Origin of the sequence: Sphingobacterium thalpophilum (assembly GCF_901482695.1) — a bacterium.
Taxonomy (GTDB): Bacteria; Bacteroidota; Bacteroidia; order Sphingobacteriales; family Sphingobacteriaceae; genus Sphingobacterium; species Sphingobacterium thalpophilum.
This window is the reverse complement of record NZ_LR590484.1, coordinates 4,034,917-4,092,587: the sequence shown is the minus strand read 5'-3', so window position 1 is coordinate 4,092,587 and position 57,671 is coordinate 4,034,917. Positions and strand designations below refer to the sequence as shown.

45 protein-coding genes (2 of these 45 only partly in view) are annotated in these 57,671 nt (G+C 43.9%); 11 read left to right on the top strand and 34 right to left on the bottom strand.

Going from position 1 to position 57,671, the window contains the following annotated elements; genetic code table 11:
• On the bottom strand, positions 1-594 hold the 5' portion of the coding sequence (locus tag FGL37_RS16875) for a hydrogen peroxide-inducible genes activator (protein ID WP_028068859.1). The gene continues 345 nt to the left of window position 1, outside the view; 594 of the gene's 939 nt are visible here — the first part of the coding sequence; its start codon is at positions 592-594; its stop codon lies beyond the left edge, outside the window.
• Between the two features lie 221 nt (positions 595-815).
• On the opposite strand from FGL37_RS16875, the gene FGL37_RS16870 reads away from it, so the two are divergent.
• Positions 816-2,978, top strand: a complete 2,163-nt coding sequence (locus FGL37_RS16870) for a S46 family peptidase (protein WP_028068860.1) — start codon at positions 816-818, stop codon at positions 2,976-2,978.
• 73 nt (positions 2,979-3,051) lie between these two features.
• Here FGL37_RS16870 and FGL37_RS16865 read toward each other — a convergent pair whose 3' ends face one another.
• The gene (locus FGL37_RS16865) at positions 3,052-4,236 is read right to left on the bottom strand and encodes a MalY/PatB family protein (protein ID WP_028068861.1); all 1,185 of its coding nucleotides are present in this window, start codon (positions 4,234-4,236) and stop codon (positions 3,052-3,054) included.
• A 141-nt stretch (positions 4,237-4,377) separates the two neighbouring features.
• Between FGL37_RS16865 and FGL37_RS16860 the strand changes: the two genes are divergently transcribed.
• Positions 4,378-4,773, top strand: a complete 396-nt coding sequence (locus tag FGL37_RS16860) for a diacylglycerol kinase family protein (protein ID WP_028068862.1) — start codon at positions 4,378-4,380, stop codon at positions 4,771-4,773.
• Here the strand turns inward: FGL37_RS16860 and FGL37_RS16855 are convergent.
• Positions 4,753-5,223 (bottom strand): hypothetical protein, encoded by a 471-nt coding sequence (locus tag FGL37_RS16855; RefSeq protein WP_051606580.1) that lies wholly within the window; start codon positions 5,221-5,223, stop codon positions 4,753-4,755. The two genes, FGL37_RS16860 and FGL37_RS16855, sit on opposite strands and share 21 nt — an antisense overlap.
• A 255-nt stretch (positions 5,224-5,478) precedes the next feature.
• Between FGL37_RS16855 and FGL37_RS16850 the strand changes: the two genes are divergently transcribed.
• Positions 5,479-5,667 (top strand): hypothetical protein, encoded by a 189-nt coding sequence (locus FGL37_RS16850; protein ID WP_028068863.1) that lies wholly within the window; start codon positions 5,479-5,481, stop codon positions 5,665-5,667.
• Between the two features lie 135 nt (positions 5,668-5,802).
• Here FGL37_RS16850 and FGL37_RS16845 read toward each other — a convergent pair whose 3' ends face one another.
• From FGL37_RS16845 to FGL37_RS16805, 9 genes are all read right to left on the bottom strand, one after another.
• Positions 5,803-7,536 (bottom strand): thiamine pyrophosphate-dependent enzyme, encoded by a 1,734-nt coding sequence (locus FGL37_RS16845; protein ID WP_037532447.1) that lies wholly within the window; start codon positions 7,534-7,536, stop codon positions 5,803-5,805.
• A 258-nt stretch (positions 7,537-7,794) separates the two neighbouring features.
• Complete coding sequence (locus FGL37_RS16840; RefSeq protein WP_051606582.1) at positions 7,795-9,576, bottom strand: DUF4091 domain-containing protein; 1,782 nt, start codon at positions 9,574-9,576, stop codon at positions 7,795-7,797.
• 72 nt (positions 9,577-9,648) lie between these two features.
• On the bottom strand, positions 9,649-10,431 hold the full coding sequence (locus FGL37_RS16835; protein WP_037532585.1) for a M90 family metallopeptidase: 783 nt from the start codon (positions 10,429-10,431) through the stop codon (positions 9,649-9,651).
• 2 nt (positions 10,432-10,433) lie between these two features.
• Positions 10,434-11,195 (bottom strand): hypothetical protein, encoded by a 762-nt coding sequence (locus FGL37_RS16830; protein WP_028068867.1) that lies wholly within the window; start codon positions 11,193-11,195, stop codon positions 10,434-10,436.
• Positions 11,196-11,252: 57 nt separating this feature from the next.
• Positions 11,253-12,536 carry a glucose-1-phosphate adenylyltransferase gene (locus tag FGL37_RS16825; RefSeq protein ID WP_028068868.1) on the bottom strand — a complete coding sequence of 428 codons (1,284 nt, stop codon included), beginning with the start codon at positions 12,534-12,536 and terminating at the stop codon, positions 11,253-11,255.
• A 6-nt stretch (positions 12,537-12,542) separates the two neighbouring features.
• Complete coding sequence (locus FGL37_RS16820; protein ID WP_028068869.1) at positions 12,543-13,955, bottom strand: glycogen synthase; 1,413 nt, start codon at positions 13,953-13,955, stop codon at positions 12,543-12,545.
• Positions 13,956-14,008: 53 nt separating this feature from the next.
• Positions 14,009-15,967: a 1,4-alpha-glucan branching protein GlgB gene (gene glgB, locus FGL37_RS16815; protein WP_051606584.1), complete on the bottom strand. Its 1,959-nt coding sequence runs from the start codon at positions 15,965-15,967 to the stop codon at positions 14,009-14,011.
• Between the two features lie 2 nt (positions 15,968-15,969).
• Positions 15,970-18,429 carry a glycoside hydrolase family 31 protein gene (locus tag FGL37_RS16810; protein ID WP_028068870.1) on the bottom strand — a complete coding sequence of 820 codons (2,460 nt, stop codon included), beginning with the start codon at positions 18,427-18,429 and terminating at the stop codon, positions 15,970-15,972.
• 137 nt (positions 18,430-18,566) lie between these two features.
• Entirely contained in the window at positions 18,567-19,040 is a 474-nt protein-coding gene (locus tag FGL37_RS16805; protein ID WP_028068871.1) for a Dps family protein, read from the bottom strand.
• A gap of 144 nt (positions 19,041-19,184) precedes the next feature.
• Between FGL37_RS16805 and FGL37_RS16800 the strand changes: the two genes are divergently transcribed.
• Together FGL37_RS16800 and FGL37_RS16795 are read left to right on the top strand one after the other, a co-directional pair.
• Complete coding sequence (locus tag FGL37_RS16800) at positions 19,185-20,870, top strand: RluA family pseudouridine synthase (protein WP_028068872.1); 1,686 nt, start codon at positions 19,185-19,187, stop codon at positions 20,868-20,870.
• Between the two features lie 299 nt (positions 20,871-21,169).
• A complete protein-coding gene (locus tag FGL37_RS16795) occupies positions 21,170-23,767 on the top strand; it encodes a DUF5686 family protein (protein WP_138096902.1) in 2,598 nt (865 codons plus the stop codon).
• A gap of 454 nt (positions 23,768-24,221) precedes the next feature.
• On the opposite strand, the gene FGL37_RS16790 is transcribed toward FGL37_RS16795, so the two are convergent.
• Positions 24,222-25,904: a protein-disulfide reductase DsbD family protein gene (locus FGL37_RS16790; protein ID WP_028068874.1), complete on the bottom strand. Its 1,683-nt coding sequence runs from the start codon at positions 25,902-25,904 to the stop codon at positions 24,222-24,224.
• A 157-nt stretch (positions 25,905-26,061) separates the two neighbouring features.
• Positions 26,062-27,129, bottom strand: coding sequence for a PLP-dependent cysteine synthase family protein (locus tag FGL37_RS16785; protein ID WP_028068875.1), 1,068 nt, complete (start codon positions 27,127-27,129; stop codon positions 26,062-26,064).
• A gap of 160 nt (positions 27,130-27,289) precedes the next feature.
• On the opposite strand from FGL37_RS16785, the gene FGL37_RS16780 reads away from it, so the two are divergent.
• A complete protein-coding gene (locus FGL37_RS16780) occupies positions 27,290-27,748 on the top strand; it encodes an Lrp/AsnC family transcriptional regulator (RefSeq protein ID WP_028068876.1) in 459 nt (152 codons plus the stop codon).
• Between the two features lie 54 nt (positions 27,749-27,802).
• Here the strand turns inward: FGL37_RS16780 and FGL37_RS16775 are convergent, their stop codons facing one another.
• From FGL37_RS16775 to yihA, 3 genes are all read right to left on the bottom strand, one after another.
• Positions 27,803-29,485 (bottom strand): PNGase F N-terminal domain-containing protein, encoded by a 1,683-nt coding sequence (locus FGL37_RS16775; protein ID WP_232048721.1) that lies wholly within the window; start codon positions 29,483-29,485, stop codon positions 27,803-27,805.
• Between the two features lie 28 nt (positions 29,486-29,513).
• A complete protein-coding gene (locus FGL37_RS16770) occupies positions 29,514-30,368 on the bottom strand; it encodes a UbiA-like polyprenyltransferase (RefSeq protein ID WP_028068878.1) in 855 nt (284 codons plus the stop codon).
• 94 nt (positions 30,369-30,462) lie between these two features.
• Positions 30,463-31,086 carry a ribosome biogenesis GTP-binding protein YihA/YsxC gene (yihA, locus tag FGL37_RS16765; protein ID WP_028068879.1) on the bottom strand — a complete coding sequence of 208 codons (624 nt, stop codon included), beginning with the start codon at positions 31,084-31,086 and terminating at the stop codon, positions 30,463-30,465.
• A gap of 190 nt (positions 31,087-31,276) precedes the next feature.
• Between yihA and FGL37_RS16760 the strand changes: the two genes are divergently transcribed.
• Both FGL37_RS16760 and FGL37_RS16755 read left to right on the top strand, forming a co-directional pair.
• Positions 31,277-32,212, top strand: coding sequence for an ABC transporter ATP-binding protein (locus tag FGL37_RS16760; protein WP_028068880.1), 936 nt, complete (start codon positions 31,277-31,279; stop codon positions 32,210-32,212).
• On the top strand, positions 32,205-33,530 hold the full coding sequence (locus tag FGL37_RS16755; protein WP_028068881.1) for an ABC transporter permease: 1,326 nt from the start codon (positions 32,205-32,207) through the stop codon (positions 33,528-33,530). Before FGL37_RS16760 ends, FGL37_RS16755 begins: the two co-directional genes overlap by 8 nt.
• Positions 33,531-33,612: 82 nt before the next feature.
• On the opposite strand, the gene FGL37_RS16750 is transcribed toward FGL37_RS16755, so the two are convergent.
• Positions 33,613-34,140, bottom strand: a complete 528-nt coding sequence (locus FGL37_RS16750) for a DUF962 domain-containing protein (protein WP_028068882.1) — start codon at positions 34,138-34,140, stop codon at positions 33,613-33,615.
• A gap of 140 nt (positions 34,141-34,280) precedes the next feature.
• On the opposite strand from FGL37_RS16750, the gene FGL37_RS16745 reads away from it, so the two are divergent.
• Entirely contained in the window at positions 34,281-34,931 is a 651-nt protein-coding gene (locus FGL37_RS16745; protein WP_028068883.1) for an HAD-IA family hydrolase, read from the top strand.
• A gap of 123 nt (positions 34,932-35,054) precedes the next feature.
• Here FGL37_RS16745 and rny read toward each other — a convergent pair whose 3' ends face one another.
• From rny to pheT, 4 genes are all read right to left on the bottom strand, one after another.
• Positions 35,055-36,608 carry a ribonuclease Y gene (gene rny, locus FGL37_RS16740; protein WP_028068884.1) on the bottom strand — a complete coding sequence of 518 codons (1,554 nt, stop codon included), beginning with the start codon at positions 36,606-36,608 and terminating at the stop codon, positions 35,055-35,057.
• 279 nt (positions 36,609-36,887) lie between these two features.
• The gene (locus FGL37_RS16735; RefSeq protein ID WP_028068885.1) at positions 36,888-37,178 is read right to left on the bottom strand and encodes a cell division protein ZapA; all 291 of its coding nucleotides are present in this window, start codon (positions 37,176-37,178) and stop codon (positions 36,888-36,890) included.
• 53 nt (positions 37,179-37,231) lie between these two features.
• Positions 37,232-37,537 carry a hypothetical protein gene (locus tag FGL37_RS16730; RefSeq protein WP_028068886.1) on the bottom strand — a complete coding sequence of 102 codons (306 nt, stop codon included), beginning with the start codon at positions 37,535-37,537 and terminating at the stop codon, positions 37,232-37,234.
• 39 nt (positions 37,538-37,576) lie between these two features.
• Positions 37,577-39,973: a phenylalanine--tRNA ligase subunit beta gene (gene pheT / locus FGL37_RS16725; protein WP_028068887.1), complete on the bottom strand. Its 2,397-nt coding sequence runs from the start codon at positions 39,971-39,973 to the stop codon at positions 37,577-37,579.
• Positions 39,974-40,284: 311 nt separating this feature from the next.
• Here pheT and purL point away from each other — a divergent pair, with 311 nt between their 5' ends.
• Positions 40,285-43,959: a phosphoribosylformylglycinamidine synthase gene (gene purL / locus FGL37_RS16720; RefSeq protein ID WP_028068888.1), complete on the top strand. Its 3,675-nt coding sequence runs from the start codon at positions 40,285-40,287 to the stop codon at positions 43,957-43,959.
• Positions 43,960-44,088: 129 nt separating this feature from the next.
• On the opposite strand, the gene FGL37_RS16715 is transcribed toward purL, so the two are convergent.
• Together FGL37_RS16715 and FGL37_RS16710 are read right to left on the bottom strand one after the other, a co-directional pair.
• Positions 44,089-44,535, bottom strand: a complete 447-nt coding sequence (locus FGL37_RS16715; protein WP_028068889.1) for a DoxX family protein — start codon at positions 44,533-44,535, stop codon at positions 44,089-44,091.
• A 127-nt stretch (positions 44,536-44,662) separates the two neighbouring features.
• On the bottom strand, positions 44,663-45,580 hold the full coding sequence (locus FGL37_RS16710; protein WP_028068890.1) for an AEC family transporter: 918 nt from the start codon (positions 45,578-45,580) through the stop codon (positions 44,663-44,665).
• A 104-nt stretch (positions 45,581-45,684) separates the two neighbouring features.
• Between FGL37_RS16710 and FGL37_RS16705 the strand changes: the two genes are divergently transcribed.
• Positions 45,685-46,503, top strand: coding sequence for an AraC family transcriptional regulator (locus tag FGL37_RS16705; protein WP_028068891.1), 819 nt, complete (start codon positions 45,685-45,687; stop codon positions 46,501-46,503).
• A 62-nt stretch (positions 46,504-46,565) separates the two neighbouring features.
• Here the strand turns inward: FGL37_RS16705 and FGL37_RS16700 are convergent, their stop codons facing one another.
• The 10 genes from FGL37_RS16700 to icd form a co-directional block, all read right to left on the bottom strand.
• Positions 46,566-48,899 (bottom strand): mechanosensitive ion channel family protein, encoded by a 2,334-nt coding sequence (locus tag FGL37_RS16700; RefSeq protein WP_028068892.1) that lies wholly within the window; start codon positions 48,897-48,899, stop codon positions 46,566-46,568.
• Positions 48,900-48,997: 98 nt separating this feature from the next.
• Complete coding sequence (locus FGL37_RS16695) at positions 48,998-50,401, bottom strand: radical SAM protein (protein WP_028068893.1); 1,404 nt, start codon at positions 50,399-50,401, stop codon at positions 48,998-49,000.
• A 13-nt stretch (positions 50,402-50,414) separates the two neighbouring features.
• On the bottom strand, positions 50,415-50,651 hold the full coding sequence (locus FGL37_RS16690; protein WP_028068894.1) for a hypothetical protein: 237 nt from the start codon (positions 50,649-50,651) through the stop codon (positions 50,415-50,417).
• A 2-nt stretch (positions 50,652-50,653) separates the two neighbouring features.
• A complete protein-coding gene (locus FGL37_RS16685) occupies positions 50,654-51,415 on the bottom strand; it encodes a prolipoprotein diacylglyceryl transferase (RefSeq protein ID WP_037532452.1) in 762 nt (253 codons plus the stop codon).
• 103 nt (positions 51,416-51,518) lie between these two features.
• The gene (lysA, locus tag FGL37_RS16680; protein ID WP_028068896.1) at positions 51,519-52,679 is read right to left on the bottom strand and encodes a diaminopimelate decarboxylase; all 1,161 of its coding nucleotides are present in this window, start codon (positions 52,677-52,679) and stop codon (positions 51,519-51,521) included.
• A 14-nt stretch (positions 52,680-52,693) separates the two neighbouring features.
• A complete protein-coding gene (locus FGL37_RS16675) occupies positions 52,694-54,007 on the bottom strand; it encodes an aspartate kinase (protein ID WP_028068897.1) in 1,314 nt (437 codons plus the stop codon).
• A gap of 124 nt (positions 54,008-54,131) precedes the next feature.
• Complete coding sequence (locus FGL37_RS16670) at positions 54,132-55,079, bottom strand: D-2-hydroxyacid dehydrogenase (protein ID WP_028068898.1); 948 nt, start codon at positions 55,077-55,079, stop codon at positions 54,132-54,134.
• A gap of 17 nt (positions 55,080-55,096) precedes the next feature.
• Positions 55,097-56,164 carry a 3-phosphoserine/phosphohydroxythreonine transaminase gene (gene serC / locus FGL37_RS16665; protein WP_028068899.1) on the bottom strand — a complete coding sequence of 356 codons (1,068 nt, stop codon included), beginning with the start codon at positions 56,162-56,164 and terminating at the stop codon, positions 55,097-55,099.
• Positions 56,165-56,351: 187 nt separating this feature from the next.
• Positions 56,352-56,609, bottom strand: coding sequence for a hypothetical protein (locus FGL37_RS16660; protein WP_028068900.1), 258 nt, complete (start codon positions 56,607-56,609; stop codon positions 56,352-56,354).
• A 54-nt stretch (positions 56,610-56,663) separates the two neighbouring features.
• Positions 56,664-57,671, bottom strand: partial view of an NADP-dependent isocitrate dehydrogenase gene (icd, locus tag FGL37_RS16655; protein ID WP_028068901.1) — the 3' portion only. Its footprint extends 255 nt past the window's final position; only the last 1,008 of its 1,263 coding nucleotides appear in the window; its start codon lies off the right edge, out of view; the stop codon is at positions 56,664-56,666.

Below are 57,671 nucleotides of genomic sequence, written 5' to 3'. Positions count from 1 at the left end.
GTGCCCTTCATTGAGCAGCCATAACTTGTCTTCGGCAATATCATCCCCACTCAGCACCTTTTTGGCAAAAAGCGGGCTGCGCTCAGAAATATAAGCGACAAAATTCTCATAAAATAAAGGCGATTCAAGTATGCCCGGATCATTTAAAGGAGTAGAAAGAACCCCGCAGTCCAACAGCCCCACTTTCAGTTCGTGAACAATGCGTTCTGTCGTATACTCCCAAATCTGCAACTGTAGTTTAGGGTATTTTTCCATAAACGTGGTCAGCACTTTTGGCAATAAATACGGCGCGATGGTCGGGATCACGCCCACCCTGAGTGTACCCTCAATCTCCCCTTTTTTGTCCTGAACAATCTCGCTAATCCGGCGGCTCTCTGTCAGCACCACCCGTGCCTGAAGGATAATCTTCTCACCTATTTCAGTCGGCACAACAGGCTGCCGGCTGCGATCAAAGATTTTTGCGCCCAACGATTCCTCTAGCTTCTGGATCTGCATGCTTAAGGTCGGCTGCGTCACAAAACATTTTTCAGCGGCAGCGACAAAACTACGGTATGTGTCTACAGCGATGATGTACTCCAATTGGATTAAGGTCATGTTAAAATCTTTAAAGCGCAAAATTACAAATACTCCCGCAAAACGATGGCAAATACACAATATTTTACTCCCCCACGACGGCTTCTGTATTTTTATATAACAATAAATACCCTGCCAAAATGCAGCATTTTGCGCATTATTGTTACAATACTTCATAATAAAAGTGGATTCATCAAAAAGCTTTTCTTAAATTTGACGATTTAACATGCGATATTTCAAACATGAAGTTTATCAATAGTACAACCATTGCACTAGCACTACTGCTGAGTGCAGCCAATATGCCTTATAGCAAAGCTAATCCCGATGAAGGAATGTTTCCTTTAAGCGAATTACACCGCGCAGGATTAAAAAAAGCAGGCTTGAAAATCAGTGAAAAGGATATCTATAACCCCGGCAACGTGGGCCTCGTGGACGCGTTGGTCCAGGTCAGCGGCTGCACCGGCTCCTTTGTCTCTAATAAGGGCTTGATCATCACAAATCACCACTGCGCCTTTTCCGCCGTACAGCTGGCCAGCACAGCAATAAACAATTACCTTAAAAATGGATTTGTCGCACAGAGCCAGGAACAGGAGATTGAAGCAAAAGGATTAAAAATCAGGATTACGGACTCTTATGAAGATGTATCTAACAAAATTTTAAATGCTGTAGCCAACATCAGTGACCCAGTGGAACGTATCAATACGATCAAACGCAAACAGGAAGAACTGGTCAGACAAGCCGAAAAAGAAGATCCGACGATTAAAGCCGAAGTATCCGAGATGTTTATCGGCAAAAGTTATGTACTGTTCCGTTATAAAACCATCGAAGATGTACGTCTTGTCTATATCCCACGCCAAAATATAGGTGAATTTGGCGGCGAGACCGACAACTGGGTATGGCCACGCCATACGGGCGACTATTCCTTTCTAAGGGCCTATGTCGGCAAAGACGGGAAATCGGCGCCCTATTCCAAGGATAATGTGCCTTATCAGCCAAAAAAACATCTGAAAGTAAACCCAAATGGGGTCAAAGAAAATGATTTCACGTTCATCTTGGGCTACCCGGGCCGCACATTCAGACACCGCCCTGCACAATACATCCGATATCAGCAGGAGTATCTCCTGCCTTACGTTTCCAATCTGTACGATTTTCAGAATAGACAGATGGAGGAAGCGGGCAAAGATAATACAGATGTTGCGCTATCCCTTGCTACACGCATAAAACGAAATGCGAACGTGCTCAAAAATTACCGCGGCAAATTGAAAGGGCTGCGTGGCATTGATCTGCTATCCACAAAAAAACAAGAAGATGAAGCGCTGGCCGCATTTATTTCAAGTAAACCAGAACTTAAGGACAAATATGGCAATTTATTGAGCGACATTGATGCATACTACCAAGTTAGCGATCAGGATGCTCTCAAAGAACTCTGGATCAACAATATTTACAGCAGCACTAGCTTGCTAAGAGTCGCACGCGACCTCAACGCTTTCAAAGCTGCCCTAGCTAATGAACGCTCACCGCAAAGCACAAAACAGCTTTTTGAGTATAATATTGAATCGTTCAAAAAGAACATAAAGGACATCTACGCAAGCTACAACAAACAGGCTGATCAACGTATCTTTGGAAAAATGCTGGAAGATGCAGCCGCATTCCAGGGCAAAAACCAGATAGCTAGCATTCAAAAACTGCAATTAAATCCTCAGATGGCCAACAATTATGCCACCCAAGCCATTGATGAAAGCAAATTGGCAGACCAGAACTATATCTTAAATTCCGTATTGGCCGATGCAAATACGCTGTTGCAGTTTAACGATAAACTGCTGGATGTTCAAAACGAACTCGATAAGGATATCACCACGTTCGCCGCTGAACAAAAAAGACGGGAAGGAGTCCTTAATAAATTGATGGGCGACTATGTTGCTGTCAAAGAAATATTCCAGGCCAAAAACTTTATCCCTGACGCCAACTCAACTTTAAGACTGACTTACGGACACATCAAAGGGTATTCCCCTGCCGATGCAACCTACATGAAGCCATTCACAACCATTGAAGGAATTATTCAGAAAGGCAATCTTGGACTCCCTGAATTCGATTATCCGCAAGAAATCAAAACAGCATACCTCAACAAAAATTTTGGCCCTTACTTGATGAAAGACCTGGGGTCGGTGCCCGTCAATATGCTATACGACATGGATACAACCAGCGGGAACTCAGGTTCTCCGATCATGAATGCAAACGGCGAACTGATCGGTGTCAATTTCGACCGTGCATATGACGCGACCATCAACGATTTTGCGTGGAACGAGAGTTATAGCCGCTCCATTGGAGTGGACATTCGCTACGTGCTTTGGGTGGCTGATAAAATTGACAACGCACACTTTATTTTGAAGGAAATGGGTGTATAAGCTATCCCACCCTTTGCATATAAAAAAAACACCTGTCCCTAGAGAGACAGGTGTTTTTTTTATGTAGCAATGACTAGAAAATAGGCTGCTTTTCCAATAGTTTCAGAACCACATTTCGCAGCCTTGCCAGCCCCTCCTCCAATGTTGCCCGTGAGCAGGCAAGATTGAGACGTATAAAATTATCGGTACCTTTTCCGTACATGGCACCCACATTGACCTGCAAGTGTTCGCTTTCAAGCAACATCTGTCCTAGCTTACGGCTAGATACCGGTAGTATGGAACAATCCACCCACGAAAGGTAAGTCCCTTCAAGCGGCACAACGCTTAATTCAGGCAAATACGTTGCTAAATAACTTTTTAAATAGCTATAGTTATCCCATATATATGAAAGCACCTGCTCAAGCCACTCCTCGCCGTCCTGATATGCCGCGATCAGCCCCGTGATAGCGAAGGGACTAATCATGCCTATCTCATTGACAAGGAAGGCCTCTCTAACCTTCTGATTCCATACAGGATCAGCAACAATGACTGCCGCTGCTTGTAGTCCGGCGAGATTGAACGTTTTGCTCGGGGCAATACAGGTAATCGAATTGTTCAGAAATGACGGTTTAATGGTAGCAAAAGGAAAATGCCGATTGTCTTCAAACACCAAGTCACAATGGATCTCATCGGAGACAACCAGCACATTATGTCTTAGACAGATATCCCCAAGACGTTCGAGTTCGCTCTCCGTCCAAACTCTTCCGGCTGGATTATGTGGACTGCATAGAATAAAAAGCTTTACATTCGGATCGCTGGCTTTAGCTTCAAAATCGTCAAAATCAATACGGTATACTCCGTCATCATACATCAGGTCATTCGAAACGACTTCACACCCGTTGCGTGTGATAGACGAAAAAAAACAATGGTACACCGGCTCCTGTACCAATACCTTGTCGCCCGGAACCGTCAACGCATGAATAATAGCAGAAAGCGCAGGGACAACACCATCGACCGGTAGAATCCATTCTCGTTCCAGCACAAATCCATGTCGACGACGTAACCAGCCCGCTATCGCATCATAATACTCCTCCGGAATCTTGGCGTACCCGTAGATCCCATGCTGTACCCGTTTCATCAAAGCTTCAACAACAGGCTCCGGGGCCGGAAAATCCATATCCGCTACCCACAGCGGGATCAGATCTTCATAAGCCTGCTGGTTCCATTTTACCGAATCTGTCCCTTTGCGGCTACTTAGTTTATCAAAATTGTAGATCATATAGCAATTCAATTATTAACCACTTCCAATAACCTGAGCTTGACAGCTCGAATATACCCGAACAAAACCGCCGCTCGGTAGGCTAAATTAGAAAAGATTATAATAAGAAGAAAGCTTATATTTACTCAAAATTATGTACGCATGACCAAAACTAAGTTCTCCTTCAAGAAACGACTCCATAGTTTCCGTTATGCCTTCAATGGACTCAGAATAATCTGGCGGGAGGAGCACAATTTTAAGGTACACTTGCTGGCGATGGTCTTGACCACCGCATTGTCACTGCTACTGCAGATCAACGCCTATGAATGGTTAGCTGTCATACTTGCCATTGGCTTTGTCCTGGTAGGCGAACTGCTCAATACGGCCATGGAAAACCTGGCCGATTTTGTATGTGCAGAAACGGATCCCCGCATCAAAAGGATCAAAGACCTCGCAGCTGCTGCAGTTTTGTTGAGTAGTATCACAGCATTAATCGTCGGTGCGATCATATTCGTACCTAAATTATACACGCTATTCTTAAGGATTGACCTTTTGTAACACTACCCTTTGATCATACGACAGCTTACCCGGATCTACGAAGGACGTTTTTCCGCCTCTCTCTTCCATCTCACCAAAGCCCTCCACTGCACGATCCCCGACGAGCTTGAATGCGACCTGTCGCACAGACTGCTGTCCTTCCGAAGAAAATGTGTAGTCGGCAAGCAAAAGACTGTCTTTGAGCGTACCGGCAATATGCCCCGCATTTTTGTCCTTTTCTTTCCATAGATAATTAAGGTCACCGTTCACTTGATCTCCCTGTATCGTTATCGCCAGCGATATCGTATCTCCATTTTTAACATATTGATAGCTCTGGCGAATGGTCGTCACACTGTCTGCTACTATATTGCGGATAGTATCCGGTTGCGAACTTTGTGCTCCTCTGTCAGTACGCTGCTGACAAGCCGTGACACTAAACAATAGACATAACACGATGCTAACTAACTTCATATTTTATTTTGTTGGTTGACTACAAAGAAGCAATCGGAATGCCATATTGTTTTAAATGCCAGGTATTTATTCTTTTTTAATATTTAGAATAAAAAAACAAAATACAATCAATTGCTGTTTATAAATTACAAGCTAGGATAAAAGATTAAAAATAAACAATTTAGTAACAATAAAATTATGGGAACCTTATTGTAAAGCTAGTTTTTATTAGTAAATTGTACTTGATAAAATTCAGAATTCTTAACCAATATTAGTATGAAAGATGTAAGCTTTAAGAAATTTGACAGTGGGTGCACCTCCCTCGCAAAGTTATCCATTGAAACAGATCTGGCTATTATTGTAAAAGAAAATGTTTCTGTTTCGCCTGAATCAAAGCTGGAGAAACTTCGCCGCTGTAAGGAAGAGCTGCTTAAGAGCCTTTGGTTTGTACAGCGCCAATATTAATACCCGATGATGTTTCATTAACTTTCAGGAAGTATCCTGATTCTTTACTTTCGGAAAAAAGCCTCCCCAAAACTATAAAGGAGAGGCTTTTTGCATAGACCAGGCTCTTATCAAAATATGTAGCCTGATATAACTTTAAAGGGACCTCAAATGTTTGTAATTCGATTTGATCGTATCCCAGACTTCCTCAAAATTGCCGGACAACATTAATTTTGCCATACTTTCGGTCATTCCTTTCATTTGACTGAAAGAAATCTTTGGCGGCATGGCCAGCGCGTTTGGATTCGTATAAATATCAATCAAAACTGGCTCGTCAGCGATTGCCAGAGCCTCTGCCATCACCGTATCGGCTTCCTCCGGACGTGTCACGGTATACGCTTTGATTCCCATCGCCTGAGCGACCATGGCAAAATCGGGATTAATCATGTTGGTTTCCTGATCCTTCAAGCCAGCCACCTGCATTTCGAGCTTCACCATGCCGAGCGACCGATTGTTAAACACAATCAGCTTGATGGGTAGATTATATTGCTTGATTGTAGCGAGATCTCCCATTAGCATCGAAAGCCCTCCATCACCACAAAAAGCAATTACCTGTCTTTGGGGGTAGGTTAATGCCGCGCCGATCGCCATTGGCATCGCATTCGCCATAGAGCCATGATTAAATGATCCCAGCATCTTACGGTCCCTGCGCTGGTTGATATACCGTGCCCCCCAGACACAGCACATCCCTGTATCGACCAAAAAGATTGCATCATCGCTGGCTTTCTGGTCAATCAAATTTGCAACAAATTCGGGCTGTATAGCACACTCACTTCCCGAATCTTTGACATAAATCATCAGATCCTCTTTTACCTTTTCATAACTAGCCAGCTGTTTGTCGAGAAAACTGGAGTCGCTCCTCGCTTCTATAAATGGAAGTACGGCTTTGAGTGTCACGGCAACGTCCCCCACCAGTCCATAATCGACCATCGATCTCCGCCCCAATTTTTCTCCTTCGATATCGATCTGTACAATGGTTTTGTTGGTCGGTATAAAATCCTTATACGGAAAGTCTGTACCTAGTAAAAGAATAAGGTCTGACTGATGCATGCTCTGAAATGCCGAAGCTGTGCCTAGTAGGCCCGTCATACCGATCTCATTGGGATTGTCCCCCTGTATATCCAATTTAGCCTTAAACGAATAACCTACCGGCGCAAGGATCTTCTGAGATAGTTCTACCACTTCTCTCCGGGCATGCTTGGCACCTACTCCACAGAATAATGTGATTTTGTCAGCTTGGTTGATATACTGTGCCAACCGGCCAATCTCCATTTCAGAAGGCCTGATCTGGGGCTCGGTAAAAAATACTTTGGCGGCAGTGTTCATATCCACGGCCTCCATTTCAGAAACGTCGCCCGGCAGGCCAATTACTGCTACATCTCGTTTCGATATTGCCTGCTGCAAAGCATTCTGAACCATACGTTGCACCTGCTCAGGTCTTGTGATCATCTGGTTATAACAAGAACAGTCGTCAAACAACTTGACCGGATTGGTTTCCTGAAAATAGTCGGTACCAAACTCGTACGTCGCACAGGTTGAAGCGATTACCAGCAGGGGCACCCTGGTTTTGTGAGCTTCATATACACCGTTGATCAAATGTACATGTCCGGGACCACTGCTTCCTGCACAGCAGGCTATTCCGTGCAGATCTGCTTCAGCAGTAGCAGCAAATGCGCCCACTTCCTCGTGTCGGACATGTATCCATTGCATAGTTCCGTCTTGGTGGACGGCTTCATTAAAAAAATTTAAACTGTCTCCCGTTACTGCATAAATACGTTTGATCCCCGCATTCTTTAAAATATCGACAATCTGGTGCGCTACATTTTTCATATTAAATAGTATGATTAAAAGTTTGATACTGCAATAGTGTTGCTAAGTCTTCACAATCGCTGTCTTAATAAAAACAATATTGCTGGCCAATGGTTTTCATATACATAGTAAGGGAATGAAAAGCCGTATAAGCTGGATGTAAAGGGCGGATTGTAGCTGAGCTAATAGAGCAGTTCCGGAGCAGGAGTTCGTAAACAAAAACAGGCTACTCCTTTATATAAACGAAGCAACCTGTTGATTTAAAAAATTCTATTTTTTTCAATTGAGCTGACTTGAGAGCTCGTTCACAAACGCTTTGGCATCATTGAGATCTTGGTTCCATTCTGCATAACGCTTGGCCATATTCAGTTTCGCAATTTTTGCATTTAACTTGGTTAGATTAGCCCAGTCTTGCGATTTCTCCAACTTCGCTCTGAGGACACCCACCTTCGTGTAATCCTGAATACCTTCCAGCATGCGTTCGTAACGGATCGAACTGCGCCCTTGTGGATATACAATGTAGGTATCTCCGGCAGGCCATGTCCGGAATCTGGAATCACGTAGAGGGTCTTCTACCCAAGAATTAAAGGCCCAGCGTAGGGCGCCATCAAATCCCGCGGCCAGCGCATACCAAGCCATATAGGTGGATTCAGCAGGATCTGAAAAGGTGAACTGATTAGGGAATTCATCGGAACAACAGACGTAAAACGTGGTAATATAACCCTTCTTACGCCGTTGGACGAGGTCATTATGATCAAAAGGATCTCCGACCGCGACACTGATATCTGTACTCTTCTGATAGCGTTGATAGCTCTTATGGTTGTCGGCAAATGCAACGCCAAATTCAGGGGCTACGCGCTCAAGAAGCGCAATAGCAGGGTCCATTTCTTCCCGTCCTCGTTCGTCCATCGCAATATTCGTAATCTTGAGCCAGCCCTTTGCGCTGACATGCTTGCTAAAGTCCTTTAAAAAAGGTGTCCATAGCTCCTCAAAAACCGCAGTCCCCGGTTTGGCAATAACGTTGACAAACTCATTTTTGGCTTCATCAAAATAATGGACCTCATTGTTCCAGGGCAACAGCGAATAACAGTTGATTTGCTTATTGATACCCAGATCCATCATAAATTGCACCCATCGGTCAAATATGGCGTAATCATAAACCCATGTGCCAGCTTTGGTCTTCTTCCAGATAATCATATCGGCATAGGGGTCGTAAGTCTGTACATTCCATGCGTCTTTATTGAGCGTCGCCGTAATGACCTTCTGTCCGGCAGCAGCGAGTTGCTTCATCGTCGGCTTAAGGGCTTCGAAATGTTCATCGCTCCACACCTTGACATTGTTGACACGTGCCACAGCCGAAGGGTGCTGCCATTGGTCCAAATGGAATGTCCAATCAGAAGCTGGTGGCATAATATGGTTTTGAACATTGATAATCAAATCCAAATTGTGCACCACCTTACCTTTTTCTTTAACTGAAATCGTTGTTTTATATTCTCCAGCTGACGCCGATGCAGGTACCTTCACAGTGATCCAAACCGGACGAACTTTCTTCGCTTCGAGATCAAAACTTTTTAAGTCATCCAACATATCGGCCGAGAGCGAGGCTTTAAAATCCTCCGGCTTACGATGGCCACAGCCACTGGCAAATTCATCCGTCATCACATAACGTACAAAACGTGCCTGTACAGCGTCGGCGCTAATAGACTGCCCCTTTCCTGTCTTCAGTTCCCCATTGGAAACCGTTACACTGGGCGCAGCAGCAGCTGTCCATAAAAGTAACTGGGCTGAAACCTGCTCTCCTTTCCAGGCAAACAACGTCGCACTGCGCTGAATAGTGAGATCGGGGTTGACGGATTTTGGATAGCGCTTGTCGATAGATACAAACGAGGCGTGCAGCCCCGCCTTAACTGCTGACCAGTCAGAAAGGGTATCCTTCGTTGGATCAGCCAGCTCGGTAAAAGTAGTTCCCACAGCATAGCCTTGCTGGGCAATACCTCGATTATTGCCGCACAACATCAGGCATGCTACGGCAATAGCAGAATAAGTAGTAATTTTAGGCATAACAGTTTAATTAACAAAAAGTGGAAATAACTTCTGTCTGCCTAAAAATACTAATTTTTTGTTTATCCTAGACTAACTTTGTTCAAAAATTTCAGAAAGTGCGTGATAGAGTTCTGGATGATTTTTTTGGAACTTTGCTGGATTTTCAAAAAAATACTCCGATGCCACAGCAAAAAATTCGGCGGGACTGGTCATACCATACACGTCGATATCCGATTTATGTTGCCTAATTTTATCGATTTCCTGCCGTATCAGGTTCATAAACGGAACGACAGAAGTTTTATCCAGGAGCTGTTCAGGGATACCATCCACCGACCCGTCAGTTTTATCGATCAAGTGGACAAATTCATGTATCGCCGTGTTCTGGCCGTCAAGGGCATGTTTAAAGCCATATTCCAACGCGGATTTCGATAAGATCATCTGCCCGTTCATAGCTCCCTCACCTATCATGCCCATAATATTCCGATCTGTATGCCCTTCAAACTGATATTCGGCGTTGAAATGTGCTGGATAAACCATAATATTGGTTAAATTTGGATAGTGCCAGTTCTTAAACGCAAATATTGGAATAATAGCACTCGCAGCAATCATCATATAATCTTTTAGCTCCACTTCAAGACCCACACCTTCAATATGGACGCTATCCAAAAACTTAAGGCAACGCGATTCAAACTCCAGTTTATCCGCTTCGGAAAGATTTCGATAATAAGCGACTTCCTGTTGTAAAATCTCTTTTCCTTCATCGCTCAGTACACGCTTAATAGCTTTGCTATTTTTTGCAGTACGGTTTAACAAATAATATACAATATAAATTGCTGCCGGTATCAGCAGTACAATAAAAAGCTTGCCTAACATACTTATTTGATCTTCACCCAACGTGGGTCTCTGGCCTGCAAATTACGCAAAAAGCCTTTAAAATGAGCAGTACCAAATAAGATTAAAATCTTCTGCTGAGGTGCATCAGCAACAAGGGAAGCTAAATTTTCTTCTCTTTTCTGCATAATAAACTCTTTGTCGAACTTATTTTTCAGGGCTGCTTTTATGGGTTTGCACCCGTAAGGCGCATCCAATGGGGTTTCATAATCACACGGTTCCAGCTTAATCGTGCCATAGATGTATTCAAAATCGTCCAGCAGTTTGTTTTTAGGAATATCTGCATTGACAGCGGTCTCATAGTCCACAAGAAAAAACGAGTAATCAGGCTGGCTGATAATACGCTGGCCCAATTTTCGGTAAAGGGGCGCACGTAGCACACGTACGGTGTCTCCTGGCGTTTCGATACACTGCTGCAGGCCCAGGCGGTTTCCTGTCAGCTTGCGGAATTTACGATCATACACATCGCGCTGCACAGCACTATCCACTTGATAGGCTATACTTTCGTAAAAAACAACATATCCAGATTTCTGAAGTGAATCTACTGCCCGCTGTATCTGGTCGTAATAAACGCGCGTACCTAAATGTCGCATGGGAATATAGATCACGCTACGGTTTCCATTACGAAGTTCAAACTTCCGGGAGGCGTCCCGGAGCACCCCAGTGCTCTGTACCATTAACGAGGTATCACAGGCCGCACAGAAAATAAGGACAACAAAAAGGGAGATAATCTGTCTCAACTGCATTTTTTATTATAATAACATGCTATTTTAACAATATATTATCTCCCTTGTTTAATAAAATTATATCGTAGGCAGCCCGATTGTCGTTCCATTCGGAATCACCGCATTTTTCTTAATAACCACGATGCCGTCGTAAATCGTATAGGTCTGATGGTTGGCATTCATCAGATGTGGACCGCCATTAATACGTACATCGTTCCCAATACGGCAATTCTTGTCCAGGATTGCATTTTCGATGTAACAACGTTCACCGACACCGACGACCGGAATATTTTTCTTTTTCGCTTCTTCCATATCCGACAGGTCTTCATAATAATCAGATCCCATCATGTAAGTGCCCCGTACTACTGATCCAACCCCGATCCGCGAGCGTACGCCGATGACCGAACGGTCGACTTTGTCCGCCTGTATAATACAACCATCCGAAATAACAGAATTGATCAGCGTTGTCCCCGAAATTTTGGAGGGGGGCAGCATACGCGGGCGTGTAAAAATCGTGTTCTTGTCAAACAGGTTAAAAGCGGGAATATTGTCCGTCAGTCCAATATTTGCTTCGTAGAATGAACCTATAGTTCCGATATCTGTCCAATAACCTTCGTATTGATAGCTGAGCACCTTGACCTGCTCGATGGCATCCGGGATAATCTCCTTCCCGAAATCCATCCCGCTGTTTTCCTCAAGCAGCCGCTTCAGTACACCTTTGCTAAAAACATAAATCCCCATGGACGCTAGATATTCCCGTCCCTGACTCTTCAGATGCTCACTCACTTCCGAATTCCAGTCGACGAGCTGCTCGGTATTGGGTTTTTCGATAAACGAGGTAATATGATTACGCTCATCGGACTTCAAAATCCCGAACCCTGTTGCATCCCGGCCGTTTACGGGGATTGTGGCTATTGTGAGATCGCCCTTATTTTCCACATGAAAATCCACCAGTGCATCGAAATCCATCTGATATAACTGATCCCCAGACAGAATCAGCACATAATCATAGTCTATGCTCGCGAGTTTGCGAAACGACCGACGGACAGCATCCGCGGTTCCCTCAAACCATTTGTCACCATCATTCGTCTGTTCTGCTGCAAGAATATCCACAAACCCTTTGCTAAAAATACTGAAGTTGTAAGTATTCTTAATATGGGAATTCAGAGACGAAGAATTGAACTGTGTCAACACAAAGATCTTATTGAAACCTGAGTTGAGACAATTCGAAATCGGAATATCGACCAAACGATATTTTCCTGCAATAGGAACTGCGGGTTTGGACCGCTGGTCCGTCAAAGGGTACAGACGCGAACCCCTCCCGCCCCCCAGGACGATAGCTACTACATTGTGATGTGACATATCAAATTAAATTAATCGGTTATATAGCTCTATATACTTCGCTGCGGATTTATCCCAAGAAAAATCCAAGCTCATCATACGTTGCTGGTTACGCTTAAATTCATCTCTATTTTCGTAAAATTTAATACCCCTGGAGATAGCGCCAGTGATTTCATCGATGTCCAACGTTTCAAAGCCGACTCCATAGCCCCCATTTTCCAAATCAATGACTGTATCTTTGAGCCCTCCAACACGGTGGACAATCGGCAAAGTACCATACTTCATCGCGTATAGCTGATTGAGCCCGCAGGGCTCCACCCGCGACGGCATCAAAAGAAAATCCGCGCTGGCATAAAGCCAATGGGCAAGATTTTCATCATAACCGAAAAACACATCGACATTTTCCCGTTTTTCCTCGATGAGCGCTTTCACCCTTGATTGAATCGCAGGATCTCCGGCTCCCAATATAAATATACTTAATTTGCCGCAATATTTTTTAGTCAGGTCGAAAATTATTTCTGGTAATAAATCAGCCCCTTTTTCCGTTGCAAAACGGCCGATAAAAACCAGCAGCGGTAGTGCCGGATCAATTTTATAGTGCTTCGCCAGAGCCTCTTTATTCCGTAATTTGCCATCAAACGCCCGTTTTGCCTCATAGTTTTCCAACAGCGTATAGTCTTTAGCTGGATCCCAGATCTCCCAGTCAATCCCGTTGACAATACCCACAGATTTCTGACGTTCGTCATAAAACAGTTGTTGTAGGCCATTGGCTTCAACATACAGTTCTTGAAGATAGCCTTCTGACACCGTCGTGTAGGCATCACAGCACTTGATCAATGCCGCTAGCGGATTGATTACTCCGTCCCAGTCAAGCAGGCCCCATTTCCAGCTATCAAATGTGGGCAATAAAATCGCCTTGCTCCAATGCGTCCAGCCCTGATACTGACCGTTATGCACGGTAGCGACGGTCTGTACACTTCCCAGAAAACTATAATCGTTGCTGTACTTCATCAAAAACGGAATCAGCCCCACATGGTGATCGTGGCAATGCACAATATCCGGTATGATGTTTTTCTCTTTAAACCACTGTAATACGGCGTGCTGAAATGCAATAAACTGTTCCCCCTCGTCCGGATAACAATATACCTCGGATCGATCCAGTTTGCCCGGAATTTTGATCAAATACAGGTCAAAGCCCAGTATAGAGCTCTCCTCCTTATACACGGTATAGAACAAACATTCAGAGCCTTGATAAAAGGATCCCTCGTGCACAATGACAAAAGTATGGTCCCTGACAAATGGTCGATCATACCAGGGCATAACGACAGCTGCCTGCACCCCCAGTTTACATTGATATTTCGGCAACGCGCCCACCACATCAGCAAGCCCCCCAACCTTAGCTACAGGATAACATTCAACACTTAAATGAAATACGTTCATGCGATCAGATTTTTATACAATATTCATTAGCTATTTTAGATACGTGCGGTTTCCTACACCGGCATACGGCCTACAGCTTTGACAACAGTGGTCTCCTGTTTTTCTTTTTTGCGCCCGAGAATATACCCGCCTAGTGGGGGAAGCACCAATTGAACCGACTGTGCCTGATTCATCCAGTACAGATGCTCGCTTTGCAAATGCTGACCGATTACACCCGAGCCATAGTATCGTAGATCGTCCGAACTTAGTACGACCTCCCAGTCGCCGCCATAGGGCAGTCCGATACGAAAATTCTCCCGCAGCACCGGTGTCAGATTGATCACCACTACCGTATCATCCCATGCCTCGTAGCCCTTGCGCCAGTACACGAGCACCGAATTGTCCCGGTCACCGGAATCAATCCACTCAAAGCCCGAAGCATTAAAGGCGCGCTGGTATAGACTGGGCTGCTGTTGATACGTTTTATTTAAGTCTGCAACAAACCGCTTCATACCACGGTGTGGCAAATATTCCAATAGGTGCCAATCGAGCGATTGGTTAACATTCCATTCGGACGTCTGCCCAAATTCTCCGCCCATAAACAGCAGTTTCGCTCCAGAAAACGTATACATAAACAAATACAGCGCCCGCAGATTGGCAAACTTTTGCCACTCGTCTCCCGGCATTTTATAGAGCAGCGACTGTTTTCCGTAAACGACTTCATCGTGTGATAATGGCAGCATGAAGTTTTCATGGAAAGCATATACCGTAGCGAACGTAATGCGGTCATGGTGGTACTTCCTGTTAATCGGATCTTCTTTGAAATAATTCAGCGTGTCATGCATCCAGCCCATCATCCATTTCATCCCGAACCCAAGCCCACCGGCATAAGTCGGCCGGCTTACACCGGGCCATGAGGTAGACTCTTCGGCTATTGTCTGCACATCCGGAAAATAACCGTATACCGCCTCGTTCAGTTCTTTTAGAAAGTGTACCGCCTCCAGGTTTTCATTTCCGCCGAGTGCATTGGGAATCCACTCGCCTGCGTTCCGGCTATAATCTAGGTATAGCATCGACGCTACAGCATCGACTCTTATTCCATCGATATGAAAGCGATCCAGCCAATAAAAGGCGTTGCTGATCAAAAAGGAGCGCACTTCATTACGCCCATAATTAAAAATATACGATTGCCAATCCGGATGAAAGCCCTTCCGCGGGTCTTCGTGCTCATATAAGCTCGTACCGTCAAAACGGTGAAGTCCATGGGCATCGCCCGGAAAATGGGAAGGCACCCAGTCCAGTAAAACCCCTATCCCCGCCGCATGGAGTTCCTCAATAAGATACATCAAATCCTGCGCTGATCCATAACGCGAACTTGCCGCGAAATAACCTGTTATTTGATAACCCCAAGATGGATAGTAAGGATGCTCCATCAAAGGCATGAATTCGACATGGGTAAAGTTCATCTCCTTAACGTACCGTACAAGCCGTTCTGCAATATCGCGATATCCAAGCAATGCCTCAGGCCGCTCCGGGTCCCGGGCCCAGGACCCTAGATGAATCTCATATACCGACCAAGGTTGGTCCAGCCTGTTTCGGTTCCCTCGCTCTTTCATCCATTGATGGTCCGTCCACTCATACCAGGTTGAATGAACAATCGATGCTGTACGCGGTGCTACCTCCCATCGAAACCCAAAAGGATCTCCCTTCTCCAGTAGCTCTCCAGAACTGGCCTGAATACAATATTTATACGTTTCGCCGTTGGCTAAACCGGGAATAAATCCTTCCCAGATACCGCTGGTATCCCAGCGGACGTAGAGCGCGTGACTTTCCTTATCCCAAAAATTAAAATTTCCCGTTACCGATACGGATTTTGCATTTGGCGCCCAAACCGCAAAATATACACCTGTTTCGCCGTCAACTACCAGTTCATGCGAACCAAATTTCTCATACAATCTGAAATGCTTGCCCGCCTGAAATAGCGCGACATCAAATTCAGAAAAAAGACTATGCGGTATTACTTGTCTCGCCATAATCAGCCCTCAATCAATATGTTATCAAATTCCCGTGCGACATTAATCCAATATCGCCCCTGTTCGTCCTGTTGTATCTTTGTATCCATACCGTCTGTTTTGACTTTCTGGATAGCAAAAGGAAGGCCAATTAACTGTATTTTATATTCTTCATAGCGCTCTGTATACAGTCCGTCTGTCGTCTGTTTGATCGAGAGAGAATTCTGGGTACCGGATACGGTAAAACATTTCTCCAGGTAAATATCCTGTTCATAAGCGAACGTATCCCCATGATCCGAATACAGATACGAACGCTGTACAGCTTCAGAAAAATAAACATTCAGCTGTAGTTCTTCAACCTTCTTTTCGCCTGTATATTGCATCACTGGATATTCCGGAATTACCGATCCTGCCCGGACAAAAACAGGCATTTCATCCAGCGGAGTGGGCACAGAATGCTCTTTTCCACCGCTATAGCGTTGATTATTGAAATAATAATACCAGTCGCCACCAGGTAAGTATACTATTTTGCTTTTCTGCCCTGGCTGCAAAACAGGTGAAACCAGTATTTTGTCCCCGAAACAAAACTCCTCTTCACGTTGCCAATTGGTAGGAATATGCTGCTCTACCATTGAAACTGGCCGTAAAATCGGGTATCCATACCGGGTCTGTTCCCAAAAACAAGTATAGATATAAGGCAAAAGCTTGTAACGCAGTTCGATGAATTTTTTATTTATTTTTTCCCAATCTTCTCCAAAACTCCAAGGTTCACGATCACGGGTGTCACCGGCTGAATGCACGCGCATAAATGGGGAAAAAACACCAAATTGCATCCAGCGGGTAAACAGCTCCCCATCAGGCTCACCCGTAAAACCGCCGATATCCGTACCACAAAAGGATAGACCCGACGTTGATAGACGCTGCAGTTGAAGCGTGCCTAATTTAAGGTGTTCCCAGCTGGCCAGATTATCTCCGGTCCAGACCGACGAATAGCGTTGCGTACCCGCATAAGCCGCTCTGGTAATGGTAAATGGACGTTTGTTTTTATACAATTTCTTTAACCCGTCATAGGTCGCCCGAACCATCTGCATTCCATAGATGTTATGGGCCTTGCGATGCGAACCACGATGTCCGTCATATTGATGCCGCACATCGTCCGGAAATGTACCCCGTCCGAACACTGCCGGTTCGTTCATGTCGTTCCAGAAACCGGCTACACCGTCTTCCACCAGCCCTTGATAAAGGGTACCCCACCATTGTCGGACCTCAGGATTTGTAAAATCCGGAAACTGACAGCGTCCGGGCCAAACGTATCCTTCCATAAAGTAATCGTCGCCCCGGCGGCAAAAATACCGGTTTTCCTTTCCTTCCCTAAAAACCCAGTAATTTTCGTCAACCTTAATCCCCGGATCAATCATTACTACGGTTTTAAAACCTTCATTTGTCAGGTCTGCGATCATATTTTTAGGATTTGGGAAATACTGTTTATTCCAGGTAAAACAACGATATCCATCCATGTAATCGATATCCAGATAAATGGCGTCACAGGGAATCTGGCGCTTTCTGAATTCTTCTGCCACCTTCCGTACATTTGCTTCAGGATAATAGCTCCAGCGACATTGATGATAACCTATTGCCCATAAAGGCGGTAGATAATGCGTTCCTGTTAGTGTGTGATAACGACGTACAACATCAATGATATGCGGGCCATGGATATAGTAATACTGCAGTTCGCCCCCTTCCGACCAGAAACTGGTCTTTCCGGAATCCTCAGCTGCGAAATCAAAATATGTTTTAAAAGTATTATCAAAGAAAATACCGTAGGCCTGACCATCTTTCAGCCCAATATAAAACGGTATTGTTTTGTATAATGGATCCTGATCGTACGCATACGCATAAGTATCAGAATTCCAATTTTTTAACCTTTTACATCTCAAGTTTAGATTCGTCGCTTTATCGCCAAGCCCATAGAAAACTTCGTTTTCAAAAGCCACTTTTGTACAATACACGTAATAGCCGCCAAAATCCGGATTTTCTTCCCAGTGCATCGGGGCAAGATCAGCATTAAATAGATTTCCAGATCGGTCAGAAAACGAAACTAAAAAATCGTTCTTGTTGATGCGGCAGCTGATGGTATTGGTATGGACCGCATAATGATCCAATTCTTCCTTACATTGGTGAATGCTCACGCGGTGATCTTTTTTTGCCAGTGCATAAGAAAAATCTTCCAGAAATGTGCCCTGAGGAGCCAGTCGGACACGGACGATTTCGTCTGTGACAACTTTAATTTCGACTTTGGCTTTACCGTCCGAAAAGTAATATGACTTGTCGCTCTGGCTATGGGAAATAACGGTCTCGAGATACTTTTTCTCGATTTTGGGCAGATCCAAAACTGGATTATTAACGTGATGCATACTTTCCAGGGTATCATCACTGGCTCCCTCGTTTAGTGTGGTCTGATTTAGGTTGTCGTCTTCAAGCATAGTAATAGTGTTAAAGTTTCTGAAGGCTTAATTCCTCTTTAAGATATAAAAATTATCCTGCGCCAGCAACAAAAGCAAAAAAAAATCCCACCTGCTCTTCGCAGTGGGATTGATATCATTTGTGGGAATTGGCGCGTCTATTTAATAAAATGCGCGCGGAGCATCCAGGCCATCTTTTCGTGCTTTTCCAGCAAACCTACCAAAAAGTCCTCTGTGCCGTTATCTGCGGTTTCTTCCACTACCGAAATATCGGCACGCAGAGCCATGGCGATAGCTTCATGATCGGCCAGCAGCTCCTTATAATAAGACTGGCTGTCTGTTTTTTCTGAAGTGGATTCTGTCAGACGGGTTAGCTTCAAATATTTATCAAACGTGCCTACTGCGTAATGACCCAGCGTGCGCACACGCTCTGCAATTTCATCAATCACTTCAGCAAGCTCATCGTACTGCGATTCCAAAAATAAATGAGCGGCATGAAAATCAGCGCCTTCAACATTCCAATGTGCATTACGTGTTTTCATATAAAGAATATGTTCGTCTGCCAATAGCACATTGAGCAATTTCGCAACTTTTTTTAAGTCTGCATCTTTAATTCCGATTGAAGTTTTCATATGTGTTTGATTTGTTAACTGTATATATTAATTGCTTAATTAAATTTATCAAAAAAAACAGTAAAATCAAAAAAAAGGCCACCCAATATATCATTTCAATGGCATAATAAACGTATTTTTGCGCTGCAACAGCAACGGACATCATTGGAAACTTCACACAACAGCTATTTTCATCAGTTCAGGACAGACATTTCAGAAATCAGTCTTCCTGACCGCTTTACCTTCCCATTCTGCTATGAAGCCCATCCCATCGCTGCAGCTGCAGCAGTCGAGCTGCAGTATTATCTCGCCACACAAAAGGAATGGTCGCACAACTTTGGCTTAGACAAAAATAGTCAAGGTGGTGGCATCGGAAAGATGTTTGGTGTACTGGTCGTCCAAAATGAACAGCAACAGCTTGGTTTTCTGGCAGCAGTCTCAGGAAAACTAGCGGGAACGAATAAACACAGCTATTTTGTACCGCCAATATTCGACATGCTCGAGAAGGATAGCTTCTTTTTGAATGAAGAGGTACATCTCAACGCACTCAACAGAACAATAGAGTCGCTCGAAGGCAGCGAAGAACTGGAGCTCACCAAAAAAAATCTAGAAAAGTTAAGCGCACAGTGGAATCAGGAGCTTGAAATTCTAAAAAGTAAATTAAGAAACCAGAAAAAAGCACGTAAGGAAAAGCGGACGGCACTCCGCCCCCAGATGACCGATGAAGCATATGAACTACTAATGGAAGATATGCGGAGCCAGAGTCTGGCTGACAAGCAAGCATTACAACGCTTCCAGTATGATATGCATCAGGCCTTAGCGCCCGAATCCGTAAAACTCGAGCAGTTGCTCACTACAATTTCAGACCTTAAAGAACAACGCAGAACCAGATCCGGAAATCTGCAGAAACGGCTTTTTGAACAATACAATTTCCTCAATGCAAAGGGAGAGCAACAGAATGTCGTGACCATATTCCAAGACTTTGATCAGAGTACACCGCCTGCAGGATCAGGGGAATGCGCTGCTCCTAAATTACTCCAATATGCCTATAGTCATCGCCTTACTCCTATTGCAATGGCTGAGTTCTGGTGGGGTTGTTCGCCGTCTTCCGAAATAAGGCGGCACAAGAACTTTTATCCAGCCTGCCGCAAAAAGTGTGAACCTATTTTAGGTTTTATGCTTCAGGGCCTAAAAGTGGACGAAAACCCCATGTTACAGGAAAATACGCTGCAGGTACAATTACCGCAAATCTATGAGGACGAAGACATCATCGTATTTAATAAACCTGCGGAATTCCTTTCAGTACCCGGTATCCATATCAAGGACTCGGTGTATAGCCGTGTTCTTAAACGTTTTCCGGATGCCGGACCGGTCATCATCCACCGTCTCGACATGGCGACTTCAGGACTGCTGGTTGTTGCCAAAAACAAGGATGCTCACCAATTTATTCAAGAGCAATTTATACAACACACGATCCGCAAAGAATATATTGCTTTGTTGGATGGTATCGTGACACAAGAGTCTGGATGGATAGACCTGCCATTACGGGTAGATCTTGACGACAGGCCAAGGCAGATGGTTTGTTATTCCTATGGCAAGCCGGCGCAGACCAAATGGCAAAAAATCGCTGTTGAAGGCAACAAAACACGGGTCCGCTTTTATCCCTTGACCGGCAGGACCCACCAGCTCCGCATGCATGCAGCACATCCAAAAGGACTCAACACGCCTATTGTAGGTGACGATCTGTATGGAACAAAAGCCAGTAGATTACATCTTCATGCGGCTGTCATTACCTTCGTGCACCCCCGTTCCAAACAGAAAATGACCTTTGAAATCCCGCCGGATTTTTAAGCCTATTGACCATAACGTTACAAAAGTCAGCAAATCAGGGAAAGGAAAATCATCGCCAAGTCAAAATCTGCTTCTGAAATTATTGACCTAAATCAATATTTCTCTCCAACAGACTGCATTGCAACAGTTTATACGTAATATTCAGCATTTTACCCCGCTTATTACATTACAATAAAATTTTAAATATTCTTAATTTTTTATTTCCTTTGTTCACTGATTTTTTGATTTTAAGACTTTAAAAGTCAGAAATAAAGTCAAGCAGCAAAACAATTTTGAATATTCAAGATTATAGCAATATAATGGAAGCTACAATAAAAGCAAATACCTTTATCACTAAACTCTTTCTTTCGATCACATTCCTGCTGTCCGTAACAATAGCCTTTGCACAGACAAAGACGGTCACAGGTACTGTACGGGACGCAAAGACGAAAGCACCTATCGCCTATGCGACTGTCGCCGTGGTCGGTGCACCAGCTGCCGCAGGAACATCGACATCGACCAATGCCAATGGAGAGTTTAAATTGGTATTTCCGACCTCCTATGTCAAAATTCGAGCAAGTTACGTTGGTTACGATAATAAAGACGCATTTGTCACGAATGATGCTGTACAGACGAAAGATATCTTGATGGACGCGCAGGACAACATGCTGGAAGAGGTCGTCGTCAAGGCCAAAAAGAAAAAATACAGCAACAAGGACAATCCTGCAGTGGCTCTGATCCGCAAGGTCATCGAACATAAAGACAAAAACCGACTTTCGGGACAAGAATATGCAGAATTTGACCAGTACGAAAAAATGTCTCTGGGATTGAGCAATCTGTCCGAAAAATTTGTCAACAAAAAGATCTTTAAAAACTACCAGTTTCTGTTTGAAACGGATGATTCAGCCAAAACGGCGAACAAATATGTATTGCCAGCTTTTATTGAGGAGAAATTATCCAAAGTCTATTACCGTAAAGACCCGAGCAAAACCAAGCAATATATATTGGGCAGTCAGCGTGCACAGTTTGATCCCAAGTTTATTGATAACGACGGACTATCAGCTTATTTCAACAAGCTCTATGAGCAAGTGGATATCTACGACAACAACATTTCCTTGGTTACCAACCAGTTTTTGAGTCCGATTGCCAATTCGTCGCCCACGTTCTATAAGTTTTTCATTACAGATACCATCAAAACCTCGCAGCCCTGGCTTGTCGAGCTGAGTTTTGTGCCCCGCAACAAAGCGGATATGCTATTTAAGGGCCAACTTTATATCACGCTGGACGGAAATTACGCCGTGCAGGGTGCCAACATGACCGTTGCCGATGACATCAATCTGAACTTTGTACGCGACCTGCAGGTACAACTCAAATTCGAAAAAGACAGCAAGAGCAGATTTTATCTAAAAACGAGTACCTTGGGTATAGACTTCTCTCTGACTGAAAAAGGAATGGGTATCAGGGGGAGCCGAACAGTAGATTATAATAATTATAAGGTCGGAGTCCAACGTCCCGATAGCATTTATGATGGACCTTCCACTGTAATTGCTTATAATGTAGAAAATAAGAAAGCGACTAAATCCTTATTCGAAACACAGCGTCCGTTGGCTCTGGCGCAAAACGAACTAAATATTTACCACAATATCGATACACTCCAAAAAATACCTTCCTTCCGGACTTTTATGGATATAGCAGCCCTGGTTCTTTCGGGGTACAAACAAGCCGGACCAGTGGAAATCGGGCCCGTAAACACCTTCTATAGCTTTAACCCCGTCGAAGGGTTCCGACTACGTTTTGGTGGCCGCTCGACAGAATCTTTAAGTAAACGCTTTTATGCCGAAACCTATGCAGCTTACGGTTTCAAAGACCAAAAATGGAAGTATTTCTTCAGCGGTACCTATGCGTTCAACAACAAATCTGTGTACTCCTTCCCAATGCACTATATCCGCGCATCTTATAAAAAGGATACCAAGATCCCCGGACAAAAGCTTGAATTTATTCAGGAAGACAACTTTCTTTTATCATTCAAACGCGGCGATAATGACCGCTACATTTACGAGACGAATTACGGTCTGGAGTATAAAAAGGAATTTTTGAATCACCTGACTATCGGTGCAGGCTTTAATATCAATAAACAGACGCCGGCCGGAAGCCTAACATATCAGATGCTTGATGAAAATGGTCAGAATAAAATATTCAACGAATTAAACACCACTGAATTATCGGTAAACTTTAGATATGCGCCACATGAAGAATTCTATCAGGGCAAAATCTATCGGACGCCGATTTTCAACCAATATCCGATATTTACGTTTAATTATACCGCTGGAATAAAAGGTCTGGCAAACGGTGAGTATAACTACCACAGTTTTAACGTTGGTGCCTTCAAGCGCTTTTATCTAAGTCAATTTGGGTTCGCCGATGTGACAGCAGAGGGTAATTACATTGCGGGGAAAGAAATTCCATTTCCTTTCTTGACGATACACCGCGCCAACCAGACTTATGCCTACCAGCTAAACTCGTATAACTTGATGAACTTCCTTGAGTTTGTGAGCGACCACAATGCCTCATTGAATGTGCAGTACTATATGAATGGCTTTTTGCTAAACAAAATCCCGTTGATCAAAAAACTCAAATTACGTGAGGTATTTAGTTTCAAGGGCGTTTACGGTGGCCTGCGTAGGGAAAATGATCCGGACGATCCTAACTACGGCTCCAAAGTATTTACTTGGCAGCGTAATGCCGAAGGCATTCAAAGTTCGTATACTTTCGGTTCCGAGCCTTACATGGAAGCCAGTGTAGGTTTAGCCAACATCTTTAAAATCCTACGCGTAGATTATGTAAAACGGCTTAATTACCTTAACCATGTAGATGCTCCAGCTTGGGGGATCCGTGCACGCGTGAGGTTTGACTTCTAGTAGTTTCCACTATTTATATTATAATTATCGAGGCCGTGTCATGAATATTGACACGGCCTTCTTCTATTCGTATACAGCGTCTTGTGAAAACCGGATCAGAAAGTCCCTTCAAGTCCCCCCAAGTCCCTTCAAGTCCGTTCAACTCCCTACGTGAGCCGAGAACGATGCGGGAACGGTCCGAGAACGGTTCGGGTTTTATTCGTGTATGCTTCGCTCCAACCTCGGAATAGCTTCGGCTCTAATTCTGCCGGGCTCCGGCTCCAGTTTGTCGACCACTCGAATAGCAGTCAAACAACAACCGAGCATGGGGCGAAGCTGTCCCGACGCAATCTCGAAGCAATTTCGAAGGGCTCCTGAACAACCCTCGAAGAATCTCCGAAGCACCTATTGGGCCATAAATAGCAAAAGTCCTCCTAGCAGACGCAAGGAGGACAAAATTAGAATATGACGATGGTTAGTTTCTCTTTTTAAAGGCGTCTAGTCCGCTCTGCAGAAAGGCTTTGTATTGTTCCGCATCATAGTTGGCTCCGCTCTGTGGAACGAGCACCTCGCCATTGGGATCCACAATCACATAAAGGGGCTGCGAGTTGCTATTAAATACGGACGCCTGAAAGTCGCTGTTCTTGTTACCTATCGTTTTTATTTTCTTCTTACTGTAGGTCGAAACAAATTGCTCATCCGCAGGCAGTTCGGTCTTATCATCAACAAATAATTCAGCCATCACAAACTCTTCTTTCAGCAATTTAGCTACGGCTGGGTCGGTCCAGACATTTGCCTCCATTTTACGACAGTTCACACAATTCCAGCCGGTAAAGTCAATGAGGACAGGCTTATGGAGTTCTTTGGCTGTCTGTAATGCCTGATCATAATCATAATAGGGATCAAAGCCTTTTGGCGTACCGCGTCCATGGAAAATCTCCGCGTATTTTTTGATTTTTCCATCCGTATGAGTAGTACTGCTGCCGGCAATGCCCAAAGATAAATCAAAGTCCTGCGTTGCAGAAGGAGGTAAGAAAGCGGAAATAGATTTTAATGGTGCTCCCCATAGCCCCGGTATCATGTAGATAACAAAAGAGAAAACGACGGTCGCTAATATCGTCCGCGGGACAGATAAAAAATTCAGATCACTGTCGTGGGAGAATTTGATTTTTCCGATAAGATATAGCCCCATTAAGCCAAAAATAGCGATCCACAGCGATAGAAATACCTCTCTGTCCAGCCAGTTCCAGTGGTAGGCGAGATCTACATTTGAAAGAAACTTGAGGGCCAGGGCTAGTTCCAAAAAGCCCAATACCACCTTTACACTATTGAGCCAGCCACCGGATTTTGGCAGTGATTTCAACATAGACGGAAACATCGCAAATAGACCAAAGGGAATTGCTAAAGCAATGGAGAATCCCAACATACCGACAGCCGGCCCCAGACGCTCGCCTTTTGAAGCAGCTTCCACCAGCAAGGTACCGATAATAGGTCCTGTACAGGAGAAAGAAACCAATGACAGGCTGAAAGCCATAAAAAACAGTCCTACCAGTCCTCCTTTATCCGATTTGGCGTCCATTTTATTGACAAATGAACTTGGTAACGTAATTTCAAATGCGCCGAAGAAGGACGCCGCAAAACCGATCAGCAACAGAAAGAATATAAAATTGAATATTCCGTTGGTCGAAAGTGCGTTGAGTGCATCCGAACCGAATGCGATGGTAATGATCATGCCCAGAGCAACATAGATCACAATAATGAAGAGCCCATAGAGCAGGGCTTTACTGATACCACTCGCACGGCTACCTGACTGCTTGGTAAAGTAACTGACCGTCAAAGGTAACATGGGAAATATACAAGGCATCAACAGAGCTGCAAAGCCACCCACCAAGCCAGCGATAAAAATATTCCAAAGGGACTTCGTGCCTGCTTTTGTCTCTGCAGAAGCAGGCAGATGGGCTGCCACGGCCGTTTTACCGGAATCAATAGTGGCCGTCGCTGTATCCGGGGACTCTTCAAAAGCAAGGGAATCGGCATTGATTGCACCATCAGTAAATTCTAGACCTTCAACGTTCACTACGGTGTCCGTCTGGGCAAATAATATTACCGGAAAGACAAGCAGCAACAAAATGACAAGTAGTTTAAAATTAATTTTCATTGGTATATAATTGTTCGTTCATTATTCGTCTGATCCCGCCAAACATACTGGACTGTCTCGCGTACAGACCAGTAGGGCAATAGCCGGCATCTGTACATAAAACCCGGGAAGCAATACACTCCCCGAGTAAACTATAAACATATGAAACTAGTTCTTTTTATGCGCCAAAAACCGGATCAGCCAATCTGCAAATTGGCTGAAAGCCCACAAAATCAAGATCCGTGGAAAGGTATCCGGCTCGTACCGGCTCCTCCCTGACCAAGTCTGTACTTAAATACTTTTTATTATCGTCACAGAGTAGGGTGACGACTACTGCTTCAGGTCCTAGCTCTTGCTGCAGTTTAACTGCTCCTATGACGTTTGCGCCCGAGGAAATGCCCACGGCAAGCCCTAGCTGCCGCGATAATTTCTGAGCCATCAGAATGGCATCACCATCATTGGCACATACCACCGCATCAAGTTCATCTAAATTTACAATAGCTGGGATAAATTCGTCCGATATACCTTGTATCCGATGCGACCCCACTTTATGTCCTGTAGACAAGGTAGGGCTTTCGGCTGGTTCTAACGGGTGGATACGCACCTTTGGATTGACCTTACGTAAGCTGCGTCCGACGCCCATCACTGTACCGCCTGTTCCAACACCTGCGACAAAAGCATCGGCTACCAAGCCCTGATCGGCTAACTGTCTGGTGATCTCATATCCTGTAGTTTTCTCGTGTGCCTCAGCATTATATTGGTTTTCAAACTGTCTCGGAAGAAAAACTCCACCTTGGGTCGCAAGCTCCTCACTGAGACGGATGCTCCCCAAAAATCCCCCCTCTTCCTTGCTGATCAGCTGTATGTCAGCGCCCATACTACGGATAATATCGGTACGTTCTTTGCTCAACCAATTCGGCATGATTATCTTGACCTGGTGCCCAAGAGCTTTGCCGATGGCTGAAAAAGCGATCCCTGTATTGCCGCTAGTCGCCTCAATGACGAGGTCTGTCGGCTTAATCTGACAATTCATGTATGCTTTGTACAAGATGTACAAGGCCATTCTATCCTTGATGCTACCTGTTAAGTTATAGTTCTCACATTTCACGAAAATCCGGCCCAGATGACCTTTGTAGGTGTATTGTAACTCCAGCATGGGTGTATTTCCAACCAATCGCCATAAATGCTTAAACCTCTTGTCCAAGGCAGGCGATAAACATGCACTCAATAATTCTTGTTCAGCCATTTCTAAATAAATGATTATTCTGTTGCAAAATTGCCCAATAACAAGATATTATTCAATACAAGTCATAATATTCAAGAAAAATTATATGATATTTGCTCGCGATCGATAAATTATTCAAGTAAACATCGTAAATTTGGCAAAGCACCGAAAATATTAAATTATGGAACTCGATGGTATTGATTTGAAGCTATTACGTCTGCTTCAGCAGGATGCCTCCCTGAGCAATAAAGAACTTTCTTTCGAACTCAACAAGTCAATCGCGGCGGTACACGAACGCGTCAAAAAACTAAAAAGATTGGGATATATCAAAAAGACCGTTGCGATACTCGACCGGCACAAGATTGGCATTGGGCTGATTTCCTTCTCACAGGTATTCTTAAAGGCCCATACTTTTGAAGTACTGAATGAATTTGAAAAGGAAGTCGCCAAGTTCCCAGAAGTAATGGAGTGTTATCAAATGGCAGGTTCCTATGACTTTATGCTGCGTATTGCGACAAAAGATATGGATGCCTACCATATTTTTCTTCGGCACAAATTGGCCGTACTACCACAGGTAAATACGGTACAGACATACTTTGTCTTGTCGGAGACCAAAAGCGAGACTGCATATCCCTTATAGCGTCAACATCAATGAGGTATCAACAACAACCTTATCGATACCTCAAACATATCATTAATTATCGTACAATAATGTACCGGTAACATTCCAGCTGCTAAAGCTTGTTCCTTCCGGTGCACCTTGAGGTATTTGCACCTGTATGCTGTGGTCACCCGCCTTTAATTCACCCAAATCAATATAAATGGGTGGCGTGACTGTTCCGGGACACCAATTGGAACGGCTTAAATCTGAAGAGGATAAACCCGTGACAAAATTTCCCGAAGCTGGATTAAAGAGACGGTATGAACCGCAGTCATTGCGCCATGGAGTATATTTAAACTGCAAGGTGCCATCCAAAAAAATCCGGTTTTCTTTGGGCACGAATTCGTCGCCATTTCCCCAGCCGCCATGGCCCGTGGTGATATAACGCAACTGAACATTTTTTGCGTCCTGATCCAGATGAAAGGACATTGTCAGACCTTTATCACGGTCAAACATAGATCCGTACTCCTGCCCCCCCATTTCCATAACATTGGTTGTTGTGAATAGCGACATGGCTTTTCGGAGCGGGCTTTCCGCACCGCCATCAAAGCCCGGATGTATGGTCAGTTCCAGACTCACTTCATGTCCATTTTTGTCGTAGTTTCCGATAAAGGTGCCGATATATATATCCCGATCACTTAACATCCCTGCAAGCTCAGTGATATCTTGACGGTAAAGTACAGAGTCCTGCCACATCTTATCCTTTAATTGCAAGTGGTTAAATTGTTTTATGCCGAAGGGTGTAAAGAAACGCATCAATTCCACTATGGGCTCAAAAGAATGTGAACGCACTACCCCTCGGTAGGCCTTACCGTTTCCATTTTCATATTTTGGCAAGGTAGCCATACCATTTTTCATACCATCTAAAAAGCTCTGAGTCTGATTGTCCGGAATGATAAAAACAGAGCCTGTGCGGTCATAGGCATCACCCTTAGACTGCTCAACTAACTGCACAAAGACATTATCACTAGACTTAATTTGGGGAACTCTGACTTTTTTGACGATTACGGTACCATTGGCAAAACGCAAGATGGAATCCGATTTGACCTCATCCGAAAAACGGATGCGTTCCTTATGAAAAACCGGTATCCGCGTGAAACGACTTTTCCAGATAAGGTCTTTGTAAGACAGTTCATCATAATTTTTCTCACTGCCTCTTAATTTTAGTTGTTCAGGAATACTCTTCACACGTTCTACTCGAGTAGCGTAGGTCCTTGTGTTGCCATTGCGGACAACTTCGAGTACCAGTCCCAAATTCTGGCCAAGTTCGCCCGGAGCTCCCTTGACACCAAGTTTATCTGTATACCACAGCTCTATTTTGTTGGAGTTAATACTTGTCTCCACTTTTTTACACGGATATCCAAGGATCACCTTTGTTTCAAGGGTCGGGATAAACTGCTGTCGGACAAGTGCCGTCGAATCCCGTGTCAAAATAAGGCTCCCATTTTTCAGCTTCGCGATTTTAAGCAAAACATTCCTCCCAGCCCTCTCCACAAGCAGCCGTTCATAAGGGGGTAATAATTCACCTTTTATATCTTTCTCCGAACTCACGTAAGTATTTTCAGCGTTGGTGTAAACAAGCACGGCATTGGCATTAGCTGACGTTTTCCCGTTGAAGCTCTGATTGTAATGTACAAGGTAATTTGTTAGCGACTGTGCATACGACGATATAGATAGACAGACAACAGAAAATAAAAGTACATTTTTTTTCATCATCGGTAATATTGATCAAAGATAAAATTGTTTATTTGATGAGCCATATGTCCAATAGGTAAAAGACGGCGAAAATCACTGAAGCATACCCATTCGTGGTCATAAAGTCGCGATTTACGCGGCTCAGATCTGTTGAAGAAAACAGCGTGTGCTGATAGACTAGCAATGTAGCATAGAAAACGACACCGAGGTAATAGACCCAGCCCACCGGCATCAAAAATACCGGTGCCAGCACAAACAAGAAGGACAGCACGTGCAGCAATTCGGAAACACGCATAGCACCTTTCGTACCCAGCCAAACTGGTATTGAATTGAGATTATTAGCCCGATCGAAGGCTTCGTCCTGCAACGCGTAGATAATATCAAAGCCACTCACCCAGGTCAAAACTGCAAATCCGTACAGCAGGGGTACCGTTGCAAACTGTCCGGTGATCACCATATACGCTCCAATGGGAGCCAAGCCCAGGCCCGCACCAAGTACCAAGTGGCAAAGCGGAGTAATCCGCTTGGTATAAGAATAAAAAAGCACGACAAAGAGCGCTATCGGTGACAACATAAAACACAATGAGTTGATGAAATAGGTGGCCCCAACAAAAATCAGACAATTGACTATAGTAAACAACAATGCATTTTCCGCAGAAATCCTGCCGGCAGGAATATCACGCATGGCCGTCCTGGGATTAATGGCATCAATGTCCCTATCGAGATAACGGTTAAATGCCATAGCAGCATTCCGGGCGGTTACCATACATAGGATCATCATTAGCAGAAGCTTCCAGGAGAAGGTATGGTCGGTCGTATGTAAAGCCAAAAAGAATCCAATAAACGCAAAAGGCAATGCAAACACACTGTGTGCAAATAAAACTAACGATAGGTATTTCTTCATTAATATTAATGTTATTTATGCGATCTCTCAAACTGATTACTTCGCGGCCATCCAGCTCATGCGGAATGAAATGCTGCCTTGGAAAATAGGAGCACTACCCGAGGGAACTACTCTCCGGATGCACAAACTGTTTATTAACCTCGTCAATCGTTTCCAGAATGGGTTCATGTCCTGTCTTTTTCTCTGCTGAAGTGAGGAAAACGGGTGGTACCTCTTCAAACCATTGTAACAGGGATTTTTTAAATTTCGCTATGTTGGCATCGGATTTAACCGCTGATTGTTTGTCAGCCTTGGTGAAGACCAGCATAAACGGCAGACCACATTCGCCCAACCAGTAGCAGAAATCAAGATCTATCTTTTGCGGCTCATGGCGGCTATCAACCAACACAAATACACATTGCAGATTTTCGCGGAGTGTAAGATAACGGCGGATGAATTTTTCCCATTCATTGCGGCTTGTTTTGGATGCTTTCGCAAACCCATAGCCCGGCAAATCGACCAGATACCAAGTATCATCGATCAAAAAATGGTTGATCAGTTGAGTTTTACCCGGTTTCTGGGATGTTTTGGCAAGTCCCTTTTTGTTTGTCATCGCATTGATCAGAGAAGATTTCCCCACATTTGAGCGCCCTATGAAGGCGTACTCCGGTAAGTTTGGCGCAGGCAATTTATCAACTCTCGTGTTGCTACACACAAATTCGGCTTTTTTTACTTCCATGAAACAAAGGTACATTAAATGAAACCCTCTGGCAAGGTTTAGCCACCATCTATTCTATAAAACTTTACTACTTTTACTGTAACGTTTACAACGATATCACTACTAATCGATAAAATAAACATAGTATCTCGGGGAACAGAAGCTGCAACCCGGCTTTTTCTCGAACACATATAATTAAACCTGATATAAAATGTTACTTGAAATCAATCATGTTACGAAGGACTACGCCAGTCACCGCGCACTGGATGATGTATCCATGGAAATCCCTCAGGGTAAAATCTTTGGACTACTGGGACCAAATGGCGCGGGAAAGACTTCGCTGATACGTATCATCAACCAGATTACTGGGCCAGACTCCGGAGAAATCCGGTTTAATGGACAGCCCCTGGGACCACAGCACATTGGCCAAATTGGTTATCTACCTGAAGAACGCGGGCTGTACAAAAAAATGAAAATTGGCGAGCAGATGTGCTACCTCGCTCAGTTAAAAGGGCTTTCACGAAAAGAGGCGTTACGCAGGATCCACGACTGGTGCGAACGTCTGGAAATCACTTCGTGGTGGAACAAGAAAATCGAAGACCTCAGTAAGGGGATGCAACAGAAAGTGCAGTTTGTAGCCACAGTTATCCATCAACCTCAACTGATTATTTTGGACGAACCGTTTTCGGGGTTTGACCCGGTCAATGCCAATACCATCAAAGAGCAGATCCTCAGATTGAATGCCGAAGGTGCAACGATCATCTTCTCGACCCACCGGATGGAAACTGTTGAGGAGCTCTGCGACAATATTGCATTGATCCACCGTTCGAAAAAGATTTTAGACGGTCCAGTTCGTGCCATCAAAAAAAATTACAGCAACCGAACGTATCAGCTGGACTTCATGCCGAATAGCCTGAATTTTGATCTGGTCAACGAGCAGCTATACGAGGTAATCCATTCTACGCAAACAGAGAGCATGCATACAGCCAGTATTCAACTGAAGCCCGACGTTAGCATAAATCACGTACTCGCTGATTTGTTGCCAAAAGTGCAACTCAATCAGTTAATAGAACTGGTTCCCTCCATGGCGGACATTTTTATTCAGAAGGTTACCCAAGTTTCACCTCTATCCCAACAACATGCATAAAATATTACTTATCATCCAGCGCGAATATTTGTCACGTGTCAAAAAGAAGTCGTTCATCGTAATGACTTTCGCTGTCCCGCTTTTCTTTTTCGCATTATATGCAGGCATGTTTTATCTGACCCAAAAGAGCTTCAAGGACACACATACCAACGTTTTTGTTATCGATGAGCAGGGGAACTTCGCGGCTAAATTACGAAGCAACAAAAATGTCAGTTATAAAAAAAGTACACTGGATCTTCAGAAACAGAAACTACAGCTTGCACTTGGCCAAGGCAAACAGGCCATCCTCTATATTCCGAAAGACATTTTAGCCGCACAGCAGGCTGAATTGATCAGCAATGGCAAAACGAGTTTTGTGACCCAAGAAGTCATTAGTGGACAGCTGGAGGAAATCATCCGGGACAGTATATATAGAGCTAAAGGTATTGATATTAATACCATTCAGTCCATTAAACCCAAAGTTACGATCGATGCCAGGGAAATAACTGCAGATGGAGAGGAAAAGAACAGCAATACCGCCATTGCTATGGGAATTGGGGTGGCGTTGGCCATACTTGTCTACCTTTCTCTCTTCCTTTACGGCGCACAGGTAATGCGGGGTATCATTGAAGAAAAAAGTAACCGGATTATTGAAGTCATCATTTCCTCGGTAAAACCTTTTCAGCTCATGATGGGCAAAATTGTGGGTATAGGCATGGTCGGACTAACACAGTTCACCATGTGGCTCGTATTAACGCTAGGTCTGTTTATTACCGCGACAGCGTTGTTTGTCAATCCTCAGGATGTGCAGGCCGTCGCTTCCGGCCAGCCCGGTACGGGCAATCTCGGCACCGTTTCCAAAGCGGTCGGTCAGAATGGTCCTGCATCGCTCCTTTCCGCTTTACAAAGTTTCGACTTTACTGAAGTGATTGTGTTCTTCTTCCTGTTCTTTATCGCAGGTTACCTACTCTACAGCGCTATATTTGCTGCTGCAGGTTCGGCCGTTGACAATGAAACTGAAGCTAATCAATTCTCCATGCCGATCACTATGCCACTCCTGCTAACCTATATCTTGTCTTTTGGGGTCATCATTAACGACCCAAATGGCACCATCGCAACATGGCTGAGCTTCATCCCATTTACATCGCCGATCGCCATGCTTGTACGCATCCCGTTTGGCGTTCCGCTTTGGCAGATCCTGACGTCGCTGACTTTACTGGTACTCACGTTTTTATTAATCACTTGGGTAGCTGCACGTATCTATAGGGTCGGTATATTAATCTACGGTAAAAAAGCTAGCCTAAAAGAGATTATTAAATGGTTTAACTATAAACATTAGTTTCACAGCATTACCATAACCACAGATAAGGCCCAGCTGATGCAGCTGGGCCTTATCTGTGATGTTTAGTCACAATGACGATTTAATATCTAATTTTAAATTTTTCAAACACAAAATGCCATAGCCAGACCGGTCCGATAAGCAGAAAACGAACAAATTGTTTTCCTGTGACGGTCTTCTTTTCTCTATTTTTACCCAGAAATAATGCGAGTAGCGATATGAGGGCAATCGCCAAGCATACCCATATGACTGCCGGACCACCATTTTTTTCTATATACTCCAGCTGTACAATAAAATAACTCATCCCCCCTATGGAAAACAGTACGGCATAGGATAAGGTCGCCGACAGTCGCAGATAGCAATAGATTACAATGGCTATAAAGAAAGACCCCCAGTTCAAAAAGCTGTGCCAATTGAGCCTGACTAGAAACTCGAATTGTGGAAAAGGTATCATCCAGATACAGCCCATGACTCCAAAAAACAAGAGCGGTAAAAAAATAATCTGAATAATACGGTTGACCGGATCTTGGAAATTAGCATTTAATTCATCAAAATAGTAATCGATTGGACGTTTCGGCTCTACTTCCTGAATTTTCTTCTTTTGTTTCATTCGGCAAATTTAACAAATATTGATATGCTTCGCTGAGCGATTCATACAATATTCTTATTTTTTGGTCTGTAAGGTGTCATGATCTGCTTTGGAAGTTAGGCGGATTCTTCTGCGCTCGATCAATTCCGTAATATTGTAGCATGAAATCATATAAACATATTTTATTTGATCTGGATGGTACCCTGACCGATCCCGCAGAGGGTATTACTAAATGCATTGCTTATGCACTTGAAGCCAAGGGCATCCATACGGCGGACTTAAGTACGCTCAAGCCGCTTATTGGCCCACCGTTAAAAGAATCATTTATGCGCCAATTTGGCTTTGAAGAAACCGAAGCATTGGCATGCGTGGAGAAATATCGCGAGCGCTTCTCCACCCTCGGTTTGTACGAGAATTTACTGTTTGACCGCGTACCCGAATTGCTTGAAGGGCTTAAAACAAAAGACTACCGTGTTTATCTGGCCACGTCGAAACCGGAAATATTTGCACATCAGATTCTGAAACATTTTCAAATAGACAAGTACTTTGATTTTGCCGGAGGGAGCACGCTGGACGATACCCGACCAACAAAGACAAGTGTCATTCAATATGTCATGGAAAACGCCAATCTCTCCAATCCGGTAAACTGTATCATGATTGGTGACCGCAAACATGATCTGATCGGTGCCAAAGAGACCGGCATGGACGCCATCGCTGTTCTCTATGGATACGGTAGCAAAGAAGAACTGGAAAAAGAATGTCCCTCCTATTTACTCGAATCGGTAGGTGATCTGATCGATTTCTTCCAATAATAGCTAATAATAGATCAGCGAGCATTAGCTTAACCGAACTGTAATACCAAGCCTATTGAAGATCATATCATAAAAAAGAAGCCCGATCGATGATTGGGCTTCTTTTTTATGACAGGAATTGGGTTACTTCGCGTAGGATACCGATCTGGTCTCGCGGATAACGGTAACCTTGATTTGTCCCGGATAAGTCATTTCTGTCTGTATACGGTTAGAAATATCTGCGGCCAATATTTCAGACTGCGCATCAGACACCTTCTCGCTCTCAACAATTACCCGCAGTTCGCGACCTGCCTGAATGGCGAATGTTTTTTCGACACCGGGGTAAGACAAAGCAAGGTCTTCGAGCTCTTTCAAACGTTTGATGTAACTTTCAACCACCTCACGACGGGCTCCCGGACGGGCTCCCGAAATCGCATCACAGGCCTGCACAATTGGCGATATAAGGGCTGTCATCTCAATTTCGTCATGGTGTGCCCCGATGGCATTGCAGACATCAGGATGTTCTTTGTATTTTTCTGCTAGCTGCATTCCGAGGATGGCATGTGGCAACTCGGGATTATCATCAGGCACTTTACCAATATCGTGCAGCAAGCCGGCGCGTTTGGCATGCTTTACATTTAATCCAAGTTCAGCAGCCATGGTTGCTGCAAAATTAGCTACCTCTCGAGAGTGCTGCAACAGGTTCTGACCGTAAGACGAGCGGTAACGCATACGTCCTACCATACGGATTAATTCGGGATGCAAGCCGTGTATACCCAAATCAATAGCCGTACGCTCACCAATTTCGACAATTTCATCTTCGATCTGTGTGCGTGTTTTGGCCACCACCTCCTCGATACGGGCTGGGTGAATACGGCCATCGGTCACCAGGCGGTGCAACGCCAAACGGGCAATTTCGCGACGTACAGGATCAAAACCCGATAGGATAATGGCTTCAGGAGTATCATCAACGATGATCTCAACACCTGTAGCAGCTTCAAGAGCGCGGATATTACGACCTTCGCGACCAATAATACGCCCCTTGATCTCATCATTTTCGATATTAAAAATAGAAACAGTATTTTCGATAGCAGATTCGGTCGCTGTGCGCTGAATCGTCTGAATTACCACCTTTTTCGCTTCTTTAGTGGCCGTTAGCTTCGCTTCATCCACGATGTCTTTGATCTGGATCATCGCCTGAGAGCGTGCTTCTTCACGCAGCGAATCCACCAGTTGGTTTTTCGCTTCATCAGCGGTGACACCTGCAATGCTCTCCAGCTGCTTAATCTGCTGCAATTTTAGTGTTTCGACCTCCTCCGATTTCTTCTCGTTAAGCTCCACCAGCTTATCCAGCTGTTTTTTTCGGGCCTCCAGTTCCTGCTTATCGCGATTGATGTTCTCAAGCTTTTGGTTGATCGATTGTTCTTTCTGTCTCAACGTATTTTCCTTCTGATTGATGGTGTTGTTACGTTGATTCACTTCCTTTTCATGTTCGGATTTTAGTTGAAGGAATTTCTCTTTGGCTTCTAAGAGTTTTTTCTTTTTAATGTGTTCTCCTTCCTGCTCTGCTTCTCTCAGTATGCTATTCACTTTTTCTTTGGCTTCCTGCTCTTGTTTTTTGAATAACAGGACCAGAAGATAACGGCCTATAGCTACACCAACAATCAGAGAAATTATGATATAAATTGCGACGTCCATGTATGTATAATTGTGTTATATATATTTGTTTTTGTTATTTATTAATTTCGTTTCCATTGTAAGCAAAAAAAAACCGCAATTAAATTTAAACAGGTCTCATGTATTATTAAACTTCGTGATTACATAATTAGGCTTAGATTGTGACCTAGATGGCTTTCGCAAAATGGCCTATATCTCTTTGCGCCTGTAATATTGAAGCGTTAAGTTTAAAATAGTGACAACCCGAATTTAATTGCGGCAAATTCGTCGTTTTAAGCTCTAAATATAAAGAACGTAAATTTATTTGTTAAAGAAATCCGTCAACAACTGATCGAGTTCCTGTACTGAATTCTCCAATCCTGCCTCATGGTTCTGTGACTGCCGCTCCGCATTTAGCATACGCGTCGCAAATTGCAATACACACATGGACAACAAATCCTGTTTATCCCTTACAGTATAGTTTTCCTGCAATTCCTTTACTTTTTCATTTATCAATTTCGCAGCGTGTCGGATCACTTCTTCCTCCGCGCTATCTACCCTTAAGGGGTAAACACGGTCTGCGATATTTATTTTTATGGAAATCTCTCCCATCTCTTTGAGCTTTTTAACGTTGTATTAGCCGAATCCCTCGCTATCTTATCCAACTACTTCAACAAACTAATACACTTGTCTATTTCTCGCACAAAATCGTTAATTTTTTGTTTTGTGTCAAGTATTTTTTCATTAATTGCCTCCTTATCCGCTTCAGAATCCAAAGTTCGGGCTACTGCCAACGCTTTGACTTTCTCTTCCAACTGCTTGCTCTTTTCGTTGCTCGCGTCGAAAGCCACTTTTAAGGATTGTACCTCTAATTTAAGCAAATCATTTTCTTCCTGCAAGACTTCGCACATTTGAATTAAATTTTTCGTTTTCTCAACGATCAGATTCATTTGTGAAGACAATGTTGCCATAATATAAATTGAAGATTACCAACTAATGTTTTTGTCTAATTAACCGCGCACTTCTGCACTGAGTTCCTTCTCAAAATTAACAATTAATTTTTGAACTATCGCATCAATTTGTTTATCGGTCAGCGTTTTTTCTTCATCCTGCAAGATAAAGCTCAGAGCATAAGACTTTTTCCCTTCAGGAATTTTATCGCCTTTGTAAACGTCAAATACATTTACTTCCTTCAAAAGCTTGCGTTCGGTCTTCTGAGCAACATATTGCAACTTGTCGAAGCTTACATTCTCGTCGATCAACAACGACAGATCGCGGCGAACAGACGGGAACTTGGATACCTCTTTATATTGAATGCCATTCTTACGAATAATCTTCATCAACAGATCCGAGTCAAAGTCTGCGAAGAACACTTGCCCTTCGACATCGGCCTTTTTCAAATTTGCCTGCGCAACTGCCCCAAAAGACACCAAACATTTTTGTCCTTTCATGTAACTCAATCCATAAACAAAATGATTGCTCGGTGCATCCTGTATTTGAATTCCGTCAATTTTCAGGCGTTTGACAATCGTGTCAACGGCCGCCTTCAGGTTGTAGAAACTAACATGGCCTTTTTTACTGTTCCACTGCTCTGCTTCTTGGCGGCCTGTCAGCGCAAAAGCGAGGTGTTGAGTTTCTTTGTATCCCTCTCCATCCTGCACGTAAGTCTTGCCGAATTCAAAAAATTTAAGATCAAAATTTCGTCTTTTCTGGTTGTATTCAATAGCGTTTAGCATCGAAAATAACATATTTTGACGCATTGTATCTAGATCTGAACTCAGTGGGTTAAACAATTTTACAGCTGTATCGCTATCGTCGGCATAATCGAGTTTGGTCAATGAGTTGGACAATATCTCACGGAATCCATTCGCGATCAATAAATCCGCCAATTGGTTAAGAACGACTTCTTTTTCCGGCTTTTCAACAGTATTTAACGAGGCTTTGATCTGAGATTTTAGCTCGATATTGTTATAACCATAGATCCGTAACACTTCTTCTACCACGTCTACTTCCCGAGTGACGTCCACACGATACGCTGGTACCAGGACATCCAGTCCCTCGGCACTCTCTGCAGCAATTTCAATGCCCAGCGCAAGGATAATGGATTTAATCTCTTCATTTGGGATAGCCTGTCCGATTAAACGAACAACATTGGAGTAGCTCACATGGAAGGCATATGGTTTGATCTCCACAGGATATACATCTTTCAGTGTTGATGATATTGTACCACCCGCAACCTCCTGAATCAACAATGCCGCCCGTTTCAACGCTTCGACAGTAATCGTTGGATCAGTTCCGCGTTCGAAACGGAAGGAAGCATCTGTTTTTAGGGTATGTCTTTTGGAAGTCTTCCGCACAGAAACCGCATTAAAGTAAGCGGACTCCAAGAATACGTTGGTTGTCTCATCAGAAACCCCTGAGTGTGCTCCCCCAAAAACTCCTGCAATACACATTGGCTTTTCAGCATCTGCAATCACCAGATCTTCTGCCGATAGGGTGCGCTCGACGCCATCCAAGGTAACAAACTTCTCACCTGCCACTGCCGAACGGACAAGAACCTGATTGCCAGCAATCTGATCGGCATCGAAGGCATGCAGCGGCTGTCCTAAGTCGTGTAAGATATAATTCGTGATATCGACTACGTTATTGATCGGACGTACACCGATGACATTCAATTTTTCCTTTAGCCAGTCTGGCGATTCAGCGACTTTGACGCCCGAAATATTGATGCCACTATAGCGTGGGCAAGCTTCGGTATTTTCTACAACAACGGCCGTCCCGGTCGCCTCACCCGCACGGAAGGCGGATACATCAGCCTTTCGTATTTTTGTACGGAAATAGGCTGCAATGTCTCTCGCAACCCCTAAATGTGAAGCGGCATCGGCGCGGTTAGGAGTTAGCCCAATTTCATACCTATAGTCGTCCTGAATATTGAAGTGGTCCTTAACCAAGGTGCCTACCTCAACATCAGCAGGCAACTCAACGATGCCCGCATGCGATGTACCCAATCCGATCTCATCTTCACCGCATAGCATTCCTTCAGACACTTCGCCCCTGATTTTGGATTTTGTAATTTTAAAGGGTTCGCCTGCTGTCGGATGACAAGTGGTGCCCACCGTGGCCACAATAACCTTTAGTCCCATACGGCAATTGGGTGCGCCACAAACGATATGCAATAACTCTGGCTTACCTACATCTACCGTAGTCACTTTAAGTTTATCAGCATTGGGATGCTGCTCGCAGGTTTTCACCTCCCCAACAACCAAACCATCCAATCCTCCTGGAATACTCTGCACGACATCCAGTGCCTCTACCTCCAATCCTGTATTTGTCAAGATCAAAGACAGTTCCTCTGGAGTCGAATCTATATCTACGTGTTGTTTTAGCCAATTATATGAAATATTCATCTCGAATTTGATTTGATGCACAAACTTAGATAAATTTGAGTTCATATACAATGGCAATTTAGCGATCAGCTTGCAGCATACTGAATTCCAATTACTAAGCAGCGGCCTACTATTTACCGTCGCGACGTTCCAAAAACCACATCATTTCACCCGCGTTCGGCCCCACATCCATCACGGATCTGAAGCAGGCTCCCCGCGTTTCCCACAGGCTTGCTGCACTCCGATTTTTTCACCAAAATTCAATCATTTCCATAAAAATAATACGTAACTTTGTGCTTTAATTTGAAGAACGTTCAAAACCAACATTTATAATGATTCATTTCTTTGAGAACCCATCGAACACTGTATATGGTGTTCAAAGCGTAAACTCTTTATCACAAGAAGACATTACTAAACTCAACTGGCTGTTCGGCAATGCCAAAAAACTTGACGACCAAACCCTTAACCATTACTTTGTAGGCCCCCGTGCGGCAATGATCACTCCTTGGAGTACCAATGCGGTGGAGATCACGCAGAACATGGGTATTGAAGGCATTATCCGGATTGAAGAATTTCATCCGGTACCTGCAGATTTCAACGATTTCGATCCAATGATTTCGCAAAAGTTCAGCATGTTGACGCAAGACATATATACTGTCGACATTACTCCTGAGCCTATCCTCGAAATTGAAGATATCGATGCCTACAATAAGGCTGAGGGGCTGGCATTAAATCCGGAAGAAGTGGAGTATCTCAACAAGCTGTCTGCGAAGTTGGGCCGCCATTTGACGGACTCGGAAGTCTTTGCTTTTTCTCAAGCGAACTCTGAACACTGTAGACATAAAATCTTCAACGGAACTTTCATTATTGATGGTGAGGAACAGCCTACGTCTTTATTCAAATTAATCAAAAAAACTTCCGAAACCAATCCGAACGAGATTGTTTCAGCTTATAAAGATAACGTGGCTTTTATTAAAGGTCCACGTGTGACACAATTTGCGCCTAAATCGGCTGACAGACCAGATTTTTACGAGGAGAAATTATTCGATTCAGTCCTGTCGGTCAAGGCCGAAACACACAATTTTCCAACGACAGTAGAACCATTTTCGGGTGCGGCTACTGGGTCGGGCGGTGAAATCCGCGATCGTATGGCCGGTGGTCAGGGAGCCATCCCGTTAGCCGGGACGGCGGTATATATGACGGCCTACTCACGGTTGCTACAGGACCGTCCTTGGGAAAAAGCAATGGCCGAACGACAATGGCTTTACCAGACACCGGTAGACATCTTAATCAAAGCTTCCAATGGAGCGTCGGACTTCGGCAATAAATTCGGACAGCCCCTGATTGCTGGATCCGTACTGACATTTGAACATGAGGAGGATGGTCGCAAGTTGGGGTATGACAAAGTGATTATGCAGGCTGGCGGTGTCGGTTACGGGAAATTGGACCAAGCAAAAAAACATACACCGAAAGCGGGCGATAAAATCGTCGTTCTGGGCGGCGAAAATTATCGCATCGGCATGGGTGGTGCTGCTGTTTCTTCGGCCGACACTGGTGCTTTCGGATCGGGGATCGAATTGAATGCCATCCAGCGCTCTAATCCGGAGATGCAAAAACGTGCCGCGAACGCCGTACGTGGTCTGGTAGAATCTGATCATAACCCTATTGTCTCTATTCATGACCACGGTGCCGGAGGGCATCTAAACTGTCTGTCCGAGCTTGTCGAAGAGACGGGCGGCCTGATTGATCTGGATGCGCTTCCAGTAGGCGACCCTACCCTATCCGCAAAAGAAATTATAGGCAATGAATCGCAGGAACGTATGGGATTGGTGATTGCAGAAAACGACATCGAAACGTTAAAACGTGTGGCGGACCGAGAGCGTGCCCCCATGTACACTGTGGGTGATGTTACCGGCGACCACCGATTTACATTTCAATCAAAAAGCAGTGGCCAAAAACCGATGGACTATGATTTGGCCGATTTCTTCGGGTCGTCACCAAAAACATTTATGCGTGACAGTACCATTGTCCGTCATTATGCTGCAATCGCGTATGATGTAAACAATATTCCGAATTATCTCCAACAAGTCTTGCAATTGGAGGCAGTCGCTTCCAAAGACTGGTTAACAAATAAAGTTGACCGCTGTGTTGGTGGTCGTGTTGCCAAACAGCAATGTACAGGCCCATTGCAGCTACCATTAAACAACGTGGGCGTCATGGCACTGGATTATAAGGGTAAGGAAGGGATTGCGACAACCATCGGACATTCGCCTGTGGCAGCGCTAATTGACCCTGCGTCGGCAAGTAAAACAGCCATTGCTGAATCGCTGTCCAATATCGTCTTTGCGCCAATCAAAAATGGCCTGGCAGGGGTTTCCCTATCTGCCAACTGGATGTGGGCTGCCAATAATGAAGGTGAAGACGCACGTCTTTACCAAGCTGTAAAAGCCTGTTCGGATTTCGCTATCGCATTGGGAATCAATATTCCTACTGGAAAGGATTCACTGTCTATGAAACAAAAATATCCAAATGGCGAAAATGTCATCGCTCCGGGTACTTTAATCATCTCCGCTGCAGGCAATTGTACAGACATCACAAAAGTTGTTGAACCGGTCTTGAACAAACAGGCAGGTTCCATTTACTATATCAATTTATCGAAAGACAAATTCAAGCTCGGCGGCTCGTCTTTCGCGCAGATTGTCAATAAACTTGGAACGGAAGTGCCCAATATCCAGGATGCCGATTATTTCAAAACCGCATTTAATACCGTACAGCGACTAATTCAAGAAGGACAGATTGAGGCCGGACACGACGTGGGGTCTGGCGGTCTAATCACCACTTTGCTGGAAATGACGTTTGCAGATATTAATCTGGCGGCCAATTACGATCTTTCGGCGCTAAATGAAGTGGATACAGTAAAAGCTTTCTTTAATGAAAACATCGCACTTGTGCTTCAGGCCAAACAGGACATTGTCTTCGAAGCTATCATAAAAGAGGCAGGTGTAGACGCCGTGAAAATCGGGCAGGCTGTGGAAGGGAATGTTGTGACCGTAAAGAATCAGCAAGATTCGTTTAGCTTTGACGTAGCTGCCACGCGAGATGTATGGTCAATGACTTCATTCCTGCTGGATTCGAAACAATCTAAAAATGGCACAGCTCAGCAGCGCTTCGACAACTACAAACATCAGCCATTGAACTTTACCTTTCCAAGCCAATTTGACGGCAAAAAACCGGTGATTGATGGCAACAAGCCTCGTCCTAAGGCGGCGATCTTACGTGAGAAGGGTTCTAATTCTGAACGTGAAATGGCCAACGCTATGTTCTTAGCGGGTTTCGATGTGAAAGATGTGCATATGACTGATCTGATATCGGGCCGGGAGACTCTTGAAGATATACAATTTATTGGTGCCGTCGGTGGCTTTTCCAATTCAGATGTACTGGGTTCCGCCAAAGGATGGGCAGGAGCTTTCCTATACAATGAAAAAGCGAAGAAAGCACTGAACGATTTCTTTACCCGCCCGGACACCCTGTCCGTGGGTATCTGTAACGGTTGTCAGTTATTCATGGAGCTGGAATTGATCAATCCAGAACATGAAGTACATGGCAAGATGTTGCACAATACCTCCGCAAAACACGAGTCTAACTTTGTTTCTGTAAAAATTAAAGAAAACAATTCCGTCATGCTTTCCACACTGGCAGGTAGCACATTAGGCGTTTGGATTTCACATGGCGAAGGAAAATTCCAGCTTCCATATCCGGAGGAACAGTATAACATCGTTGCTAAATATGCTTACGCTGACTATCCACACAACCCAAATGGTTCGGATTATAATACGGCAATGATCTGCGACAAAACGGGCCGACACCTGGCGACTATGCCGCATATCGAGCGCTCTGTTTTCCAATGGAACTGGGCCAACTATCCTAAAGGCCGTCAGGATGAAGTATCCCCTTGGCTTGAAGCCTTTGTAAACGCACGGAAATGGATAGAGAATCAAAACAATTAATAAAAATTTCATACATAGAGAGGGGGCATCCGAGAAGATGCCCCCTATTTTTACGCTTCTGTGTTAGCCTAATATCTCGTGTTAAATGTTTGCCAAGATTGTCGGCTACATATTTACAAGCTCATTGATTTAGATATTCCTCTTATATCCAGGTTTATTCATCATCTGATCAAGTGAATACTTACCGGATCCCATCACCATAAAAAAGACCAGCAAACAGAGGACGACTATGGAAAGCCACAATTCAGAGTTCAGGTAACTAAACCCATTGGTAATATTAACAAAGAAAACCGCACCTATCAGCACGGGGAATAAGAGCAGTGATGCCAGGCGTGTCTGAAAGCCGAGGATAAGGAATAGTCCGCCGACAAGATGTGTGAAGACAACATAATGAACAGCTCCCCATATGGATAAATGGAAACTACTTTGTTCGATCATATGCTGTACCACAATCCGATCATTGACGAAAGTTATGCCTTTGGCAAAAATCACGATTCCAAGCGCAATTCTGAGGTAGTCGATCCATTGCGGATGATGGACATTTCCCCAGTGTTCAATTCTGTGTATCAGGTTCATAATATACCTCCTTTATAGATGGTTATAGTCCTATAACAGATGAAAAGTGAAAAAGTTGTCTGCGGATATATTTTTAACAATCGTGGCACAGACTGAGGTTTTCTTCGTCTAAGATACGGATTATGGGTTAGGCGGCAATGAAGAGTCGGATTAGGGTATCCCAGGCTGCTGTCGTCAACAAGCCAAGAACGATACTGAAACCGATGACCAGATTGACCAGTTTGGTATTTAGATGATACTGCTCGGCAATAATGCCGGAAGTGACCAACGTGGGCATTGCAGCTTCGAAAATACTGATGCGCGCTACTGGCCCAGACACGCCAAACAACAATGCGGAAAGCAGTACGAGTAAGGGTGCCAGCAGCAATTTATAGATCATGGCGGCACTTATCTGCGACAGCTGTTGTTTCCAGCCGTCGAATTTTAGCTGGAGTCCTATTGAAAAAAGCGCCAGCGGTCCCACAGTCGCGACCAGCTTATCGAAAAAAGGCTCGGCGACGGACAGATCAGTAACTCGGGTCAAGGCAAGCGCAGCAATGCATCCGATCAGTGGGGGAAAGCTAATGAGTTTCCTAAACATAAACTTTGCTTCAATACGCTGTCCGTCGCGCAGATTGGCCCGCAAAGCGTTGACAATGCCTGCTGTCGACAGTAGGATGAATGTCGTCTGGTCACAGATGATCGCAATAGGCAACTGCGTTTCACCAAAATAAGCCATGATCAACGGAAAGCCGATAAAAGAAGTATTACTATAACCTGCTGCCAATTCGAGACTGCTTCTGGATCGCTGTTTATAAGCTTTACGTCGACAATAGTATTCCATAAACAGCCAGCTTCCCGCCCAAACCAGTACGGCAGAAAACACTGGAAAGAACAACTGGGGCGACCAAATAATTTTAGGAATATATTTAAACGATACCGCTGGCAGTGCGAAATAGAGTATCCACGTATTAATTCCTTTGTGGGCTTCATTATGTATTAAGTTAGCACGCCGCAACAGCATGCCTGTAGCAATACAAAAGGCAATCATGATAAAATTAACCATCTTTTTATTCGATTTTTACAACACAAAAGTGCGATAGTTGAGAAGGTTAAAACATGTATAAATACATTATTTTTATGTATATTTAATGATATAATAAATGTTCAATGCAAAAAAAGCAATTTGCGCCATTATTGATTAACGAGTTTGTCGAAGACAGTTTTCACCTGCCTTTACATGGGCAGAATTACTATGAGTTTGTCTATATCCGGCGCGGCGAGGGTCTTCATGTGATCAATAAGTTTGAGCTAGAATATGAACAGGGCGACCTATTTCTGGTAAGCCCCTCCGATAAGCATTATTTCAAAATCGTGGAGAAGACACATTTTCTGTTTATACTTTTTACCGATACGTATTTCCTTCAAAACCGCCGCAGCCAGAAGCTATATGCCTGGATTATGGAACTCATGAACGATCGCGGCCTACGCGAACATAAACTACGAATGGACGCCCACGACCGCCTCACCTATTCTTTTGTGATGGAAGCTATCCGGCTTTATTGCGCGACGGCAGTGAACCTCAACTCGCAGTGGTTGTTTGATCAGCTCGTTGCTGCTTTTAGTCTTTATAAAGAGTTCTCTGAAGTACAGCGTCTTCCACTGCAACAGTCATCTATTGACCGGTCTATCTCCACATATATTCATCAGCATATCTTCACGCCTGAGCATTTACAGATAAAAACCATCGCGCAAAAGTTTAACATTTCCCCCAGTTATTTCGGTGTCTACTTCAAGAAAAATTTCGGGATGAGTTTACGGTCCTACATCAATACCTATCGGCTTGAATTGATAGAGAGCCGGTTGAAATCCCCAACCTATACACTCAAACAGATTGCTGCAGAATTAGGGTTTGTGGACGAAAGCCATCTTTCCCACTTCTATAAACGAGCGAAGGGGCTCAGCCCAAAAGCTTACCGTAAGGGATGAAATCGAAGGCATGTATACGAATATAGCCAACGATATTCAACTGCCTGACCGAACTGGTTTCCCTAGCTACTTTTGGGGGGAAGGACACTGTAAAATTTCAGCCCAGCTTCTTCGAACTGCTTATACAAGATAATGAGTAGGTCGTTTTTGAAAGCCGACACATTTGCTGCAAAATTCACCCAGCACGACACGCTCAGATAGATCATATCTTCGCTGATATCCTGTACACTAATCCCGCTTTCGCGGTCGTTCACAAAGTGTGGGCTCGCCGCCATGGCATCTCGGATCCATTGTTTGGCTTCTTCAAGATCTGCCTTTCGGTCAATATGGAGGACGAAACTTGTCTTACTGTATTCCTGGGACAAGGTCCAGTTGACCACCCTTCCGGACAGCAGATCGCCATTGGGAATGATTACATCTGCGCCATCTCCCGTCTTTAACACACTCGCACGAATACCTATTTCTTTGACGCGTCCTTTTTTATCAGCGAGCTCGATCTGATCGCCTACCCGAAAAGGCTTATCGAAAACCAGGATAATGCCGGATACAAAATTATTGATGATGTTCTGCATTCCGAGACCTATACCGACACTTAGTGCTCCAATAACAACCGTCAATTTATCCAGGCTCATTCCCAGAGCGGAGACAGCCATGAAAAAACCGATCAGAATAATCGCAAGACGGAACAAAGGGAACAAGGTCATCTTCTGATCGTAGACCTGATTGATCTGGCCGTCTTCTCCCCCCAGGACAATGAGGCTGATATTTTTCTGAAACCAGTTTGCCACCAATAGCAGCAGTATGGCAACCCCAAGATTGCCCAACGTGAAAGATATACTTCCAATGGATCGGACCTTACCGAAGAATGTTTCGCTCAGATTCCATAATTGCTCGATAAACTGTAAATTATTAGCCAATACAATAATAGCGAGCAATATACAGATGACCCGAAGTATTTTTGCGACGATTGCCAGCGTACGCTGTTCATTAAAACGTCTCCAAAAACCGGCAACTAAGCGATCTTTTCGGAATTGGTTGCGAACATCAGTTTTGATCATATCAGAAAAATACTGCAGAGTGAAGGACTGGACCAGCCCAACGGCGCAGGCAATGCTAAAGCTGCGGGAATGATCCACATGGCCGATGATATTCAATGTGATCGCTGTAATATTTAAAATTGCAAATATCACGTAGACAAAGCTACTGACATAACCCGGACTTTGCGGATTCTGTATCCGTCTTTTCGTATAGCTGACCAGTCCTAAGGCGACCAAATTAAATGCAATGCATATGATGCGCAGCAGCAGGTCATCGCTGACAATCATATTAGCAAAGACATCCAACAGATAAAAGACGATCAGAATCAGTGCGATCTTGCGCTGTTGTCCCGTCATTTTGTGCCGCAGCAAAAACATAAAAATCAACATGATCAGCAGCTGTGAGGCCTGGAGTATAAAAGTTGGTGTAAAGAAATTGACGAATGGCAGCAATGTAAGAAGAAAGATGATGGTCTTTCCGACAATCGTATCAATGGCAATTTTGTTTTGAGCATCATGCTGTCTAAGGACATATGCAACACGAGCTATCCAGTAACAGTATGCCATGCCCAGCACAATGAGTAAAATACGGCTCGCCCAATCTGTTCGGTTGACATATTTATCTATGGATTTATTGTTGCTGTAATTGCTGCGAATATTGTTCAAAATTACTTCTTTTGAAATACTGGTAGAGTTGGCCTTCCAAAGCGAACTCTTGCTCCTTAGAGAGTCTCTATTGCTGCTGTTGCTCTTTGTCGTATGTAACTGATCAAGACGAGTGAGATGATGCTGGTTTGTGCTAATAAGCTGATCGATACTACGGCCAATCAATTCGAGCGAGTCCATCTTTGCCGTTAGCTTCAGTTCTGCGTTGTTCAGGTATTGATATGCTCTACCATGATTTCCAGCATTGATATCAAAACGGCTGACCACATCCCCGATCTGCTGTCTGGTTGTATGGAGGCTGTTCACATAATTACCAATACTACCTTTCATCGACCTGAGCTGTCTGATTTCTTCACTGATCATACGCTTCACTGTGGAGATAGAATCTTCGGCTGTACGACTATTTATCGCCGCATACGCGTTTGACTTTTCGTTCAGCTGGGCAACTACCTCGGCTAGGGACGAAATCCGGATATTGGAAAGAAAGGCTAGATTTATCTTTCTCAGCTCACTTCGAAGCGAATCATTTCCGGCGCGCACAGAATCTACACCCAGCTTGCGGCTGACATTGGCCTGCACCCTGTCGTTGACCACGCCTCTTTTCAGCAAGACTGAGTCTTGTCCAAGCACATTCAGGTGCAATATTGCTAGCACCATCACGGCAATCAAATATTTTATGACCGGCAGTTTCATACTTGCTCTTGTAAAATTTATAAACGATATACCGCGACAAGCTATTTTCTCCCGTACCCAGCGAGGTATCCGCCACCGCAAAAATAAGAGATCTCTAATTAAAATCTTACTGCATCCGACAATTTCAGTTTCTCCAGATGCTGCACCTTATCATCCCGATAAAATAAATTCATAGTCTCAAAGGGAATCAATTTTAAATCTTTGTTAACAATATGCACACAAGATTTTTTCACCGCACGGACATCAAAATCATGCGCGTCCATAAAATTCATTATGATAATCCGAAAAAGGTTGTCGTAATCCAGATCCGGTGCACAGACGTCAGGAAGGCAACATAATAATTGATTTACTTTTGGTTTTACTTTATCCACAGAAATACCGGTACTAAAAATATCGAGCAATTGCATCTGAACACCTTTATCCTGTTCGTAAACGATTGTATTGCGCGACTGATTATTTAGTAATACCGCCGGATCAATATGCCGTGTTAGCGGGATCTTCTGCCCACCGAGCTTGAGTACATAGCCCATGGCCAATGCATCTGGATTGCAAGGTACGGGTATAATATCGTTCGGATGCAGCAATGGATACTGCCTGAGGATCTGCTGCCGTACTTCAGTCAGCGTCATTTTATGATGTTGGGCATCAGCATCATTCCGACCAGCAATTTCTACAGGCTGAAATGTCACACCGCGTACACATTGCTGATTTAATGCAAACTCAAGTATTGCGCCAATTTCATCGTCATTGGTCCCTTTTTCCAGAACAACGACCAATGTCGTACTCAAGTTGAGCGCATTTAATTTTTCGATCGCCGTTTTCCGAATTGCTGTCAGATCCTTACCCCTGAACTTCTCAAGCACAGTTGGGCGGAAGGAATCAAACTGCAAATAGATTTCGAATTCTGGAGCGTAGGTAGCAAGCTGCTCAGCAAAGCCAGGATCATTGGCAATACGTATACCATTGGTATTGAGCATAAGGTGTTTAATAGGCTTTGTCTTTGCTATATCCAGAATCTTGAAAAACTCAGGATGAATTGTCGGTTCGCCACCACTGATCTGTACTACGTCAGGCTCTCCCTCACTTTCGACCACCTTGTCAAACATCTGTTCAATTTCAGCTAGAGAACGGTGTCTTCCATAATGCGGCGAAGACATGGCGTAGCAAGTGGGGCAGGTTAGATTACAGCGGTCAGTGACTTCGATAATGGACAGGCAGCTATGCTGTTCGTGGTCGATACAGAGACCACAATCATATGGACAACCATAATGCACCTCCTTCTCAAATTTTAATGGCGTTTCGGAGGCTTTATTATAATTACGGATATTTTTGTAGTAGTCCACATCAGTGGCAATCAGGGTTTTAAAAAAGCCGTGATCCGGACAGCGTTTAGTCATAAAAACCCGATCCTCTTCAATAATAATTTTTGCTCCGATACGGCAGAGGCAGGTCGGGCAGAGACTGATGGTATAATCGTAGTAGGTATAATTTCTAACCGGCATATATAATCTTCATTTAATTCAATGCAATTCCACAGACCACGCCGCCGGCAATCATTGCCGAGATTCCGCCCAATAGCACTTTAAGCCAAGGATTAATATTAAATTTCACGCTTTTTTTACCCGATTTTATAATGGAGCCTATGATAATCACCAACAAGGCTATTCCAATGGTGATCGCTCCTACAACAAGTAAAAATAAACCCAGCATCGCCGTGTTTTCCGAACCGAATGATCCTTCCAATAGATACATCGCTACCCCCTTTTTTGTACGTTTATCGTGTTTAGTAAATAAATATAATAAATCATCACGATAAGACAGGTGATCTGTATGGTGCTACAATGAAAAAAAATAACATCACGTGGTTTGATAAAATCCAATAAAAAGCGAAAACTAAAGTAACTGACCATGAAAAGCTGAAAGAGCACACCGCTCTGATATCGGTATTTTCGCGTAAATGTCTGAAGAGCAACAAACAGCATGATCAGAAAAGCAATTTCGTACAATGCTACCGGATGTCGCTTATAATCATCCCCCAGATACATCCCCAGTGGACAGTCCGTCGGCAGACCATAAGTCTGTTCAAAAACACCTGTATAGAAACAGCCGATCCGTCCGATGGCGATCGCAGCGATCAAGGGAAATACCATTCTGTCACCGGTACTTTCCTTCTTTCCTATGATTTTCTTCATCAATTCAACCGCGATGAGTCCACCAGCCAGCCCACCGACAATCGTATTATTGAACCAAATATATCGCCAGATATTTGAAGCTGCCAACAATTCAGCCGGACGCTCCAGAGAGCCGACCAAATGAGAGCCGACCAGCGCGCCCAAAGCCGCTGCTATCAGGATCAGCAGCGAATGGGTATGTCCTAAGCTTTCTTTATCGTTCCATTTCAAAAACTGGTAATAGCGCATACCGACAAACATCCCCAGCCCTTCCATAAATGGGTGCAAAAGGAACGTCTTACCGAATAAATCGATGGTCGCCGGAAATTCAATCGCTGTAAACATAGACAAGTATACAAAAGACATGTCAGAATTACATACTCAAAATTTAAAGGCCGATTCATCGATGAATCGGCCTTTAAATTTTGGAATAGTATTGGAATATCACTTATAACTGATCGCTATAGACAAATCTGATTTCTTCCCTCAAATTATAACGGGAGGCCATTACCTCTCCATAAGCTCCAGCGGAACGGATGGCAATAAGATCACCACGTCCAGAATCCGGCAGCGGGACTTCTTTACCAAAGCAGTCTGAAGACTCACAGATGGGCCCGACGACATCATAATTCAGGGATTCCTCGGTCTCAACAGCACTGAGATTTTCGATCTTGTGATAAGCCTGATATAGGGCCGGTCGCATAAGCTCAGTCATCCCCGCATCCAGAACGAGGAAATTCTTTTTTACACCATTTTTAACATAAAGTACCCGGCTTATCAAGCTGCCACATTGTGCAACCAGAGCTCTGCCTAATTCAAAATGGACTTCCTGATATGGTTTTCTCTCCAGGAAACGGTCAAAGATATCGAAATAAGCTTCAAAATCCGGAATAGAATTACTGTCAGGATTTTTATAGTCGATTCCCAATCCGCCACCTACGTTCAGTACACGGATCTGTGTTCCACGCTCCTCGAACCAGTTTTTCCATTCGTTGACTTTTACGCATAGGCTTTTAAACACAGTCATATCGGTAATCTGCGATCCTACATGGAAATGCAGCCCCACCAGTTCGATAAATTCACACTTTTTTAGTACCGAAGCACATTTTTCAAGATCGGCATTTGGCACCCCAAATTTATTTTCATCAAGACCAGTCGTAATATAATGATGCGTGTGCGCATCCACATTGGGATTGATACGCAAAGCTACATTGGCTTTTACACCTTGTTTTGATGCCAGCTCGTTAATGACTTCGAGTTCTTGGATAGATTCGACGTTGAAGGCAAAAATCTGTTGTGTAAGGGCATAGTTGATTTCCTTGTCTGACTTTCCAACCCCAGCAAAAGTGATATTCTGAGGAGTAAATCCACATTCTATTGCCTTCCTTACCTCATTTCCGCTGACGCAGTCAGCGCCAAATCCGATCTCCTGTATGCGTTTCAGCAACACATCATTGAAATTAGCCTTAAGTGCATAATGAACGTGGAATCCCCTTTTCTGCGATGCTTCATGCGCTGCCTCCAAGGTCCGTGCCAGCACATCCATATCGTAGTAGTAAAATGGTGTCTCTCTGTCAGCAAATTTTGTTGCAATATCTGTATTAATCATATAAACGTGCTTTCTTAAAATAAACGATTGTGCAATGAACGTAAAGCCTCTGTTTTATGATCGGAGTTCAGCAAAATGGAAACGTTGAAATCAGATCCACCATAGGAAATCATACGCACAGGGAGGTGTTTTACTGCATCGAGCACACGTGCAGCATAGCCGTGGCTGTTGAGTCCAAAATCACCGACCACACAGACAATTGTCTGCTCACCATCAACCGTAACCGTCCCAAAATCTTCGACCTCTTTAATAATATCTGTCAAATTAGTGGTATCATCGATGGTAAGAGACACCGCGACCTCCGAGGTTGTAATCATATCAATCGGTGTTTTATACCGTTCAAATATTTCAAACACACGACGTAGGAAACCATAAGCCAACAACATACGTGAAGAATGGATATGAATCGCGGTGATGCCATCTTTAGCGGCAATTGCCCGGATACAGCCCTTTTGAGCACCGTCTTTACTAATCAATGTACCTTTTGCATTAGGTTCCATCGTATTAAGCAGACGTACTGGAACGTTGTACTTCTGCGCAGGGAATACAGACTGCGGGTGAAGTATCTTCGCGCCGAAATAAGCTAGTTCTGCGGCTTCATCGAAGCTGAGGTGCGCTATTGGAGTCGTACCTTTCACGACACGCGGGTCATTGTTGTGCATACCGTCGATATCTGTCCAGATCTGGACCTCATCAGCACGGATGGCCGCCCCGATCAGCGAAGCTGTATAATCAGATCCACCCCGACGAAGGTTATCGATTTCGCCGAATGAGTTTCTACAAATATAACCCTGTGTGATGAACAGGCTATTGTCGGGATATTGAGCCAGAATATGTCCCAATTTCTCACCGATATATTCTACCATTGGTTCATTGTCCTCATCAATTTTCATGAAGTCCAGCGCCGGTAACAGTACAGAGGATACTCCTATTTCGTTGAGATAGAAATGCCATAATGTGGTAGACAGGAGTTCGCCCTGTGCCAGGATGATTTTCTCCTCAATCGGTGTAAACAACTCGTTTGCCAGACTGGAGATTAAATTAAAATGGTAGTCGATTAGCTCTTTACCATTCTTATAGCCTGCTTCAGTATTAAAAAGTTCCTTAATAAGGTCTTCGTACTTATCCTTATGCTGCTTGATCAAATCCTTAGCTTCGTCCTTCTTACCTGCTGAATAAGCTTGACCAATTTCTACTAAAGCATTTGTCGTTCCAGCAACTGCGGACAACACGACAATCTGACGCTCGGAAGGGTTTACGATATCCAACAACCCTTTGATACGTGCTGCACTTCCTACTGAAGTACCACCAAATTTTAAAACTTTCATACTAAAGTTACAATTATTAAATTTCTGTGCGCCAATATAGGCAATTCATGATTTTTTATTAAAAAAAAAAGCGGCACAAAATCATGAAAGTTTTGTGCCGCATATCTTTATCTATGCGGAAGAATTACTTCTTCAAATTTTCGATCAACAAACCGGCTAACTCTTCGCCGATTCTTTCCTGCGCTTCGTTAGTAGCTGCCCCAATGTGCGGTGTTAACGAGATCTTTGGATGTTTCAATATTTCCTCACGTGGTGTCGGTTCGTTATCGAAAACATCAAGCCCTGCAAACGCAACTTTGCCTGCGTCAAGCGCCTTCAGCAATTCCAATTCATCAATTACACCGCCCCGTGAAGCATTCACTAGTCCCACACCATCCTTCAACAATGGAAATTCCGCAGCACCAATCGCTGGAGCATCTAAAAACGGTACATGCAAAGAAATGAAATCAGCTACTTGCAGCAGCTCACTTTTTTCAACCTGTCTGATCGGTACGTCTACCTTTATACCTCCAGAGAGTTCGATGGTCAATGTTTTAGGACCTTCAAATAGGTCTGTGTACACAACATCCATACCTAGCCCAAGTGCAATTTTTGCAACCTCGCGGCCAATACGTCCAAATCCAACAATACCTATTGTTTTGCCACGCAATTCAGTACCAGCGCCATAAGCTTTTTTCAAAGCGCCAAACTTTGTATTGCCTTCAACAGGCATTTTGCGATTCGAATCGTATAAAAATCGTACACCATTCAATAAATGTGCAAATACTAATTCTGCAACAGACAGGGAGGATGCTGCCGGCGTATTGACGACAGCTATCCCCTTGGAACGGGCATATTCTACGTCAATATTATCCATGCCGACTCCACCACGGCCGATTACTTTCAGATTAGGACAGGCATCAATTAACGGTTGGCGTACTTTGGTTGCGCTGCGCACAGTGATAGCATCATAGGCAGGCAGCTTCACCGCTAATTCTTCTTGTGGGATGTGATTTGTATCTACACTATGACCGGCCTCTTCCAACATTTTCTTTCCTAGTGGATCAATGCCGTCATTCGCTAATATTTTCATTACGATAAATCTATTTGTTATTGATGTGTGTCTTCAAACTCCTTCATGGCATCGATCAGTGCATTTACGCTACTCAGCGGCAATGCATTGTAAATCGAAGCTCTAAAACCACCTACTGAACGGTGTCCCTTAATGCCGATAAGATTACGCTCTTTAGCCAAAGCCAGAAACTCAGCTTCCAGTTCTGGGGAATCCATGACAAAGGTTACATTCATGCGCGAGCGATCCTCGATGGCAGCCGTACCCTTGAAGAAAGGATTGCGATCAATTTCATCGTACAGTGCACGAGCTTTGATGATATTTTCCTGCTCCAATACAGCTACACCGCCTTTTGCTTTAAGCCAACGTAAGTTTAGCATAGAAACAAAAATTGAATATACAGGAGGTGTATTATACATGGAGCCACCATTGATATGCAACTGATAATCAAGCATAGAAGGTAGTACACGGCCGGACTTACCCAAAATATCGTCTTTTACAATGACCAAAGTCACGCCAGCAGGACCCATGTTTTTTTGCGCACCTGCATAGATCAGGTCGTAATCGGCCACATTGATCTCGCGCGAAAAGATATCAGAAGACATATCAACGACTACGGGTAGATCTGTCGCGGGTCTTTCGAACACTTCCGTGCCATAAATTGTATTATTCGCCGTATAGTGAAAATAGGCGGCATCCTTCGGAATAGAATAACCTTTTGGAATGTAAGCGTAGTTTTTATCAATGGAAGATGCTACAACATCTACAGTACCAAATTTTTTCGCTTCTTTTAAAGCTTTGGTAGCCCATACACCTGTATCTAGATAGGCAGCCTTGCCACCTTCAGGCAACAAGTTTAAAGGCGCCATAGCGAATTGTAGGCTCGCCCCCCCCTGCAGGAAAAGGATCGAATACCCTTGTGGTACAGCCAATAATTCACGTACTAGCTGCGTCGCTTCGTCTATCACTGCTTCAAACTCTTTGGAACGGTGAGAAATCTCTAAAATTGATAAACCAGTGTTGTTAAAATCAATTACAGCTTCTGAGGCTTGTTGAAATACTTCCTTTGGCAGAATACATGGACCTGCTCCAAAATTATGTTTCATTGATGTTATAGTTTGTTTGATTACTTATTTAAAACCCTAGTTAAGCAATCCGTTGTTTTAAAAGTCAAAGGTAAAATAAAATTATATATTTTTCAACTAATCTGTTTTTTTATTGAAAATTTACAAAATTCTAAATCATTTCAATAAAAAGATTGCACAAACAGTATTATATATGCGGTAAACATGCTTAGAGCAACAGCACTTTCCAGGCCTTATCTATCTGATTATCTTGCAAATATTCTTTCGCTTTCAACTGAAGGTGAATATTACGCGTAGAGAGGTCGCCGATAAAGGCATTTAATAATTCGTAAATTTCAGGCAGCGCGGAGAAGTCATCAACTTCCTGTGGTGAAGGCAGGCACTCAATGTGGCTTAGTTTGATTTTATCATGCTCATCAAAAACAACAGATTCTTTGACGAATGGGGGCAGCTGATCGTAGTTCATAAAAAAGCAGAAATTTTTTCAAATTTCTGCTTAATATTCCAAAAAATGAAATGCTTATATTTTTTCGATAATCCGATCCGCAAATTCGCTGGTTTTGACCAGAGTCGCGTCCTGCATGAGATTATAAAAATCAACTGTTACGGTTTTGGCCAAAATGGTTTCGCCTAATGCCTTTACAATGGTCTGTGCAACTTCTGTCCAGCCAAGGTATTCAAACATCATGACACCACTGAGAATAACGGACGAAGGATTCATAGTGTTGGTGTTGGCAAATCGGGGCGCAGTGCCATGGGTTGCTTCGAACACGGCATGTCCAGTTTTGAAATTAATATTGGCCCCCGGTGCGATGCCGATTCCGCCAACCATAGCTGCCAAGGCATCAGAAATATAGTCCCCATTGAGATTGAGCGTAGCGACCACTGAAAAATCCCGCGGATTGAGCAAGATCTGCTGCAAAAAATTATCCGCGATGATATCCTTGATCAGTATCTTACCGGAAGCTAAGGCTTCGTTTTGCTGTTGATTAGCTGCCTCGTCGCCCTTGTCTGCTTTCGTACGCTCCCATTGGCCCCAAGTGTAGGTCTGATCGGCGAACTCCGACTCCGCAACCTCATACGCCCATATTTTGAATGCACCCTCTGTATATTTCATGATATTACCTTTATGGACAATTGTCACCGATGGTAATTTATGATGTACAGCATGTTCGATTGCCGCTCGAACCAACCGTTTGGATCCCTCCTCTGATACCAATTTGACGCCTACGCCGGTGGTCGTCGAAAAGTTATAGGCAATATTCAATTCGTCATGCAAAAAGTCCTGCAGTTTATTTGACTCAGGACTCCCCGCCTGAAACTCTATCCCAGCGTAAATATCCTCTGTATTTTCACGGAAAATAACCATATCCACATATTCAGGATGTCTAACCGGCGAGGGTACCCCCTCAAACCATTTTGTGGGACGCTGGCACACATACAGATCCAGGTCCTTGCGTAATGCAACATTCAGCGAGCGAATACCACCGCCGACAGGTGTTGTCAAAGGACCTTTGATCCCCACCAG

Excerpts from the sequence above, each read along its gene's own strand:
- FGL37_RS16810 (WP_028068870.1), bottom strand. The coding sequence starts at position 18,429 with ATGCTTGAAGACGACAACCTAAATCAGACCACACTAAACGAGGGAGCC.
- FGL37_RS16840 (WP_051606582.1), bottom strand. The coding sequence starts at position 9,576 with ATGCCTAAAATTACTACTTATTCTGCTATTGCCGTAGCATGCCTGATG.
- FGL37_RS16770 (WP_028068878.1), bottom strand. The coding sequence starts at position 30,368 with ATGAAGAAATACCTATCGTTAGTTTTATTTGCACACAGTGTGTTTGCA.
- FGL37_RS16710 (WP_028068890.1), bottom strand. The coding sequence starts at position 45,580 with ATGGTTAATTTTATCATGATTGCCTTTTGTATTGCTACAGGCATGCTG.
- serC (WP_028068899.1), bottom strand. The coding sequence starts at position 56,164 with ATGAAACATAATTTTGGAGCAGGTCCATGTATTCTGCCAAAGGAAGTA.
- FGL37_RS16690 (WP_028068894.1), bottom strand. The coding sequence starts at position 50,651 with ATGTATCTATTGGAAGGATCATTCGGTTCGGAAAACACGGCGATGCTG.
- FGL37_RS16780 (WP_028068876.1), top strand. The coding sequence starts at position 27,290 with ATGGAACTCGATGGTATTGATTTGAAGCTATTACGTCTGCTTCAGCAG.
- FGL37_RS16695 (WP_028068893.1), bottom strand. The coding sequence starts at position 50,401 with ATGCCGGTTAGAAATTATACCTACTACGATTATACCATCAGTCTCTGC.
- FGL37_RS16790 (WP_028068874.1), bottom strand. The coding sequence starts at position 25,904 with ATGAAAATTAATTTTAAACTACTTGTCATTTTGTTGCTGCTTGTCTTT.
- FGL37_RS16820 (WP_028068869.1), bottom strand. The coding sequence starts at position 13,955 with ATGAACGTATTTCATTTAAGTGTTGAATGTTATCCTGTAGCTAAGGTT.
- FGL37_RS16755 (WP_028068881.1), top strand. The coding sequence starts at position 32,205 with ATGCATAAAATATTACTTATCATCCAGCGCGAATATTTGTCACGTGTC.
- FGL37_RS16705 (WP_028068891.1), top strand. The coding sequence starts at position 45,685 with ATGCAAAAAAAGCAATTTGCGCCATTATTGATTAACGAGTTTGTCGAA.
- FGL37_RS16835 (WP_037532585.1), bottom strand. The coding sequence starts at position 10,431 with ATGTTAGGCAAGCTTTTTATTGTACTGCTGATACCGGCAGCAATTTAT.
- FGL37_RS16850 (WP_028068863.1), top strand. The coding sequence starts at position 5,479 with ATGAAAGATGTAAGCTTTAAGAAATTTGACAGTGGGTGCACCTCCCTC.
- FGL37_RS16685 (WP_037532452.1), bottom strand. The coding sequence starts at position 51,415 with ATGTTTACAGCGATTGAATTTCCGGCGACCATCGATTTATTCGGTAAG.
- FGL37_RS16745 (WP_028068883.1), top strand. The coding sequence starts at position 34,281 with ATGAAATCATATAAACATATTTTATTTGATCTGGATGGTACCCTGACC.
- FGL37_RS16730 (WP_028068886.1), bottom strand. The coding sequence starts at position 37,537 with ATGGCAACATTGTCTTCACAAATGAATCTGATCGTTGAGAAAACGAAA.
- FGL37_RS16775 (WP_232048721.1), bottom strand. The coding sequence starts at position 29,485 with ATGATGAAAAAAAATGTACTTTTATTTTCTGTTGTCTGTCTATCTATA.
- FGL37_RS16870 (WP_028068860.1), top strand. The coding sequence starts at position 816 with ATGAAGTTTATCAATAGTACAACCATTGCACTAGCACTACTGCTGAGT.
- FGL37_RS16825 (WP_028068868.1), bottom strand. The coding sequence starts at position 12,536 with ATGTCACATCACAATGTAGTAGCTATCGTCCTGGGGGGCGGGAGGGGT.
- FGL37_RS16805 (WP_028068871.1), bottom strand. The coding sequence starts at position 19,040 with ATGAAAACTTCAATCGGAATTAAAGATGCAGACTTAAAAAAAGTTGCG.
- lysA (WP_028068896.1), bottom strand. The coding sequence starts at position 52,679 with ATGATTAATACAGATATTGCAACAAAATTTGCTGACAGAGAGACACCA.
- FGL37_RS16865 (WP_028068861.1), bottom strand. The coding sequence starts at position 4,236 with ATGATCTACAATTTTGATAAACTAAGTAGCCGCAAAGGGACAGATTCG.
- rny (WP_028068884.1), bottom strand. The coding sequence starts at position 36,608 with ATGGACGTCGCAATTTATATCATAATTTCTCTGATTGTTGGTGTAGCT.
- FGL37_RS16855 (WP_051606580.1), bottom strand. The coding sequence starts at position 5,223 with ATGAAGTTAGTTAGCATCGTGTTATGTCTATTGTTTAGTGTCACGGCT.
- FGL37_RS16675 (WP_028068897.1), bottom strand. The coding sequence starts at position 54,007 with ATGAAAGTTTTAAAATTTGGTGGTACTTCAGTAGGAAGTGCAGCACGT.
- purL (WP_028068888.1), top strand. The coding sequence starts at position 40,285 with ATGATTCATTTCTTTGAGAACCCATCGAACACTGTATATGGTGTTCAA.
- glgB (WP_051606584.1), bottom strand. The coding sequence starts at position 15,967 with ATGGCGAGACAAGTAATACCGCATAGTCTTTTTTCTGAATTTGATGTC.
- FGL37_RS16660 (WP_028068900.1), bottom strand. The coding sequence starts at position 56,609 with ATGAACTACGATCAGCTGCCCCCATTCGTCAAAGAATCTGTTGTTTTT.
- FGL37_RS16795 (WP_138096902.1), top strand. The coding sequence starts at position 21,170 with ATGGAAGCTACAATAAAAGCAAATACCTTTATCACTAAACTCTTTCTT.
- pheT (WP_028068887.1), bottom strand. The coding sequence starts at position 39,973 with ATGAATATTTCATATAATTGGCTAAAACAACACGTAGATATAGATTCG.
- FGL37_RS16830 (WP_028068867.1), bottom strand. The coding sequence starts at position 11,195 with ATGCAGTTGAGACAGATTATCTCCCTTTTTGTTGTCCTTATTTTCTGT.
- FGL37_RS16860 (WP_028068862.1), top strand. The coding sequence starts at position 4,378 with ATGACCAAAACTAAGTTCTCCTTCAAGAAACGACTCCATAGTTTCCGT.
- yihA (WP_028068879.1), bottom strand. The coding sequence starts at position 31,086 with ATGGAAGTAAAAAAAGCCGAATTTGTGTGTAGCAACACGAGAGTTGAT.
- FGL37_RS16700 (WP_028068892.1), bottom strand. The coding sequence starts at position 48,899 with ATGAAACTGCCGGTCATAAAATATTTGATTGCCGTGATGGTGCTAGCA.
- FGL37_RS16670 (WP_028068898.1), bottom strand. The coding sequence starts at position 55,079 with ATGAAAATATTAGCGAATGACGGCATTGATCCACTAGGAAAGAAAATG.
- FGL37_RS16845 (WP_037532447.1), bottom strand. The coding sequence starts at position 7,536 with ATGAAAAATGTAGCGCACCAGATTGTCGATATTTTAAAGAATGCGGGG.
- FGL37_RS16750 (WP_028068882.1), bottom strand. The coding sequence starts at position 34,140 with ATGAAACAAAAGAAGAAAATTCAGGAAGTAGAGCCGAAACGTCCAATC.
- FGL37_RS16785 (WP_028068875.1), bottom strand. The coding sequence starts at position 27,129 with ATGGCTGAACAAGAATTATTGAGTGCATGTTTATCGCCTGCCTTGGAC.
- FGL37_RS16715 (WP_028068889.1), bottom strand. The coding sequence starts at position 44,535 with ATGAACCTGATACACAGAATTGAACACTGGGGAAATGTCCATCATCCG.
- FGL37_RS16735 (WP_028068885.1), bottom strand. The coding sequence starts at position 37,178 with ATGGGAGAGATTTCCATAAAAATAAATATCGCAGACCGTGTTTACCCC.
- FGL37_RS16760 (WP_028068880.1), top strand. The coding sequence starts at position 31,277 with ATGTTACTTGAAATCAATCATGTTACGAAGGACTACGCCAGTCACCGC.